At 68.2% G+C, this 57,671-nt stretch carries 40 protein-coding genes and 1 pseudogene (2 of these 41 running past the window's edge); 34 read left to right on the top strand and 7 right to left on the bottom strand.

Annotated elements, in window-relative coordinates:
- The 10 genes from PSm6_RS01445 to aldA form a co-directional block, all read left to right on the top strand.
- On the top strand, positions 1–2,000 hold the final stretch of the coding sequence (locus PSm6_RS01445) for a leukotoxin LktA family filamentous adhesin (protein WP_265169326.1). The gene continues 2,833 nt to the left of window position 1, outside the view; 2,000 of the gene's 4,833 nt are visible here — the last part of the coding sequence; its start codon lies beyond the left edge, outside the window; the stop codon is at positions 1,998–2,000.
- Complete coding sequence (locus tag PSm6_RS01440) at positions 1,895–3,199, top strand: autotransporter outer membrane beta-barrel domain-containing protein (RefSeq protein ID WP_265169325.1); 1,305 nt, start codon at positions 1,895–1,897, stop codon at positions 3,197–3,199. Before PSm6_RS01445 ends, PSm6_RS01440 begins: the two co-directional genes overlap by 106 nt.
- A complete protein-coding gene (locus PSm6_RS01435; RefSeq protein ID WP_265169324.1) occupies positions 3,193–6,765 on the top strand; it encodes a beta strand repeat-containing protein in 3,573 nt (1,190 codons plus the stop codon). Before PSm6_RS01440 ends, PSm6_RS01435 begins: the two co-directional genes overlap by 7 nt.
- The gene (locus PSm6_RS01430) at positions 6,762–16,367 is read left to right on the top strand and encodes a hypothetical protein (RefSeq protein WP_265169323.1); all 9,606 of its coding nucleotides are present in this window, start codon (positions 6,762–6,764) and stop codon (positions 16,365–16,367) included. Before PSm6_RS01435 ends, PSm6_RS01430 begins: the two co-directional genes overlap by 4 nt.
- 2 nt (positions 16,368–16,369) lie before the next feature.
- Entirely contained in the window at positions 16,370–18,007 is a 1,638-nt protein-coding gene (locus PSm6_RS01425) for a ShlB/FhaC/HecB family hemolysin secretion/activation protein (RefSeq protein ID WP_021218550.1), read from the top strand.
- A gap of 29 nt (positions 18,008–18,036) precedes the next feature.
- Positions 18,037–18,780 carry a SapC family protein gene (locus PSm6_RS01420; RefSeq protein ID WP_111264069.1) on the top strand — a complete coding sequence of 248 codons (744 nt, stop codon included), beginning with the start codon at positions 18,037–18,039 and terminating at the stop codon, positions 18,778–18,780.
- Between the two features lie 268 nt (positions 18,781–19,048).
- Positions 19,049–20,605, top strand: a complete 1,557-nt coding sequence (locus tag PSm6_RS01415) for a methyl-accepting chemotaxis protein (protein ID WP_043241953.1) — start codon at positions 19,049–19,051, stop codon at positions 20,603–20,605.
- A 279-nt stretch (positions 20,606–20,884) separates the two neighbouring features.
- Complete coding sequence (exaC, locus tag PSm6_RS01410) at positions 20,885–22,405, top strand: acetaldehyde dehydrogenase ExaC (protein ID WP_265169322.1); 1,521 nt, start codon at positions 20,885–20,887, stop codon at positions 22,403–22,405.
- A 987-nt stretch (positions 22,406–23,392) separates the two neighbouring features.
- Entirely contained in the window at positions 23,393–25,561 is a 2,169-nt protein-coding gene (locus PSm6_RS01405; RefSeq protein ID WP_265169321.1) for a PQQ-dependent dehydrogenase, methanol/ethanol family, read from the top strand.
- 59 nt (positions 25,562–25,620) lie between these two features.
- The gene (aldA, locus tag PSm6_RS01400) at positions 25,621–27,057 is read left to right on the top strand and encodes an aldehyde dehydrogenase (protein WP_265169320.1); all 1,437 of its coding nucleotides are present in this window, start codon (positions 25,621–25,623) and stop codon (positions 27,055–27,057) included.
- A 212-nt stretch (positions 27,058–27,269) separates the two neighbouring features.
- Here aldA and PSm6_RS01395 read toward each other — a convergent pair whose 3' ends face one another.
- On the bottom strand, positions 27,270–29,222 hold the full coding sequence (locus PSm6_RS01395; RefSeq protein WP_265169319.1) for a sigma-54-dependent Fis family transcriptional regulator: 1,953 nt from the start codon (positions 29,220–29,222) through the stop codon (positions 27,270–27,272).
- A 408-nt stretch (positions 29,223–29,630) separates the two neighbouring features.
- On the opposite strand from PSm6_RS01395, the gene pqqA reads away from it, so the two are divergent.
- The 8 genes from pqqA to PSm6_RS01355 all read left to right on the top strand — a co-directional run bounded on the left by pqqA (position 29,631) and on the right by PSm6_RS01355 (position 37,701).
- Positions 29,631–29,702: a pyrroloquinoline quinone precursor peptide PqqA gene (pqqA, locus tag PSm6_RS01390; protein ID WP_003243383.1), complete on the top strand. Its 72-nt coding sequence runs from the start codon at positions 29,631–29,633 to the stop codon at positions 29,700–29,702.
- Between the two features lie 44 nt (positions 29,703–29,746).
- A complete protein-coding gene (gene pqqB / locus PSm6_RS01385) occupies positions 29,747–30,661 on the top strand; it encodes a pyrroloquinoline quinone biosynthesis protein PqqB (RefSeq protein ID WP_265169318.1) in 915 nt (304 codons plus the stop codon).
- Between the two features lie 28 nt (positions 30,662–30,689).
- Entirely contained in the window at positions 30,690–31,442 is a 753-nt protein-coding gene (pqqC, locus tag PSm6_RS01380; protein WP_265169317.1) for a pyrroloquinoline-quinone synthase PqqC, read from the top strand.
- Positions 31,439–31,717, top strand: a complete 279-nt coding sequence (gene pqqD / locus PSm6_RS01375) for a pyrroloquinoline quinone biosynthesis peptide chaperone PqqD (RefSeq protein ID WP_236234051.1) — start codon at positions 31,439–31,441, stop codon at positions 31,715–31,717. The genes pqqC and pqqD overlap by 4 nt, the downstream gene beginning before the upstream one ends.
- A complete protein-coding gene (pqqE, locus tag PSm6_RS01370) occupies positions 31,689–32,852 on the top strand; it encodes a pyrroloquinoline quinone biosynthesis protein PqqE (RefSeq protein ID WP_265169316.1) in 1,164 nt (387 codons plus the stop codon). Before pqqD ends, pqqE begins: the two co-directional genes overlap by 29 nt.
- A 24-nt stretch (positions 32,853–32,876) precedes the next feature.
- Positions 32,877–34,733: a S9 family peptidase gene (locus PSm6_RS01365; RefSeq protein ID WP_265169315.1), complete on the top strand. Its 1,857-nt coding sequence runs from the start codon at positions 32,877–32,879 to the stop codon at positions 34,731–34,733.
- A 141-nt stretch (positions 34,734–34,874) separates the two neighbouring features.
- Complete coding sequence (gene ercA / locus PSm6_RS01360; RefSeq protein ID WP_184487939.1) at positions 34,875–36,038, top strand: alcohol dehydrogenase-like regulatory protein ErcA; 1,164 nt, start codon at positions 34,875–34,877, stop codon at positions 36,036–36,038.
- Positions 36,022–37,701: a hybrid sensor histidine kinase/response regulator gene (locus PSm6_RS01355; protein WP_265169314.1), complete on the top strand. Its 1,680-nt coding sequence runs from the start codon at positions 36,022–36,024 to the stop codon at positions 37,699–37,701. Before ercA ends, PSm6_RS01355 begins: the two co-directional genes overlap by 17 nt.
- Before the next feature lie 12 nt (positions 37,702–37,713).
- Here the strand turns inward: PSm6_RS01355 and PSm6_RS01350 are convergent, their stop codons facing one another.
- Complete coding sequence (locus PSm6_RS01350; protein ID WP_265169313.1) at positions 37,714–38,508, bottom strand: substrate-binding periplasmic protein; 795 nt, start codon at positions 38,506–38,508, stop codon at positions 37,714–37,716.
- A 479-nt stretch (positions 38,509–38,987) separates the two neighbouring features.
- Here PSm6_RS01350 and modA point away from each other — a divergent pair, with 479 nt between their 5' ends.
- From modA to modC, 3 genes are read left to right on the top strand one after another with little or no spacing between them, the layout of a single operon-like run.
- Positions 38,988–39,731 carry a molybdate ABC transporter substrate-binding protein gene (modA, locus tag PSm6_RS01345; protein ID WP_265170489.1) on the top strand — a complete coding sequence of 248 codons (744 nt, stop codon included), beginning with the start codon at positions 38,988–38,990 and terminating at the stop codon, positions 39,729–39,731.
- Positions 39,732–39,752: 21 nt separating this feature from the next.
- Positions 39,753–40,433, top strand: coding sequence for a molybdate ABC transporter permease subunit (gene modB / locus PSm6_RS01340; protein ID WP_021222624.1), 681 nt, complete (start codon positions 39,753–39,755; stop codon positions 40,431–40,433).
- A 19-nt stretch (positions 40,434–40,452) separates the two neighbouring features.
- Complete coding sequence (gene modC / locus PSm6_RS01335; RefSeq protein WP_265169312.1) at positions 40,453–41,541, top strand: molybdenum ABC transporter ATP-binding protein; 1,089 nt, start codon at positions 40,453–40,455, stop codon at positions 41,539–41,541.
- Positions 41,542–41,649: 108 nt separating this feature from the next.
- Here modC and mdaB read toward each other — a convergent pair whose 3' ends face one another.
- The gene (mdaB, locus tag PSm6_RS01330) at positions 41,650–42,240 is read right to left on the bottom strand and encodes an NADPH:quinone oxidoreductase MdaB (RefSeq protein ID WP_265169311.1); all 591 of its coding nucleotides are present in this window, start codon (positions 42,238–42,240) and stop codon (positions 41,650–41,652) included.
- Between the two features lie 161 nt (positions 42,241–42,401).
- Here mdaB and PSm6_RS01325 point away from each other — a divergent pair, with 161 nt between their 5' ends.
- Entirely contained in the window at positions 42,402–42,722 is a 321-nt protein-coding gene (locus tag PSm6_RS01325; RefSeq protein WP_184487945.1) for a putative quinol monooxygenase, read from the top strand.
- Between the two features lie 76 nt (positions 42,723–42,798).
- On the opposite strand, the gene PSm6_RS01320 is transcribed toward PSm6_RS01325, so the two are convergent.
- The gene (locus PSm6_RS01320; RefSeq protein WP_021222628.1) at positions 42,799–43,797 is read right to left on the bottom strand and encodes an AraC family transcriptional regulator; all 999 of its coding nucleotides are present in this window, start codon (positions 43,795–43,797) and stop codon (positions 42,799–42,801) included.
- 322 nt (positions 43,798–44,119) lie between these two features.
- Between PSm6_RS01320 and PSm6_RS01315 the strand changes: the two genes are divergently transcribed.
- The 5 genes and pseudogenes from PSm6_RS01315 to PSm6_RS01295 all read left to right on the top strand — a co-directional run bounded on the left by PSm6_RS01315 (position 44,120) and on the right by PSm6_RS01295 (position 50,621).
- Positions 44,120–45,412 (top strand): dicarboxylate/amino acid:cation symporter, encoded by a 1,293-nt coding sequence (locus tag PSm6_RS01315; protein WP_021222629.1) that lies wholly within the window; start codon positions 44,120–44,122, stop codon positions 45,410–45,412.
- Positions 45,413–45,644: 232 nt separating this feature from the next.
- Positions 45,645–46,784: an acyl-CoA dehydrogenase family protein gene (locus PSm6_RS01310; RefSeq protein ID WP_021222630.1), complete on the top strand. Its 1,140-nt coding sequence runs from the start codon at positions 45,645–45,647 to the stop codon at positions 46,782–46,784.
- Between the two features lie 67 nt (positions 46,785–46,851).
- Positions 46,852–47,682, top strand: coding sequence for an amidohydrolase family protein (locus tag PSm6_RS01305; RefSeq protein WP_265169309.1), 831 nt, complete (start codon positions 46,852–46,854; stop codon positions 47,680–47,682).
- 99 nt (positions 47,683–47,781) lie between these two features.
- Complete coding sequence (locus PSm6_RS01300; protein WP_265169308.1) at positions 47,782–49,419, top strand: AMP-binding protein; 1,638 nt, start codon at positions 47,782–47,784, stop codon at positions 49,417–49,419.
- A 22-nt stretch (positions 49,420–49,441) separates the two neighbouring features.
- Positions 49,442–50,621: pseudogene (locus tag PSm6_RS01295) on the top strand (CaiB/BaiF CoA transferase family protein).
- A 156-nt stretch (positions 50,622–50,777) separates the two neighbouring features.
- Here the strand turns inward: PSm6_RS01295 and PSm6_RS01290 are convergent.
- The 3 genes from PSm6_RS01290 to PSm6_RS01280 all read right to left on the bottom strand — a co-directional run bounded on the left by PSm6_RS01290 (position 50,778) and on the right by PSm6_RS01280 (position 52,885).
- Positions 50,778–51,272, bottom strand: a complete 495-nt coding sequence (locus tag PSm6_RS01290; RefSeq protein ID WP_021222634.1) for a SprT family zinc-dependent metalloprotease — start codon at positions 51,270–51,272, stop codon at positions 50,778–50,780.
- 252 nt (positions 51,273–51,524) lie between these two features.
- A complete protein-coding gene (locus tag PSm6_RS01285; protein WP_043244852.1) occupies positions 51,525–52,124 on the bottom strand; it encodes a Yip1 family protein in 600 nt (199 codons plus the stop codon).
- Between the two features lie 164 nt (positions 52,125–52,288).
- Positions 52,289–52,885: a DNA-J related domain-containing protein gene (locus PSm6_RS01280; protein WP_021222636.1), complete on the bottom strand. Its 597-nt coding sequence runs from the start codon at positions 52,883–52,885 to the stop codon at positions 52,289–52,291.
- A 100-nt stretch (positions 52,886–52,985) separates the two neighbouring features.
- Between PSm6_RS01280 and ttcA the strand changes: the two genes are divergently transcribed.
- The 7 genes from ttcA to PSm6_RS01245 all read left to right on the top strand — a co-directional run.
- On the top strand, positions 52,986–53,810 hold the full coding sequence (ttcA, locus tag PSm6_RS01275) for a tRNA 2-thiocytidine(32) synthetase TtcA (RefSeq protein ID WP_021222637.1): 825 nt from the start codon (positions 52,986–52,988) through the stop codon (positions 53,808–53,810).
- Positions 53,811–53,896: 86 nt separating this feature from the next.
- Complete coding sequence (locus PSm6_RS01270; RefSeq protein ID WP_021222690.1) at positions 53,897–54,568, top strand: DNA-3-methyladenine glycosylase I; 672 nt, start codon at positions 53,897–53,899, stop codon at positions 54,566–54,568.
- Positions 54,569–54,594: 26 nt separating this feature from the next.
- Positions 54,595–55,368 (top strand): NAD-dependent deacylase, encoded by a 774-nt coding sequence (locus PSm6_RS01265; RefSeq protein ID WP_043244954.1) that lies wholly within the window; start codon positions 54,595–54,597, stop codon positions 55,366–55,368.
- Positions 55,369–55,434: 66 nt separating this feature from the next.
- Positions 55,435–56,046, top strand: a complete 612-nt coding sequence (locus tag PSm6_RS01260; protein ID WP_031289040.1) for a C40 family peptidase — start codon at positions 55,435–55,437, stop codon at positions 56,044–56,046.
- A gap of 174 nt (positions 56,047–56,220) precedes the next feature.
- Positions 56,221–56,748: a C40 family peptidase gene (locus PSm6_RS01255; RefSeq protein ID WP_265169307.1), complete on the top strand. Its 528-nt coding sequence runs from the start codon at positions 56,221–56,223 to the stop codon at positions 56,746–56,748.
- Positions 56,749–56,756: 8 nt separating this feature from the next.
- Positions 56,757–57,419, top strand: a complete 663-nt coding sequence (locus PSm6_RS01250) for a class I SAM-dependent methyltransferase (protein ID WP_043244953.1) — start codon at positions 56,757–56,759, stop codon at positions 57,417–57,419.
- 4 nt (positions 57,420–57,423) lie between these two features.
- Positions 57,424–57,671: the 5' portion of a hypothetical protein gene (locus PSm6_RS01245; RefSeq protein WP_021222695.1), read on the top strand. It continues 73 nt past the right edge of the window; only the first 248 of its 321 coding nucleotides appear in the window; its start codon is at positions 57,424–57,426; the stop codon falls past the right edge of the window.

The following is a 57,671-nucleotide window of genomic DNA, read 5'->3' as shown; positions in this document are numbered from 1 at the left end:
CCGGCTCCGTCTCGGTGCTCACCAACCTGGTGGACACCCGCGCCTGGGTCGGTGACAAGGTGCGCCTGGATGCGCTGACCACCGGCGAGCAGCCCTGGCAGAGCAGCCCGCTGGCCCAACTGGCGGAGCGCCGTGATGGCAAGGGCCAGCTCATCCCGCTCAGCGCCATGGCCAGCGACCGCCGCTGGGACTGGGCGCAGCCCATTACCGTGGCCGCCGGCAACCAGCTCGGGCAACTGGCGATCGCCGGCAATATCGGCATGTTCCTGTTCGGCACCAACGTCGGCGGCGAGGCGGCGTCCCCCTCGGACGGCAAGCCCACGGCCCTGGGCGGAGCGCTCAACGTGCAGACCGTTTCCAGCAAGGCGGTGGCGGGCATCGGTGCGCAGTCCGTGGTCAAGGCCGGCGGTGTCCAGGTCCAGGCGCTGCAGGACGACCTGATCCTCGCCATCAGCCCCTCGGCGGGGTCCGGCGTCAGCGCTGCGGCCAACGGCGCGGCGGTGGCCAATACCCTGACCTCCACCGTCAACGCCTCCATCCACAACACCGCCAGCGTGGAGGCGGGGCGTGTCGGTGTGCAGGCCGAGCACCGCCTGGGCCTGTGGACCGCATCCGGGGCCGTGGCCTTCGGCGCGGGGGCCGGCGTCGGCGGCGGGCTGGCGCTCAATGTGCTGACCACCGACGTCGACGCGCTGGTGGGCAACAACCGCAACTGGCGCCCCTCGGTGATGGGCCAGGGGCTCGACGCCAGCGGCAAGGGCATCTGGAAGGCCAACCTGCTGGACGTGCAGGCACTCAGTTCCGGGCAGAGCGGCGCCTTCGCCATCGCCGGGGCCGTGGTCAAGGGCAAGGAAGAGAAGAAGCAGCAGGAGGACGCCACCCAGAAGGCGGGGGACATCGGCAAGCCCACGGTGGAGCTGGCGGACAGCTTCGGCCAGGCGCTGTTGCAATCCATCACCCTGGGCGTGGTCAACGTCACCCCGGCCCTCAGCTCCCTGGCCAGTACGGCTGGCAAGGTCAAGGACGCTGTCAGCGAGGCGCCCTCGAAGATCGCCAGCGGCTGGGACAGCATTAAAAAGATGTTCGGCAAGCAGGATGCCGGCTCCGGCCCCGATGGTGGCGGCAGCGATTCCGGCGGGCAGGGCAAGGGCTTCTCCATCGCCGCTGCCGGCTCGAGCAGCATCAACGTTTCCCGCCAGCGCAGCCGGGCCGACCTCGGTGACATCGTCCTCGACCCGCGTGACCCGGCCCAGGGCGGCAGCAAGGTCCAGGTCCTGGCGCTCAACCAGACCCATCAGTTCAGCGGCTCCGGGGCCGGGGCGCTGACCCTCGCCGGCAAGCAGAAGAGCGAGTCGAGCTCCGCACTCTCGGGTGCGCTGGCCTACAACCACCTGATGAACGAGACCGATGCCCGGGTCGGCAACGTCCTGCTGCGTGGCAACGACCTGCTCCAGGTCCAGGCCCTCAGCGCCGGGGACCAGATCGCCATGGGCCTGGGCCTGGCCGCAGCCACGGCGGGCAGCGAGACCAACGTGGCGGTGGCGCTCTCCGGCTCGGCGGCCTATATGGGCAACCGCACCCGTGCGCGGGTGGAGAACAGCCAGGTGGAGCAACGCGAGGCGGCGCCCGGCAGCATCGAGGTGAGCGCCTACGACCGGGCCCGGGTCATGCTCGGCGGCGGCGCCTTCGCCGGCAGCAAGGGCAATGGCGGCAGCGCCGGCGGCTCGCTGGTGGTGGGCGTGCTGGCCAATGAGCTGGCCGCCGAATGGCTGGGCAGCAGCGCCAGCCACTTCGCGCGCATGGATGTCGCCGCCGCCAGCGCCTCGCGGGTGCTGGCCGGCGCCCTGGCCGGGGCCGTCAGCACCGGCAGTGACAGCGGCGCGGGGCGGGATCGTTGCTGGCGCTGGTGCTGGCCAACCAGGTCAAGGCGCGCATCGACGCCTATTCGCCCACGGGGGGCGGCAGCCCCGTGCTGTCGTCGTTGCAGGGCGGTGCGTTGAACCTGACCGCACAGAGCGTTTCCGGCGCTTCCGCGCTGGACGCCCGGTTCGCCGGCGCAGCGGATGCGACGCTGCTGGACAGCGGCCTGGACCTGGGCGGCGGCACGACCGTCTCCGCCATCCAGGTCAAGGGCGATGTGGACAAGGACCTGCTCAACGGCAAGCAGGGCCCCGGTGACCTGTTCGACGGCGATATCGCCGGCGAGGCGGTGCTGGCCGTGGCCGGCAGCCTCGGGGCGTCGGGTGGCAAGGCTGGCGTGGGGGGCTCCCTCGCGCTGGTCTACGCCGGCAGTGGCTACACCGCGAAGCTGGCCAACAGCCAGGTCGATCTCAGTGGCGACCTGACCATCGCCGCCCGGCACAGCGCCGATGTGCTGGCCGCCGCGGTATCCGGGGCCGGCAGCGCCGAGGCGGGCGTGTCCGGTTCGGCCACCGCGCTGATCGGGCGCGGCACCGTGCTCGCCGGGCTGGACATGGGCGACCGCACCCTCAAGGCGAGGAACCTCGGCATCAGCGCCGAGCGCAGCGGTGGCCAGTACTCCCTGGCCGGCAACATCACCGGCAGCAGCGGCTCGACCGCCGTCGGCGGCGCCGTGGGCATCAGCGACATGCAACAGCGGGTCGAGGCCCTGCTGGAGAAAGGGCGCTACCAGTTGGGGGGCGACCTGACCCTGGACGCGTCGCAGCAGAGCCGCATCATCAGCGCCGCGATCTCGGCGGCGGTCACCTCGGGCAATGTCGCGGTGGGCGGCGCGCTGACCTTCAACCGCATCGCCGACTCCACCCAGGCCCTGCTGCGCAACGCCCGGGTGGGCGCCGACGACCTGGTCATCCGCACGAGCCAGGCCGGGCAGGGCGCGCTGATCGGCTCGCTGGCCTTCAATCTGGCGGCCAGCGGCAGCAATACCGGGGTCGGCTCGGCCATCGCCATCAACCTCATCGAGGCGACGCGCCAGGCGTCGCTGAGTGACAGCGATGTCGAACTCACCGGCTCGGCGAAGCTGTCGTCGGGGCTCGATGGCCAGATCTGGGGCGTCGGTGTCAACGCCGTCGGGGGCAGCACGGCTGGCGTCGGCGGCTCCGTGGTGGTCAACAACATCGACGGCAGCGACAGCGTCACGATCTCCGGGGCTCCCTGCGCACCAGCGGCAGCGGCAAGGCCCTCGTACTGGACGCGGCCCAGGGCCAGGGGATGTTGATCGCCTCGCTCTCCGGCCAGGTGACCGGCTCGGGCAATACCGGCGTGGGTGGGGCGTTCTCCGTGAACCGCATCGGTACCCAGCGCAGCGCAGCCATCGACAAGGGCACTATCAACGGCTTCTCCAGCGCGGCGCTGAGCGCCAGCCTCGACCAGGCCATATACGCCGCTGCGGTGTCCGGTGCCGGAGCCAGCACGGCGGCGATCTCCGGCTCCTCCACCAGCAACGTGATCGAAGGGGGCGAGAAGGCCGGTATCAGCGCCAGCCACCTGGAGGTGGGCAGCCTGGAGTTGAATGCGAGCCGCGGCAACCGCGAGATCTGGAGCCTGGCCGGCTCGGTCGGCGGCGCCGGCAACGTCTCGGTCGGCGTGGCCAACGCCAACAACGTGATCCTGGCGCAACGCATCGCCCAGGTCAGCGACAGCACCCTGAAGCTCGGTGGCAAGCTGAGCCTGCTCAGCGGCGGCTCTTCGGGAATCCGCTCCCTGGCCATTGGTGGCGCCGGTGCCGGCTCGGCGGCGGTGGGCGCGTCCCTGGCGATCAACGTGATCAAGGGCGAGGAGCGGGCCAGCCTGGACGACAGCACGGTGTCCGGCGCCAGCGGGGTGAAGATCAGCGTCAGCGAGGGGGCGGCCGATATCTACACCGGGGCCGGCAACCTGCAGGTCGGCGGCAGCGGTGCGGGCGCCGGAGCGGTCGCCATCAGCACCATCGAGCAGCAACGCATCGCGCGGGTCCGCGCCAGCACGGTGGATGCCGGCACCTCGTCGGTGGAGGTCTCGGCCGTCACCGATGGCAGCATCCGTACGCTGGCGGTCAGCGGCAGCGTCGGCGGCACGGGAGCTGTCGCGCTCTCCAACGCCAGCAACAACATTGGCGCGGTGACGCGCGCGCAGATCGACGGCAGCGCCGGCGTGGCCGGTGTGCTCAAGGTCAAGGCAGAGGATCGCTCCAGCATCGCGGCGCTGTCCGGCGGCGCAGCCGGTGCCGGCACGGCTGCCGTGGGCGTGGCGACCTCGGTCAACCGCGTGGCCAGCCAGGTGGAGGCCCGGTTGCTCGGGCACAACGGCACCCAGGGCTGGAGCCTGAGCGACCTGAGCCTGGACGCGCACTCCGCCGCCACCATCCGCTCGGCATCCATCAGCGGTGCGGTGTCCTCCACCGCTTCGGTCGGCGGGTCGGCCGCCACCAACGTCATCCAGAGTTCCGCCCGGGCCTTCATCGAACAGGGCGCCTGGGTCCTGGCCCGCAACAACGTCGGCGTATCGGCCCGCACCACCGATCAGATCAGCGGCGCGGCCGGTGCCTTCATGGGCAGCGGCACCGCGTCTGTCGGCGGCTCCGCCACGGTCAACGTCATCGAGAGCAGCACCACCGCCGGGATAACCGGCGCGGAAACCCGCGTCAGCGCCCTCGCGTTGGGCGCTGCCGCGACGATCGATAACGGTGTGCTGCTCAACGGGCCCAGCAAGGATGCGCGCCTGTGGAGCAACGCCGAACAGTTCAACCCCATTCCCGGCCTCGCCCTGGGGGCCCGGCAGTTCCGCGGGCTGGCCGTGCAAGCCAGCTCCGTCCAGCAGGTGGGCCAACTGGCGGCGGCGGGGTCGGTTTCCTTCGTGCCGCTGTACAGCGCTTCGGTCGCGGCACTGGGTAACAGCAACGTGATCGGCGGGGTCACCCGCGCCAGCATCGAGTCCGCCCAGATCAACCAGGCCGACGGCGCCGATGCCGCCCAGCAGGTGCTGGTGGGTGCCGCCAGCCATGCGCTGAGCTCCGGCTACCTGGCCAGCGGGGCTCTAAGCCTCGGGGTTGCGGCGGTGGCGGGTGCGCTGGACAGCACCGTCATCCAGCGCCAGACCCAGGCCGTCATCAGCAGCGCGCGGGTATCGAGTCGCGGAGCGACCGAGGTGCGTGCCGGCTCCACCCAGTTCGCCAGCACCGTCCTGGCCAGCGCGGCGGGCGCCATCGTGGGCGGCGCCGGCAACGTGGCACTGATCATCGCCAAGGGCACCACCGAGGCGCGGGTGGACAAGGGCAGTGACCTGGACGTTGGCAGCCTGCGGGTGAGCGCCGATGCGCTGCAGCAGTTCAGTGCCAATGCCCTGGCCCTGGCGGGCGGCCTGGTGGGCGTGGGCGCCAACTTCGGCCTGGTGCTCGACCAGGCGCTGACCCGTGCCTGGGTCGGCGAGGCTCCCGGTGCGCCGGACAGCCTGGCCGACACCCGGGTACGTGCCGGGTCGGCCAGCGTGCTGGCCACTGGCACGAGCGAGCTCCATAGCAACCTGGTGGGGGCGGCGGCAGGCGGTGGCGCCGTTGCCGGTTCGGCCCTGGTGCAGGTCGTTGAAACCACCACGGAGGCGGGAGCGGGCCAGGCTCAGTTCGGTACCGCGGCCAACCCGTTGGGGGACCTGAACATCGTCGCCCATGACAACCTGCGGGTGACCGGCAACGTCGGCTCGGGCGTGGTCGGTGCGGCCGCACTGGGGGCCTCAGCCAACGTGGTAGTGGCCAACAGCGCCACCCGTGCGCTGCTCGATCGCAGCAGTGTGCAGGCCGCCTCGCTGGCGGTGGACGCGCTACGTGAAGGGTATGCCGAGCTGTTGACGACCTCGGGCGGCCTTGGTTTCGCCAGCCTCAGCGGCAGCATCGGCCTGCTGCTACTGGGCAGTGGCGCCACCCAGGTCGGCACCGGCGACGCGGCCGTGGACCCGCTGAGCTATCTGGACAAGGACGGCAAGGGCACGCTCGCCAGCCTCGACACGATCACCGGCAAGGGACAGGTCGCGGAGCTGAGCCACGAGGAGGTGGTCTGGGACGCTGCAAGCCAGGGCTATGTCCGCGTCAGCGTGAAGGACGACCAGGACCTGGCCCGCGTCAATGCCAGCTCCACCGTCACCGTCAGTGACCGGTTGCGGGGTAACACCCCGCGCACCCACGAAACCGTGGCGCGTGTCAGCGACAGCCAGGTCAGCCTCAGCGGCGCTGCGCGGGTGACGGCCGAAGACCGCCTCGCCAGTCGCAACCAGGCCGGCAGTGCCGGCCTCGCCGGCGGTGCCTACGGTGCGGCCATGGCGTTCAGCCTCTCCAATGCCCAGGTGGTCGCGGAGCTGTTGAACGGCAACCTCAAGGCCGCCAGCCTGGCGATCCGGGCTGCCGCCAGCGACAAGGCCATCGCCGGGCAGGATGGCGATTACACCCACGCGATGTTCGTCCACGCCTTGAGCGGCCAGGCCGCCGCGCTGGGCGCGGTGGGCGGCGCCGTGGCGGCCGCGGTGCTCAACAACGGCGTGAGTGCGTCCTTGGGTGGCGCGGTACAGGTCAGCGGCGACATCGAGGGCCGGGCCGTCGATACGCAGGCGCTGGATGTCCAGGCTTCCGGCCTGGCGGTGGGTGGCCTGGCGGGGGCCGGCCTGGTGCTCGGGGTGGCGGCCCATGACAGCCGCGTCAGCCTCGACGTGGCGGCGAATGCCGCGCTGCGCGCCGGCAATGTCCTCCTTTCCGCCCTGGCGGCGGGGCCGGTCAAGGTGCAGGGCTGGGGGAGCAGCGGCGGCATCCTGGGGGCTTGAACGCCGTGGTGCTGCTGGCGCGCGATGCCTCCCAGGCGAAGCTGATGGTGGGGCGCGGTGCGGCGCTGATCGCCACGCAGGCGCTCGACCTGGATGCCCAGGTGCGCAGCCGCCTGCAGGCCATCAGCGAGGGTTATGCACTGGGCGGCCTGCTGTCGGCGGGCGGCAGCCTGGTGGACAGCCTCAACAGCGCGGTCGCGGAGCTGGGCGTGGGCAGCGATGTGCAGCTCGCCGCAACCCAGGGACAGCTGCGCAGCCGGGTGCTGCGTGATGGCGATACCGACAGCTCCAACGTCAAGGCGCAAAGCCTGGCGGGTGGCGTGGGCCTCTCGGCCAATGCCGCCGTGGCCACGGCCCGTTCCCTGAGCAAGGCATTGCTGCATACCGATGCGAGCAGTCGTTTCGGTGGCGCGGCGGGCGGCAACTGGACCTTCCTCGCCGAGACCGACGTTCGCCAGCGTGCCTATGCCGATGGCAAGCTCGGCGGCCTGCTCGCCCTGGGGGCCACGGTGGCGCAGGCCCTGTCCCAGTCGCAGACCCTGGCCGAGGTGGCCGGGCATTTCGAAAGCGCCCTGGGCAGCCTCAAGGTCAGCGCCCTGGGCAGCCAGGACAACCAGGCCGAGGCCCGGGCCGGGCAGGGCGGCCTGGTCAGTGGCGCCGCCGCCGTCGGCAAGACCGCCGACAGCAGCCGCACCCTCGCCAGCCTGTGGGCACGCGGTGCCCAGGACGGCGTGATGAAGGTCGGCAGCCTGGCGCTCAGTGCGCTGCAGCAGTCGCGCTTCAACAGCTTCGTCGACAGCACCAGCGCGGCGCTGCTCGGGGTGAGCGGCGCCCATGCACAGAACGACCTCGACCTGGCCACCAGCGCGCTGCTGCTGGACGGCGCCCGGATCGAGAGCCAGGGCTACAGCCAGAGCGCACGCGCGCTGGTGAGCAAGCCCCAGGCGACGGCCTACAACGTGCAGTCCGGCTCCGGCGGCGTGCTGGATGCGGCGGCGGCGCGCAGCCTCACCTCCATTGCCCTGGATACCCGCAGCCTGGTCGGCAACGATGTGCGGCTGCGCGTGGAGGGTGACTGGCGCAATCCGCAGAAGCTGGAGATCCAGGCGTTCAACCGGGTCGATGCCTATGACCGGGTGAAACTCGACAGCGGCGGCGCGATCAGCATCGCCCGGGCCGAGTCGTCGATCGATGTGCTCAAGAGCAACGCCGAGGCCCGGATCGGTGAGCGGTCGGACCTCTACAGCGTGGGCGACCTGGTGCTCGCCGCCAGTGGCGCCTATGCCATCGACAGCAACGCCAATGCCAAGACCTACGGGGCCGCAGGCGCGGCCAGCGGCAGCAGCCTGGCCCGGGTGAAGGCCGACTACCTGGCCCAGGTGCGTGGCAACGCGGCGTTGTTCGCCTACGGCGACCTGCGCCTGCTGGCCGGCCATGGCCTGGACGGCGCGGTCAACCGTGCCGAACTCACCGCACGCACCGACCTGTGGAACAACACCGCCTTCCCGGTGGTGACGGACCCCGCAGCGGCGGCGGAATACATCCGCAGCAGCAACCTGCAGGTGGAGGCCGGCAGCGGCCTGCGCAGCGTGGGTGACATCCATGCGTATGCCGGCCAGGGCCAGGGCGTGCTCTCCGGCAAGGGCGTGGGCAGGGACCTCTATCGACAGGCCGCGGCGGACCTGCTGGGGGCGATCGTCGGCCAGGTATCGCTGGACATCACCGGTGGCGGCACGCGCAACGAGGCGCAGGGCCTGGTGCGCATCGACGGCCAGCTCGACGCCGGCGTCTACAGCCAGCGCAAGCTGGTGATCAGTGGGCTGAAGTATCTGCTCGATGGCAAGGAAGTGGACCCGGCCAGCCTCAATGCCTCCACCCGGGGCACCCTGACCGTGGTGCCGGTGATGCAGGAGGCCAGCGACGGCATCACCTGGACCCTGAGCCAGGGCGAGTACTCGCAACTGCTCACCCGGCGTTTGCAGGAGTTGAATGATCGCCTGTCCAACTACGGCATCTCCGCCGTCGAGCGTGCGGCCTTCGAGGCCGAGCGCACGCTGCTGAACAAGACCCTGGCCCGGCTCTACGAGCAGATCGGCGGCAAGGTGGTGGACAAGCCCGGTGCCATCTCGGGCGAGGGCACGCTGCCCCAGGGCCTGAAGATCTGGCTGCTGGAGATCGACCCGGTGCTGGCCAAGCCGGGCAACATCCTGGTCCAGGGCGATGCCCTGATCGGCAGCGGCAAGCTCAATGCACCGGGCGACGCGAAGATCGAGATCATCAACAACAGCGAGGCCTTCCTCAGCCTGAAGGGCCTGGAGATTCCCGACCATGTCGGCGGCCAGCTGCTGTTCAACGGCGCCAGGATGTCCGGCAATACCAGCATCCGCAGTGCCAACAAGCCCGGCACCGGCACGGTGTCGTTCGCCAGCATCACGGTCGCCGAGAACTCGGCCGCGCCGCGCATCCTGGTGCAGAACCTGCGCAACCCCGCCGACAATCCCAAGGACGTCTCCGGCCTGAGCATGCCGGCGGCCGACATCTACGTGAACGGCAGCCTGCTGAACAAGCGTGGCGAGATCGAGCTCAGCGCCAAGTACGGCAGCATCTACGCCAATGCCGATATCCGTGCGCAGAAGCTCAGCCTGAGCGCCGGACAGGACTTCGTCCTCAACAATCCCAATGCCTTCGTGCATATCGGTGGAGACCCGGCCAGCAACAACAACGGCAGCACCCTCTACAACAACGGTTCCGCCACGGTCGCCGGGCAGAACGTGGTGATCAACGCGCTCTACCTGAACATCAACGGCCTGATCCAGAGTGGCGTGGCGGATTGGCGCGTGACCATCGACGAGTCGCGCTTCGCCAATCTCGACAGCCTGCGCTCGCAGGCGGTCGGCAACCGGCTGCAACTGGTGCAGACCGACGCGCGCACCGGCACGCTCGGCTATGCCTGGGACTTCGACAGCAACAGCATCGTGCTGGACCAGGTGCAGGTGGGCGGGGGCTACATGGAGCTGACCGGGCACATCCTCAGCACGGGCAAGGGCCAGCTCAAGGTGCTCGACGGCTTCAGCCAGGTGCACATCACCAACAACACCAGTCGTCGCCTGGAAATCGCCGGGCTCGACCTGGGCAACGGCGTCGAAGGCACCCTGCGCATCAACGACCTGGGGCGTGGCGAGAACGGCCAGCAGATCGGTGGCGAGCGTCTCTGGTCCACCGTCTATACCCGCGTGGGCGACCAGGTGCAGCGCTACGAAGGCTGGAGCAACGGCCCGTTGACCCTCAAGGGCAGCAGCGCCGGACGCGATGCGACCTACACCACCACGGCGGGGCGTTCCTATGTCTGGCTGACGGGGCGCGACGACAGCACCACCACCACTCGCCAGGAATACTGGGATGCCTTCTGGGGTTTCATCCCCACCGGGGACGGCACCCTGGCCTGGGAGAACACGGTCAAGGGGCAGAGCACGGCGATCCCGGGTGCGGAGTACATGGGCTCCACCAGCGGGCTGTACAGGATCGACAAGAACCTGATTCGCAATTACCGCTTCGTCGATGACGCCCAGCTCAACGCGATCATGCAGGGCTACGCATTGCAGTTGGCCGACCAGGATCCGGACAACTCGATCCTGGCGGCCTTCCGGGTTGGCATCGGCCAGGGTGAGATCGCCCGCGTCAACGAGACCTACACCACCAAGGACCCGGTCAAGATCAACGAATACAGCGGTGGCTACTGCCAGGCGCACTTCATCTGGTGCCAGATCTACCGGACCACCAAGACCACCGTCTACAGCTCGGGCAGCAAGGAGATCAACCGCTATGCGGTGCAGGCCGACCGGCCCATCGACATCAGCTTCATCGGCAGCGAAAGCGGGCTGATCGACCTCATCTCCAAGGGCTCGGTCACCCTGCGCGGCTCGATGTACAACCTCAGCGGCAGCACCTCGATCAAGGTCGACGGCGCCCTGGAGCAGAACAGCGACAACCTGGTGATCGCGGCGCGCGACCTGGACCTGGACGCCGGGCAGTCGATCGGCAGCCGCGAGCAGGCCCTGCGTGTCGAAGCGACCCGCAGCCTGGGCGCCTCCAGTCGCAACGGCAGCATCGACCTCAAGGCGCTCAACGGCGGGGTCAACCTCAGCCGCCTGAGCGCGGGTGGCGAGCACATCGGCCTCAGCGCCCAGGGCGACATCCTCGGCATCGGTGGCATGACGGTGACCGGCAACGCCATCGAGCTGGTTTCCACCCATGGCAGCGTCGGCAGCGCCGGTCATGCACTGCGCCTGGACTCCGGCAACGGCGCCAAGGGCCTGGTGCGCGCCAGCGCGGTGGGGGACATCCAGCTCGAGGAAGTGGGGGGGGATCTCTGGCTGGATCAGCTCAAGGCCGGTGGCGATGTCTGGGTCAAGGTGGCCTCGGGCAACCTCTATGACGGCAACAGCGAGCTGGGCTACGACGACCGCGCGCTCGAGGAGCTGCAGCGGCTCTGGACGAGCATGGGGCTGACCGGAAGCGCGGCCGAGGAGGCCATGGCGCAGCAGCGCGGCGCCCTGATCAAGGCCGGGCAGCAACGCTATGCCCAGTACTGGCGCCTGCGCCAGGGGGGCGAGGTGGCGTTCGACGCGAGCCAGGCCGCCTTCAGCGCCGGCCAGCGCGAGCAACTGGCAGGCCTGGGCTGGAGCGAGCAGCGGATCGCCAGCGAGGAGGCCCGGCGCATGGCCGACTACCAGGCGCTGCATGCCACCTACGGCGGAACCACCTACGACCCGAACTTCACCTATCAGCTGCAGGATGCCGAGCTCAGGAGCCTCGAGCAGACGGCCACGTGGAGCGAGGACCAGTTGCGCTACTCCATCGCCGCCAGCCTGCTGCGGCGGGACGACGGCGGCTCGGTGGTACGCGAGGCCAATAACATCGAAGGGCGCAATGTCACCCTGGAGGCGTCGCGCATCGGTCGCCTCAAGGCGGATGCGATCGTCATCGACCTGAGCAAGACCGCCTCGCTCACCAACGAGCAGCGCGCCGCCCTGGCGTCCGCCGAGCGCGACGACATCGAGTTCGATGCCGGCAACCCGCTGCTGATCCGGGTCGCGCAACGCGACGATGTCAACGTCAAGGCCAGTGGCACCCTGACCGCCACGGCCCAGAGCGACCTGTTCCTCGGCGGCGACCAGGACTTCAACGTCTTCGCCCTCGACGGCCGCAGCATCAGCCTGAAGACCGATGGCAGCATCGAGAGCGCCAATGGCGACAAGGTGGTGATCCGTGGCCACGACGTGACCCTGGAGGCGACCGGCGGCGCCATCGGTGGCAAGCAGGCACTGAACTTGGCGGTCACCGGAGACCTCACCGCCCGGGCACGGTTGCTGGACCTGGTCCAGCACGGCGACCTCAGCCTCGATCGCCTGACCGGCGTCGAGCGCCTGTCGCTGCAGGTGCTGGGCAACCTGCGTTCGGCCAGCCAGCTGGGCGAGAACCTGTTGGGCGGCCAGATCGATCTCAAGGTCAGCGGCACCACCGGTGCAGTCGGGCAGCGGCTGCAACTGGGCACCGGTTCCGCCTCGCAGCAGATCAACCTGGACCTGGGCGGCGACGCCTGGCTCGGTGGCTTGCAGGGCCTCGCCAGTCAACCGGGCGTATTGCGCCTGGGCACCCTGAGCGTGGACGGCACGCTCGACCTGGCTCAGGTCGGCGAGTTGCACCAGGGTGGCCAGTGGCAACTCGGCGGCCTGGTGGCGGACATCGCCGGTGGCTGGTCGACGGTCGATGGTGCCAGCCTGCAGGCCCGCCACGGCATGAGCCTCACCAGTGGCGGCGACGTGCGGCTGGGCGATGTGACCATCGCAAGCGGCGACCTGAATATCCAGGCCGCCAGCCTGGCCGGGCTCGCCGCTGGCAGCCGCTGGCAGGCCGACGGCGTGCTGCGGCTCTCCGCCCTTGGCGACATCGGCTCGCAGGCCCAGGGCATCGAGCTGGCGGCCCGGCGCCTCGAGGTGGACAGCGCCACCGGGGCGCTGTACCTGGCCCTGGCGGCCGGCATCCAGGGCGGCAGCCTGGACAGCGGTGCAGGTCAGTGGCTGCGTTCCCTGGGCAACCTGAAGCTCGATCGGGTGAGCAGTGGCGACGGCGTCCAGCTGCGCGGCAATGGCCGGGTCGAACTGGGTGCGCTGAGCGCCCAGCGGGACCTGGACCTGGCGGGCGACGCGCTTGGCATCGACACCCTGCGCAGCCACCTCGGCGGCCTCCGGGCCCAGCTGGCCGGGCAACTGCGCATCGACGAACTGGACGTCGCCGGCACCGGCGACCTGCACAGTGCGTCCGCGACCCTCGGGACCGCGAAGTTCGGTGGTGCGCTGGTGCAGTCCCATGATGGCGACCTGCAGGCAGACGCTTTGTACGTCGGCGGCGGCTGGACGCTGGAGGCCGCCTCGGCGCGTCTTGGCAGCGCCAGCGTGACCGGGCAGGTCAGGCAGACCCTGGCCGGCGCCCTCGACCTCGAACGCCTGGATGCCACTGGCGGATGGACCCTGGATGCGGGCCGCAGCGAGATCGGCAGCGCCAAGGTCGGCGGAGCGGTGGACATGACCCTGCGCGACGGCCTGCGACTCGGCAGCCTGGAGGCAGGGCAGGGCTGGAACCTGCGTGGCACCGACGCCCAGGTCACCCGTGCGGAGGTGCAGGGCGCGGTGCAGCAGGTGCTGAGCGGCATGCTGGACCAACAGGCGCTGCTGGCCGGCGGCGGCTGGACGCTGCAGGCCGCCTCGGCGCGTCTCGGCAGCGCCAGCGTGACCGGGCAGGTCAGGCAGACCCTGGCCGGCGCCCTCGATCTCGAACGCCTGGATGCCACTGGCGGATGGACCCTGGATGCAGGCCGCAGCGAGATCGGCAGCGCCAAGGTCGGCGGAGCGGTGGACATGACCCTGCGCGACGGCCTGCGACTCGGCAGCCTGGAGGCAGGGCAGGGCTGGAACCTGCGTGGCACCGACGCCCAGGTCATCCGTGCGGATGTACGGGGCGCGGTGCAGCAGGTGCTGAGCGGCATGCTGGACCAACAGGCGCTGCTGGCCGGCGGCGGCTGGACGCTGCAGGCCGCCTCGGCGCGTCTCGGCAGCGCCAGCGTGACCGGGCAGGTCAGGCAGACCCTGGCCGGCGCCCTCGATCTCGAACGCCTGGACGCCACTGGCGGATGGACCCTGGATGCAGGCCGCAGCGAGATCGGCAGCGCCAAGGTCGGCGGTGCCGTGGACTTGACGCTGCGCGACGCACTGCTGCTCGGCGACCTGGATGCTGGCGGGCGTCTGCAACTGCGCGGCACCTCTGCACGGCTCGGCAACCTCAGTACCGGCGAGGACACCACCATCGAACTGACTGGCGACCTGGCCCTGCAGCGGTTGCAGGCCAAGGGGGCGCGAGTGCAGGCCGGCAATGCATCGCGGCTTGGCGAGATGGACATCGAGGGTGACCTCCAGGTGCGCGTCGACCACGACCTGCTGCTGGAGCAGGCCCGTGTCGCCGGCCATGCCGCGCTGCTGCACGGCGGAAGCGCGGGCAGCCTGCGCTTCGGCTCGCTGGCCGTGGCGCGCACCCTGCAACTCGAGGGCCTGGGCGACTGGCAGGGCGATGTTGCCGAGGTGCAGGGCGACCTGACGGCCGCTATCGGCAGCGGCGATTTCGGCCGGCTGGAGAGCGCCACCGGCGCGGTCCGCCTGGAGGCGGCGCGTCACCTCGCCGTGGATGACCTGCACAGCCGGCAGCAGGGGTTGGAGCTGAGCGCCGCCAGCGCGGAACTCGGGCGCGCCAGCGCAGCCGGCCTGTTCAGGGTTTCCACCCGTGGCGACCTGGTGCTGAACCAGGGGCGCAGCGGCGGCGACATGAGCCTGGTGACTGCGGCCGGCAGCCTGGGCAACGTGCGGTTCGGCCAGGGCGTGGACCCGAGCGATCCGCAAAGCCTGGTCGCGACTCACCTCGCGAGCGGCGGCAACCTGCTGGTGCAGGCGGACGGCGATGTGCTCGGCGGCAACGCCGAGGCGCAACTGGAGCTGCGCATGCTGGGCCGCAACCTGCGCTTCGGCCGGGTCGCGAGCCTCGGCGAGGACGTCTTCCTGCAGGCCAGCGGCGACGCCCGCCAGGGCCACGGCAACGTGTTCGGGCTTGTGGTGGAGGCGAAGCGGGACATCGGCGTCGTCGCCGGCGGTGACCTGAGCCTGCCCACCGTGTTGTTCGGCGGCACCTACTCGCTGAAGGCCGGGCGCGACCTGGTGGTTGGCGTGGGCGGCGACCTTGACCTCAACGGCGTCGCCGAAGCCGGTCGCGACCTGCGCTTCGACATTGCCGGTACGGTCGCGCTGCAGGGCGTGCGGGCGGGGCGCGACGTCACCATCAACTCGGGCGGGGCGATCCATATCGACCAGTTCGTCGAGGCGGGCGGCAACGTCCTGCTCAAGGCGGACAAGGGCGACGTACGCGTCAGTCGCATCACCTCCACCGGCCTGCATGAAGGCCGCTCGATCGCGGGCGACATCGTCCTGGCGGCGGCTGGCGACATCGCGGTGGCCGAGGTGGAAAGCCGCAACGGGCGCATCCAGGCCGAAGGCGCGAGCCTGCTGCTGGGCGACCTGGTGGCGGCCCGTTCCGTGGACCTGCTGTCCCGTGGCCTGATCCGTGTGGCCACCAGCCGCAGTGGCGGCGACCAGCGCTGGTCGGCTGACGCGGGCATCGCCTTCGAGCATCTGCTGGCCAAGGGGCAGGCCCTACTGGACGGCCTGCTGGACATCCGTGGCACCCAACTGGTCGCCGAACAGGGGGCCGTGCTGCGCGCCGGGGTGAGAGGCGGCGCGGTAGTCGCCTCCAGCATCCATCTGCAGCGGGCCGAGGCACCGAGCCTCAGCCTGTGGGCCGGCGACCTCGTTCGCGTGGCGGACGCGGGGATCGGCCAGCGACTGGATCTGCATGCACGGGACAGCCAGCTCTATGGGCGGCATACCGGGAGTGGCCAGCTCGACCTCTGGGCCGAGGGCAGCGGCGCTGGCCAGGTGGCGCAGACGCTGGCATTGCGCCTGGAGGCCGCCGACATCGTGGCGCCGCGGCTGCATGTGGCCGATGCGCTGATCGACACCACGGCGGCCCGGGTCGATTTGCGCGATGCACGCGGCGTCGAGCGCCTGGAGCTGCGCACGCCCCTGGCCCGGGTACGCATGGACAACGCCAGCCCGAGCTACATGGCGGACGCCGATATCCAGCTGTACGAACTGGACAAGGCGTTCAGCCTGAAGCAGGACAGCCTGCTGTCGAGCACCAACGCCTATGTCCTGCACCGCAAGCTGACCCACCAGGTGGTCGTCCCCAACTTCAGCGCGAGCCACGAGGGCGAAGGGGTGCCCTACGAGGGCATCACGGCGGCCCGCTATGCCGAGCAGCACCTGTCGTCCGGGCTCACCCTGGTACGCCTCGCGTCCCTGCTGGAAGCCGCCCGCCTGCGGGGCGCGGTGGTCACCGTCTGGGCGCCGAGCTGGAGCCAGGTCCCCCTGGATACCCGTATCAACATCGATGTAGCCGATGAGCGGCTGGAAGGAAACGAGGTGGCACATTGGGCGTTGTAAGCATGACCCGTCGCTGTTCCTGGCTGGTGCTGACGAGCCTGGCCGCCGGGCCGCTGCCGGCCCTGGCCGAAACCATCGCGCCGCAGGTGCCGGGGTTGGTGAACCCCAACCTGCAGCGCGAGCAGATCGAGCAGATCCAGCAGCAACGGCGTATCGAGGAGCGCGCACGGCGCACCCAGGTGCCGGCGTTGCGGGGCGAAGAGCCGGAGGACCAGCGGCTGCCGGAGGGTGGGGAACGCTTCGTCCTCTCCGGCATCGGCTTCAACGCCTCCGAGTACCTGCCGCGCGAGCAACTGGAGGCCATGGCGCGGCACTATGTCGGGCGCGAGATCGGCTTCGAGGACCTGAACCGCCTGCTCAGGGCGATCAACGAGCTGTACGAGGCGCGCGGACAACTGACGGCCCGCGCCTTGATCCCTGCGCAGGACCTGGAGGGCGGCCAACTGCGCATCGTGCTGGTGGAGGCCAAGGTCGACCAGGTTTCCTGGAAGGGCGGCCCGCGCCGGGTGGACGATGCATTCTATGATCGGCGCCTGCACGTCGAACCGGGCACGACCCTGGACAGCCCGGCCCTGATGAATGCCATCCAGCGCTTCAACGCGACCACGCCCGGCCCCCAGGTGACGGCAAGCCTGGCGCCGGGCGCACGGTTCGGCACCACCGCGGTCGAGCTGGAGGCCTTCGAGCCCGACAGCCTGCAATGGAGCCTGTTCGCCAACAACTACGGGAACGAGGGCACCGGCCGCGAGCAGTACGGCGGCAGCCTGACCTGGTTCTCGCCGACCGGGGCCGCCGACGCCCTCAACCTGTTGCTGGTGGCGACCTCCGGGTCGCAGTACGGCAGCGTGCGCTACAGCCGCCCGGTCAATCGCTGGAACGGTGTCGCCTATGGCGAGGTCGGCGGCAACAGCATGACGGTCGAGGAAGGCCCGCTGGCGTCGCTGAACATCGAGGGTGAGTCCAGGACCTGGACGCTGGGCTTCGACCAGCCCTGGTGGCTGGACGAGCACTGGGTCCTGCAGGGGGGCGTCGGCTACAACCAGCAGCGCTCCGAGAACACCATCGAGGGCTTCACCCTGAGCGAGGTGGATACCCGGGAAGGCTTCCTGCGCGGCCAGGTGGAGTACCGCTCCGCGCCCTGGTACCTGCGCTACGAACAGCGCGTGCGCCAGGCGCAGGTGGATAACGCCGTGAGCGGCGACGGCGGCAGCTATGGCCTGCTCAACGGGCAGGGCTACCTGTCCCGTGCGCTGGGCGAGCAGTACGAGCTGGTGGGGCGGTTCGGCTGGCAGTTCGCCAGTGACACCCAGGCGCTGCCGGCGTCGCTGTTCTACCAGTTCGGCGGCATCAGCAGCGTCCGGGGCTACGACCCCGGGGTGATCTCCTCGCCCCAGGGGGCGACGCTGAACCTGGAGGCCTGGTGGCGGCCGAGCGAACGCTGGCAGCCCTTCGTCTTCTTCGACTACGGCCGGGCCATGGAGCTCGGCATCGCCGACATCGACCTGCAGAGCGTGGGTGTCGGCCTCAACTTCAACTGGGGCCGGCATCTGAGCCTGAGCCTGGTCGCGGCGAACACGCTCAAGGATGTGGTGCCGGACCAGGACAGCGGACAGGTGCTGGCCCAGATTGTCCTGCGTTGACCCCTCAATCGATAGAACGGAGAACCAAGATGACCACGCTGTTGCTTTACAAGGATATCCAGGCCCTCAACCGCGAGCAGCACCAGGCGCTCAAGCTGCAGCAGTCGGAGAACTGCGACTTCGCCGCGTCCACCCACCTGGTGCCGGTCGCCGGCCTGGAGTTCTTCCAGGCGGCGCGCCATTACCCGCTGGTGTTCATCGGCGAGGGCAGCCAGGCCACGCCGATCGCGCTGCTGGGGCTGAAGGAGGGGCACAACGGCTACCTCGACGCCGAGCAGCGCTGGCAGGCCAACACCTACATCCCGGCGTTCATCCGCCGCTATCCCTTTGTGCTGGCCCAGGACGAAGCCAGCCACTTCACCGTCTGCTTTGACGCGGCGTTCAGCGGCTGGAGCGAAGAGCAGGGCAAGGACCTGTTCGACGCGCAGGGGCAGAACAGCGACTACCTCGACGAGATGATCCAGTTCCTGCAGAACTTCACCGCGGAGATGGAGCGGACCCGCACCTTCGTCGAGAAGCTGCACGCCCTCGACCTGCTCAGTCCACGTGCCATCAAGCTGTCCCATACCAGCGGCGAGAGCTTCGTGCTCAGCGATTTCCTGGCGGTGGATGAGGAGAAGTTCCTGGCGCTGGCGGACGAGCAGGTGCTGGACCTGCACCACAGCGGCTTCCTCGGCTGGATCTACGCGCACCTGATGTCCCTGGGCAATGCCAACCAGCTCTTCGACAACTACTTGAAGCGCCGCGAGCCCGCCGAGGTCGTGACCCACTGATGGTGTCGGCCGGCCGCCTGGCCTGGCGGCCGGCCGTCCCGCCAGGCCGGAGCGGCCGTTGCACCTGCGCGGAGCAACGCCGCGCTACTCCCCATGGCCAGGTCCATGCCACGCCTTTCGCCAGGTCGTACTAAGACTAAATGGCTAGGTGGCCAGGCTGTGCAGCCCGGCGGCGGAGGGATTTAATGCGGGCACCAATCAAAAGACACTGCCGGCCTCCACCCCTGCCGGGGAGGCGTCATCGGCCGGTGCTGCACGAGGTGCTCCGATGTCGTCGTCCCGCCTGCCCGTCGCGCTCGCCTGCGCTCAATCCCTGCTTGCCGCCCTCCTGCTGCTGGCCGTCCACCTGGCCGGGTTGCCCTGGCCCGTCGCGCTCCTGGGCCTGATCGCGGCCTGTTGGCTGCCGTTGTTGTGGCGCCGGGCGCCTGTCGAGGCGCCGCAGCAGATGGGCACGGACATCGCCCGACTGACCCGCGAGCTGTCCTTCACCACCAGCCACAATGCGCTGTCCGCCGCCGGCGTGGCCTATTCGGTGAAGCAGCTGGGCGAGCGCCTGGAGTCGCAACTGGACGCCGCCGCGCGCATCGTCGCCAGTGCCGAGGTGATGATCGATACCGAAGAGACCACCACCCGCCTCAGCCACGAGGCCCAGGCTTCCGCCCGCGAGGCGCGGCAGAGCAGCGAGGCCGGGCGCGAGGTGTTGCGCAGCGCCATCACGCGCATGCATGCCCTCAACACCCGCGCCCGTGACAGCCGCGAGCTGATCGCCACCCTCAGCCAGCGCAGCGAGGAGATCCAGCGGGTGACCTCGGTGATCCAGTCGGTCGCCAGCCAGACCAACCTGCTGGCCCTCAATGCCGCCATCGAGGCGGCGCGGGCCGGGGAGCACGGGCGCGGCTTCGCCGTGGTCGCCGACGAGGTGCGCGGCCTGGCCGGGCGCACCGCCAGCGCCACCGAGGAAGTGGGGCAGATGGTCGCCGACATCCAGCGCCAGACCGCCGAGGTGGTGGCGCAGATCGAACACCTCTCCACCGAGCTGGACGAGGGCGTGGCCCAGGTGGAACTGACCGGCCAGCACCTGGAAAGCATCGCCGGCCTGGCGGTGGGCGTGGAGGCGCAGATCGGTGCCATCGCCAGCGGTGCCGAGACCAACCGCGCGCAGCTCACCAGCCTGTTCGCCGCCGTCGACCAGGTGCGCAGCGACCTGGGCATCAGCGACCAGCAGACCCAGCGCCTGGCCGAGGCGGCGGTGCAGCTGGAGGGCCAGGCGGAAACCATCAGCGAGCGCCTCGCCGAGGTGGGCCTGGACGACTACCACCAGCGCGTCTACGACCTGGCGCGCGAGGGCGCCGAGCAGATCGCCCGGCGCTTCGAGGCGGACATCGAGCAGGGCAGGGTGGGGCTGGAGGATCTCTTCGACCGCCACTACCAGGCGGTGCCCAACACCGCGCCACCCAAGTTCCGCACCCGCTTCGACAGCTACGCCGACCAGGTGCTGCCGGCGATCCAGGAGCCGCTGCTCAAGCGCCACGAGGGCCTGGTCTTCGCCATCGCCTGTACCCCGGAAGGCTACGTGCCCACCCACAACCAGGCCTTCGCCCACCCGCCCGTCGGCGATGCCCAGGTGGACATGCTGCGCAGCCGCAGCAAGCGCAAGTTCGGTGATCGCACCGGCATCCGCTGCGGCAGCCACCAGAAGCCATTACTGCTGCAGACCTACACCCGCGACACCGGCGAGCTGATGCACGACCTCTCGGTACCGATCTTCATCCGTGGCCGCCACTGGGGCGGCCTGCGCCTGGGCTACCGCCCCGAGCAGGGCTGAGCCCGCACGGTCTGTAGGTTGGCGCCGAGCGTAGCGAGGCCCAACGATGCAATGCCTGGCCGCGTCATGTTGGGCTTCGTGCCTCAGCCCAACCTACGGGGGCGATGTGATCAGGCCGTAACGCCGATGGCAGAGGCCTCGAACCGTCCGCCGCATCTACTACCAAATGAGTAAGGCATCGCTTCCATGGGGGCATTCCGGGGGCTCCGGGGCGCTGACTAAGATCGGCCCATCACCTGGCCATCCCAGCGCCAGGCTCCGACAAGAGAGGCCATCGTCATGATCTATGCGCAACCGGGTACCCCTGGCGCCGTCGTCACCTTCAAGCCGCGCTACGGCAACTTCATCAACGGCGAGTTCGTCGCGCCGCTGGCCGGGCAGTACTTCACCAATACTTCGCCCGTGAATGGCGAGGTGATCGCCGAGTTCCCCCGCTCCGACGCTGCCGACATCGACCGCGCGCTGGACGCCGCCCACGCCGCCGCCGACGCCTGGGGCAAGACCTCGGTGCAGGACCGCGCGCTGATCCTGCTGAAGATCGCCGACCGCATCGAAGCCAACCTGGAAGTGCTCGCCGTCACCGAGACCTGGGACAACGGCAAGGCCGTGCGCGAAACGCTGAACGCCGACGTGCCCCTGGCCGCCGACCACTTCCGCTACTTCGCCGGCTGCATCCGCGCCCAGGAAGGCTCCGCCGCCGAGATCAACGAACACACCGCCGCCTACCACTTCCACGAGCCGCTGGGCGTGGTCGGGCAGATCATCCCGTGGAACTTCCCGCTGCTGATGGCCGCCTGGAAGCTGGCCCCGGCCCTGGCCGCCGGCAACTGCGTGGTGCTCAAGCCCGCCGAGCAGACCCCGCTGTCGATCATGGTGCTGGCCGAGATCATCGGCGACCTGCTGCCGCCGGGCGTGCTCAACATCGTCCAGGGCTTCGGCAAGGAAGCGGGCCAGGCACTGGCCACCAGCAAGCGCATCGCCAAGATCGCCTTCACCGGCTCCACCCCGGTGGGCGCGCACATCATGCATTGCGCGGCGGAGAACATCATTCCGTCCACCGTCGAGCTGGGCGGCAAGAGCCCGAACATCTTCTTCGCAGACATCATGCAGGCCGAGCCGGCCTTCATCGAGAAGGCCGCCGAGGGCCTGGTGCTGGCCTTCTTCAACCAGGGCGAGGTGTGCACCTGCCCGTCGCGGGCGCTGGTGCAGGAGTCGATCTTCGAGCCCTTCATGGTCGAGGTGATGAAGAAGATCAAGGCGATCAAGCGCGGCGACCCGCTGGACACCGACACCATGGTCGGCGCCCAGGCCTCCGAGCAGCAGTACGACAAGATCCTCAGCTACCTCGACATCGCCCAGCAGGAAGGTGCCGAGCTGCTCGCCGGTGGCGCTTCCGAGCGCCTGGGCGGTGACCTTTCCAGCGGCTACTACATCCAGCCGACCCTGCTGAAGGGCCACAACAAGATGCGCGTGTTCCAGGAGGAGATCTTCGGCCCGGTGGTGGGCGTCACCACCTTCAAGGACGAGGCGGAAGCCCTGGCCATCGCCAACGACACCGAGTTCGGCCTCGGCGCCGGCCTGTGGACCCGCGACATCAACCGCGCCTACCACATGGGCCGTGGCATCAAGGCCGGCCGTGTGTGGACCAACTGCTACCACCTGTACCCGGCCCACGCCGCCTTCGGTGGCTACAAGAAATCCGGTGTCGGCCGCGAAACCCACAAGATGATGCTCGACCACTACCAGCAGACCAAGAACCTGCTGATCAGCTACGACATCAACCCCCTGGGCTTCTTCTGATCCCCGAGCCTGGAACGGCCCGCCGCCTGCGGGCCGAATCCCCTTGTCGACCACCACCCCCCGCGCAAGCTGCACACTCCGGCGGGCGGATGATTGTCGAGCCACGGCCCTTCGGGGCCGTTTTTTTGCTCATCGGTTATCCACTTTATGGGAGCGAATTCATTCGCGATGGCGCATCCGGCCGCTCGAAGCCAGGTGCTGGCGGCGGGTCTTTCGCGGCTGAAGCCGCTCCCACAGGTCGGCATTTGCGGCTCGGTCGGGCGTCGCTCCGTTGGGCCTCGCTGCGCTCGGCGCCAACCTACGGTTGCGTGCAGGCCGGCAATCACCATACGGGCCCGGACGCTGCAATGGTGGATGGGTGAAGCGTCATCCACCCTACATTCCGGCCTACCGCCGAGGTCGGTTCGGGCACGGTGATTGGTAGGGTGGATGGCGCTTTTTCATCCACCAAGCGGTGTTGGTCGTTAAACACGGAGTCCCCGTAGGTTGGGCTGAGGTACGAAGCCCAACGTCGCAAGGCCGGGCATCGCTCCGTTGGGCCTCGCTGCGCTCGGCGCCAACCTACGGTTGCTTGCAGGCCGGCAATCACCATACGGGCCCGGACGCTGCAATGGTGGATGGGTGAAGCGTCATCCACCCTACCTTCCGGCCTACCGCCGAGGTTGGTTCGGGCGCGGTAATTCGTAGGGTGGATGGCGCTTTTTCATCCACCAAGCGGGCTCGCCGGGGACGCTTGGCGAGCCCGTTTCGCAATGCTCTCGCCGCGTCATCCAGGCCCTGACACAGCTGTTCCACCTCTCGCTGCGCCTGTCCTGCGCCTGCGACAGTTGCCCGCGTCTCAACTTCATCACGCTAGCGCCGTCTCCCTCGCCAAACCCTTCTGCCACGGGCCCTGCAGCCATCCAGCGCAACGCTGGCACAGCCATTGCGATAGGGCTGGGACCGTGGCGCGAGGCTGCGGCCCTAATAAGAATCGGAGACCCACTGATGAAGCACATTGGCCTGCAATGCAGCGGAGGCTGGGAGCCGCCGCCCGCCGCCTCGACCTTCAAGCACCTGATCGCCGCCATCGCCCTGGGCGTGGCCTGTTCCTCGGCCGCGTGGGCGGCCGACGTGGACGGCAAGCGCATCATCGCCGCCGACCAGGAGCCCGGTAACTGGATGAGCCACGGGCGCACCTACGACGAGCAGCGCTACAGCCCGCTGAAGACCATCAACGACAACAACGTCGGCAAGCTCGGCCTGGCCTGGAGCTACAAGCTCGACCTGGACCGCGGCGTGGAAGCCACGCCCATCGTGGTCGACGGGGTGATGTACACCACCGGCCCGTTCTCGGTGGTCTACGCGCTGGATGCGCGCAACGGCAAGCTGCTGTGGAAGTACGACCCGCAGTCGGACCGCAACCGCGCCGGCGAGGCCTGCTGCGACGCGGTGAACCGCGGCGTGGCGGTGTGGAAGGACAAGGTCTACGTCGGCGTGCTCGACGGCCGCCTGGAGGCCATCGACGCCAAGACCGGCAAGCGCGTCTGGTCGGTGGACACGCGCAACGACAAGAAGCGCAGCTACACCATCACCGGTGCGCCGCGCGTGGTGAACGGCAAGGTGATCATCGGCAACGGCGGCGCCGAGTTCGGCGTGCGCGGCTATGTCACCGCCTACGACGCCGAGACCGGCAAGCAGGCCTGGCGCTTCTTCACCGTGCCGGGCGACCCCAAGCTGCCGCCGGAAGACAAGGCCATGGAGATCGCCCGCAAGACCTGGTTCGGCGACGCCTTCGTCGAGCAGGGCGGCGGTGGCACCGCCTGGGACTCCTTCGCCTTCGACCCGGAGCTGAACCTGCTCTACATCGGCGTCGGCAACGGTTCGCTGTGGGACCCGAAATGGCGCAGCCAGGCCAAGGGCGACAACCTGTTCCTGTCCTCCATCGTCGCGGTCAATGCCGACACCGGCGAATACGCCTGGCACTACCAGACCACCCCCGGCGACGCCTGGGACTTCACCGCCACCCAGCACATGATCCTCGCCGAGCTGCCCATCGAGGGTAAGCAGCGCAAGGTGCTGATGCAGGCGCCGAAGAACGGCTTCTTCTACGTCATCGACCGCGCCACCGGCGAGCTGCTCTCGGCCAAGGGCATCGTGCCGCAGAACTGGACCAAGGGCATGGACATGAAGACCGGCCGGCCCATCGTCGACGAGGAGAACGCCGCCTACTGGAAGAACGGCAAGCGCAACCTGGTGACCCCGGCCTTCTGGGGCGCCCATGACTGGCACCCGATGTCCTACAACCCCAACACCGGGCTGGTGTACATCCCGGCGCACATCATGTCGGCCTACTACGAGCACATCCCGGATGCGCCCAAGCGCAACCCGTTCAAGAGCATGTACCAGCTGGGCCTGAAGACCGGGATGATGCCCGAGGGCCCGGACGGCCTGCTGGAAATGGCCAAGACCTGGTCCGGCAAGCTGATCGCCTGGGACCCGGTGAAACAGGAGCCGGTCTGGGAAGTGCCCTACGTCACCATCTTCAACGGCGGCACCCTGAGCACCGCGGGCAACCTGGTGTTCGAGGGCAGCGCCGATGGCCGGGTGATCGCCTACGCCGCCGACAGCGGCAAGAAGCTCTGGGAGCAGCCCGCCGCCAGCGGCGTGATGGCTGCACCGGTGACCTACAGCGTCGACGGCGAGCAGTACGTGACCTTCATGGCCGGCTGGGGCGGCGCCTTTTCCACCTTCGCCGGGGCCCTGTCCCTGCGTGCTGGCGTGCAGCCGTTCTCCCAGGTGCTGACCTACAAGCTCGGCGGCACCGCCAAGCTGCAGGAGCCGGCACCGCCGGCCGACGCTCCGCAGCCGCCGCCACTGACCGCCAGCGCCGCGGACGTCGAGGCCGGCGCCAAGCTCTACGACGGCCACTGCTCCCAGTGCCACGGCATCCACGCGGTGAGCGGCGGCGTGCTGCCGGACCTGCGCAAGCTGACGAGCGAGAAGCACCAGATGTTCCTCGGCATTCTCTACGGCGGTCGCGTGCCCGACGGCATGCCGTCCTTCGCCGAGGCGTTCAACGCCGCCGAGGTCGAGCAGATCCACCAGTACCTGATCAAGCGCGCCCATGACCTCAAGCAGGAAGGCGACGCCTGGAAGCGCTTCAGCGCCAAGTGATCCGCCGGGCGGGCCGGATGCCCGCCCGTTCCACTCCCTGAAAGCAAGCGAGAGCGACCATGACCGAGACCCCCCTCTACCAGAACTACATCGCCAACGCCTTCGTCGGCAGCGACCAGCACATCGAGGTGCACAACCCGGCCAACGCCGAGCTGCTGGCGCGGGTGCCGGAATCCCCCGTCGAGCAGGTGGAGCGCGCCATCGCCGCCGCCCGTGGCGCGCAGAAGGCCTGGGCCGCCAAGCCGGCCATCGAGCGCGCCGGCTACCTGCGCCAGATCGCCACCAAGGTGCGCGCCAATGCCGAGCGCCTGGCGCGGATCATCACCCGTGAGCAGGGCAAGGTGCCGGCGCTGGCGCTGGTGGAGGTCAACTTCACCGCCGACTACCTGGACTACATGGCCGAGTGGGCGCGGCGCCTGGAAGGCGAGGTGCTGACCAGCGACCGGGTCAACGAACACGTGTTCCTGCTGCGCAAGCCGCTGGGCGTGGTGGCCGGCATCCTGCCGTGGAACTTCCCGTTCTTCCTCATCGCCCGGAAGATGGCGCCGGCCCTGCTGACCGGCAACACCATCGTCATCAAGCCCAGCGAAGAAACGCCGATCAACTGCTACGAATTCGCCCGCCTGGTGGCCGAGACGGACCTGCCCAGCGGCGTGTTCAACGTCGTCGGCGGGCGCGGCGCCAGCGTCGGCCACAGCCTCACCAGCCACGCGGGCGTGGACCTGATCAGCTTCACCGGCAGTGTCGGCACCGGCGCGCGGATCATGGCCGCCGCCGCGCCGAACATCACCAAGCTCAACCTGGAGCTGGGTGGCAAGGCCCCGGCCATCGTCCTCGCCGACGCCGACCTGGACCTGGCGGTGACCGCCATCACCGCCTCGCGGGTGATCAACACCGGGCAGGTGTGCAACTGCGCCGAGCGCGTCTATGTGGAGCGCAAGGTGGCTGATGCCTTCATCGACAAGATCGCCTCGGCCATGGCCGCCACCCGCTACGGCAACCCCTCCGAAAACGCCGAGCTGGACATGGGCCCGCTGATCAACCAGGCCGGCCTCGACAAGGTCGCGCAGATGGTGCGCACCGCCCAGGGCCAGGGTGCCCAGGTGGTCACCGGCGGCGCGGTGGCGGACAAGGGTAAGGGCTTCCACTACCAGCCCACGGTGCTGGCCGGTTGCAAGGCGGACATGGAGATCATGCGCAAGGAGATCTTCGGCCCGGTGCTGCCGATCCAGATCGTCGACGACCTCGACGAAGCCATCGCCCTGGCCAACGACAGCGAGTACGGCCTGACCTCATCCATCTACACCCGCAGCCTCGGCGCGGCGCTGAAGGCCAGCCGCGAGATCGACTTCGGCGAGACCTACGTCAACCGCGAGAACTTCGAGGCCATGCAGGGCTACCACGCCGGCACGCGCAAATCCGGTATCGGTGGTGCGGACGGCAAGCACGGGCTGTACGAGTTCACCCACACCCATGTGGTGTACATCCAGGAGTGAGGGGCGGGCGTGGCGGCGGTGTTCGCCGCCACGTCCGATCGCGAATGAATTCGCTTGTATGTCCTGGGGTGAGACCGGTCGGGGGTGGATGGCGCTTTTTCCATCCACCAAGGGCGTTCGCCGTGACCCCGCAGGGTGGACCGGTGAAGCGTGGTCCACCCTACGTCTGAAGCCCGGGCTACAGGCTGGGCGAATGAATTCGCCCCTACGGGTCAGAACATCTCATTGGGCTGGACGATGCCGTGCTTCTTCATCTTGCGGTACAGCGTGGAGCGGGAAATGCCCGAGGCCTCGGCCGCGGCGCTGATGTTCCAGCGGTGCTGGCGCAGGGTGGCCAGCAGGTGCCGGGCCTCGTCGTCGCCCAGCTGGCCGGCGAGGCTGGCGGGGGCTTCGGCGCGGGGCGCGAGCGTGGCGGGGAGGGCGGCCTGATGCAGTTCGGCGGGCAGGCAGTCGCAGTCGATCACGCCATCCTCGGCCAGGGCCACCGCGTAGCGCAGGGCGTTGAGCAACTGGCGGATATTGCCCGGCCAGGGATGGGCGAGCAGGCGCTGGCGGGCCGCCTCGTCCAGGCGCAGCCCCTCGGCGCCGGGTTGGGCGGCGAGCAGGGCCTCGATCAGCTCGGCGCGGTCGCTGCGTTCGCGCAGGGCCGGCAGGGCCAGGGTCATGCCGCTGAGGCGGTAGAACAGGTCCTCGCGGAACAGCTTGGCCTGGATCATCCCGGCCAGGTCCTGGTGGGTGGCGGAGACCACCTGCACATCCAGCGGCACTGGTGCTTCGGCGCCCAGGGGGAAGATTTCGCGCTCGGCCAGCACGCGCAGCAGGCGCGTCTGCAGGTGGGCGGGCATGTCGCCGATCTCGTCGAGGAACAGGGTGCCGCCGTTGGCCAGCTCCAGCTTGCCCTTCATGCCTTTCTTGCTGGCGCCGGTGAAGCTGCCGCCGCGGTAGCCGAACAGTTCGCTCTCGATCAGCGTCTCCGGGATCGCCGCGCAGTTGAGCGCCACGAAGGGCCCGGCACGCCGGGCGCTGGCCTGGTGGATGGCGCGGGCGAAGGCCTCCTTGCCGGTGCCGGTCTCGCCGGTGACGAGGATGGGGATGCCCTTGTCGATCACCTTGCGGATGCGCCGCACGCCCTGTTGCAACTGCGGGTCGCCGCCGCCCAGGCGTTCCAGATTGGGGTGCTCGCTGGCCGGTGTGCGCACCTGCGGAGCGGGCGTGGCGGGGCGCAGGTGCCCGGCGGGAATGCGCAGGCCGACGTCCACCAGCGCCTCGCCCTGCAGGGCGCGCAGGCGCACGCCACGGGCGCCGCCGCTGGTGAGGCTGAGCAGCTCATCGACGTCGGCCGGCAGCAGGCTGTCGATGCGCCGGCCGAGCAGGGCGCTGCCCTGGGCCTCTTCGTAGGCGACGAAGGCGGCGCGGTTGGCGCCGATCACCCGGCCCTGTTCATCCAGGGCCAGCAGCTGTTCGTTGGCCAGGTCGGTGATGTCGTCGCGGGGCTTGATGGCCAGGGTCAGGCGGTCGCGGTAGCTCTGGCGGAAGTGGGCGTTCTCGATCAATCGGGCGTACATGATCACCAGTTGCAGGGTCAGGTACTGCGCCTCCTTGGGGCCGTCGCTGTTCAGGCAGGTGGCGTTGAGGCAGCCGCGCAGGTGGCCCTGGGCGTCGAAGATCGGCGACACCGAGCAGCTCAGCCGCGCGTTGGAGGTGAGGAAGTGTTCCTGGCGGTGGATGGTCAGCGCCTGGCCGGCCGCCAGGGCGGTGCCGATGCCGTTGGTGCCGGCCACGGATTCATCCCAGCGGGCGCCGACGATCAGGCCGGACTGGGTGTAGAGGTCGCGCTCGGCGGGCAGCCGCGCATCCAGGGTGATGCCGTCCTCGTCGCTGAGCAGCACCGCGAAGCCGGCCTGCACCACACGGCGGGCGAGGCCGGTGACGCCCTGGCTGGCGATGGCCAGGTATTCCTGGTGCTGGGCCTGGTGCTGGCGGATCTCGGCGGCGGTGAGGATGTTCTTCTCGCCGCGCCCGCGCGGGTTGAGGCGGTGCTGGGTGACGCTGCGGTACCAGGACTGGGCGATGAGCCCGTCGGGGCGGATGCCGCGCCCGGAGAAATGGTGGTCGACGAAGGCCGCGAGTTCGCTGGCGCTGGTCTCCGAGGCATGCAAGGTCATAGGCACTCCCGTTGGCCGATGGTGGCCCCTGGGGGCGCGCCTCGGCGTCTTGTTGTTTTGGTCGAACCGGCAGCCCAGCCGGACGCTCCAACCATAGACCGCAGAGCAGTCGCCTGCAGTTATCCATCCGTCGGAGATGGCACGGATACAGCAAGGCACATGCCTAAAGCTTCAGTCGTCGCCGCAAGGCCCGGTCCAGGGCGCTTCGTCGCCAGGCCGTGTCGTGTGGGGCGCGTGGGCAGCCGTCGCAGAAATGCGACAGCTGTAACGGGCGGGCGCACAGCTGTCGCACGCACGCTACCAAATCAGGACCGGAACTCGTTCGAAAGTAGCATTCGAGGGTGTCGGGCCTGGTGGTTAACTCAAACCTGCCGGAATTCTCCGGCGCCATAAGAAGAGGAACGACCCATGTGGACTAAACCCGCCTATACCGACCTGCGCATCGGCTTCGAAGTGACCATGTACTTCGCCAACCGCTGATCGTCCTTGCCCCGGTCCGCCGGGGCTTCCCGACAGGGGTTCCCATGCATATCCAGATTCTCGGCTCCGCCGCCGGCGGGGGCTTTCCGCAGTGGAACTGCAACTGCCGCAACTGCGCCGGCCTGCGCGCCGGCACCCTCAACGCCGAGGCGCGCACCCAGTCCTCCATCGCCCTGAGCGATGACGGGGTCAACTGGGTGCTGTGCAACGCCTCCCCCGACATTCGCGCGCAGATCGAGGCCTTCCCGACGTTGCAGCCGGCCCGGCGCCTGCGCGACACGGCCATCGCCGCCGTGCTGCTGATGGACAGCCAGATCGACCACGTCACCGGCCTGCTGACCCTGCGCGAGGGCTGCCCGCATTCGGTGTGGTGCACGGAGATGGTCCACCAGGACCTGACCAGCGGCTTCCCGCTGTTCACCATGCTGCAGCACTGGAACGGCGGTCTGGCCTGGAACCCCATCGCCCTGGACGGCGAGCCCTTCACCATTCCCGCCTGCCCGGGGCTGCGCTTCACCGCCATCGCCCTGCGCAGCAGCGCGCCGCCCTATTCGCCGCACCGGGGCAACCCGCACCCGGGCGACAACATCGGCCTGTTCGTCGAGGACCTGCGCACCGGCGGCTCGCTGTTCTATGCGCCGGGCCTGGGCCAGGTTGACGAGGCGCTACTGGGCTGGATGCGCCGCGCCGACTGCCTGCTGGTGGACGGCACGCTCTGGCGCGACGACGAGATGCGCCTGTGCGAGGTGGGCGACAAGCTCGGCAGCGAGATGGGCCACCTGCCGCAGAGCGGCCCCGGCGGCATGCTGGAGGTGCTGGGCGGCCTTCAGGACAAGCGCCGGGTACTCATCCACATCAACAACACCAACCCCATCCTCGATGCCGATTCCGCCGAGCGCGCCGAACTGGACGCGCGCGGCATCGAAGTGGCCCGCGATGGCATGGCCATTCGCCTCTGAGCCGGTGGCGCATAACAAGGAGCTGTCCATGCAACAGACCGCCATGAGTCCCGAGCAATTCGAACAGGCACTGCGCGCCAAGGGCGCCTACTACCACATCCACCACCCCTTCCATGTGGCCATGTACCAGGGCCGCGCCAGCCGCGAGCAGATCCAGGGGTGGGTGGCCAACCGCTTCTACTACCAGGTGTGCATCCCGCTGAAGGATGCGACGATTCTCGCCAACTGCCCGGACCGCGACACCCGCCGCGAATGGATCCAGCGCATCCAGGACCACGACGGCGCACCGGGCGAGGCGGGCGGCATCGAAGCCTGGCTGCGCCTGGCCGAGGCGGTGGGGCTGGACCGCGAGCAGGTGCTGTCCCAGGAGCTGGTGCTGCCGGGGGTGCGCTTCGCCGTGGACGCCTACGTCAACTTCGCCCGCCGCGCCAGCTGGCAGGAGGCGGCGAGCAGCTCGCTGACCGAACTCTTCGCGCCGCAGATCCACCAGTCGCGGCTGGACGCCTGGCCCAGTCATTACCCCTGGATCGACCCGGCCGGCTACGACTACTTCCGCTCGCGCCTGTCCCAGGCCCGGCGCGATGTGGAGCACGGCCTGCGCATCACCCTGGCGCACTACCGCACGGTGGAGCAGCAGGCGCGCATGCTGGAGATCCTGCAGTTCAAGCTCGACGTGCTGTGGAGCATGCTCGACGCCATGAGCATGGCCTACGAGCTGGAGCGCCCGCCCTACCACACGGTGACCCGCGAGCGGGTCTGGCACCGGGGGCTGGGGCAATGAGCGAGGTGTTGCAAGCGAAGACCCCGCAACTGCGCCGGGGCTTCCGCTTCCAGTTCGAACCGGCCCAGGGCTGCCATGTGCTGCTCTACCCGGAAGGCATGATCAAGCTCAACGAGAGCGCCAGCGAAATCCTCAAGCTGATCGACGGCCAGCGCAGCGTCGCCGCCATCATCGACGACCTCACCGGGCGCTTCCCCGATGTGCCGGGGGTGGACGAGGACATCCTCGCGTTCATGGAGGTGGCCAGTGCTCAGTTCTGGATCGAGTTGCGTTGAACCGCTTGGCACGGCCCGCCAGCCCGGCCCACCTTTATGGCTGCTGGCCGAACTGACCTATCGCTGCCCGCTGCAGTGCCCGTATTGCTCCAACCCCCTGGATTTCGACCGCCAGGGCGCGGAGCTGTCCACCGCCGAGTGGATCGAGGTGTTCCGCCAGGCCCGTGAGCTGGGGGCGGCGCAGCTGGGCTTCTCCGGTGGCGAACCGCTGGTGCGCCAGGACCTGGCCGAGCTGATCCGCGCGGCACGCGGCATGGGCTATTACACCAACCTGATCACCTCCGGCATCGGCCTCACCGAGGCGCGCATCGCCGAGTTCGCCGAGGCGGGGCTGGACCATATCCAGATCAGCTTCCAGGCTGCCGACGAGGAGGTGAACAACCTGCTGGCCGGCTCGCGCAAGGCCTTCGCCCAGAAGCTGGCCATGGCCCGGGCGGTGAAGGCGGCGGGCTACCCGATGGTGCTCAACTTCGTCACCCACCGGCACAACATCGACAACATCGAGCGCATCATCGACCTGTGCCTGGAGCTGGAGGCGGACTTCGTCGAGCTCGCCACCTGCCAGTTCTACGGCTGGGCCGAGCTCAACCGCGCCGGCCTGCTGCCGACCCGCGAGCAGCTGGAGCGCGCCGAGGCCATCACCCACGCCTACCGGGACAAGCTGGCGGCCCAGAACCACCCCTGCAAGCTGATCTTCGTCACCCCGGACTACTACGAGGAGCGCCCCAAGGCCTGCATGAACGGCTGGGGCAACCTGTTCCTCGACATCACCCCGGATGGCACCGCCTTGCCCTGCCACAGCGCACGGCAGCTGCCGGTGCAGTTTCCCAATGTGCGTGAGCACAGCATCCGCCACATCTGGCAGGACTCCTTCGGTTTCAACCGCTTCCGGGGCGATGCCTGGATGCCCGAGCCGTGCCGCTCCTGCGACGAGAAGGACCGCGACTTCGGCGGCTGTCGCTGCCAGGCCTTCATGCTCACCGGGGATGCCGCCAATGCCGACCCGGTGTGCAGCAAATCGGCGCACCACGGCATCATCCTCGACGCCCGCCGCCAGGCCGAGGAGGCGCCACGGGGGATGGGCGAACTGGTGTTCCGCAACCCGGGCAATGCGCAGCTGATCGCCAAGGCCTGAGCCTTCGCCGCAGGAGGAATCCCGATGCCCATCGCCCCCTACGGCACCTGGCCCAGCACCTTCAGCGCCCTCGATGCGGCAGCGGCCAGCCGCGATTTCGCCGAGCTGAAACGCTGCGCCCACGGCCTGCTGTGGAGCCAGTTCGACCCGGCGGACGCGCGCACCACCCTCTGGTTGTGGCGCCACGGTGAGGCGCGCTGCCTGACACCGGCGGGCTTCTCCCTGCGCAGCCGGGTGCACGAGTACGGCGGCGGCGCCTTCTGCCCCACCGCCGAGGGTGTCGCCTTCGTCAACGAGGCGGACCAGCAGCTTTATCTCCAGCGCGTCGACGGCGCGCCTCGGCCACTGACGCGGCAGCCCGGCAGCCGCTTCGGCGACCTGCAATTCGACGCCCAGGGCGAAGCGTTGCTGGCGGTGGAAGAGCGTCACGGTGGTGAGGCGGTGCGCAACCGCCTGGTGAGCATCGCCCTGGCCGATGGCACCCGCTCGGTGATTGCCGAGGGCGCCGACTTCTACGCCGCCCCGGTGCTGGACGGCACCGGCCAACGCCTGGCCTGGATCGAATGGGACCGCCCCGAGCAACCCTGGACCGAGACCCGCCTGTGCGAGGCGCAGCGCGACGACAGGGGCAACTGGCAAGGGCACCGCGTGCTGGCCGGTGCCGCAGGCGGCGAATCCCTGCAGCAGCCGCGCTTCGCCGCCGATGGTCGTTTGCTGTGCCTGAGCGACCGCCACGCCGGCTGGCAACCCTGGGAGGAATCCACCCGGGGCTGGCGTCCGGTGGCGGGGTGTGCCGAGGCCGACCACGCCGCCGCGCCCTGGCAACTGGGCGCCTGCACCTGGTTGCCGCTGGAGGCGGGTGGGTTGCTGTCGAGCCGCTTCGAGCAGGGCTTCGGCGTGCTGGCGGAGCAGGGCGGGGCGGGGGAGCGACGCCTGGCCGACGCTTTCAGCCGCTTCCGCGCCCTGGCAGCCGACGAGGCCCATTTCTATGCCATCGCCACGGCGCCGGACCGGCTGCCGGCGGTGATCGCCATCGACCGCGTGGACGGTCGCGTCGAGGTACTGGCCGGCGGCGAGCAACCGCTGGGCGAGGCGCAGCTGTCACGCCCCGAGCCCCTGGGCTTCGACAGCGGCCAGGGCGAGCGCGCCCATGGCTTCTTCTACCCGCCACGCCATGCCGAGGTGCGCGGCCCGGCCGACGAACGCACGCCATTGCTGGTGTTCATGCACGGTGGGCCGACATCCGCCTGCTACCCGCAGTTCGACCCGCGCATCCAGTTCTGGACCCAGCGCGGCTTCGCCGTGCTCGACCTCAACTACCGGGGCAGCAGCGGCTTCGGCCGCGCCTACCGCCAGCGCCTGCGCGGCGAGTGGGGGCGCATCGAGGTGGAGGACGCCTGCGCGGCGGTCGCCCACCTGGCCGCCGACGGGCGCATCGACGGCGAGCGGGCCTTTATCCGTGGCGGCAGCGCCGGTGGCTACAGCACATTGCTGGCCCTGGCCGACAGCCGCGCCTTCCGTGGCGGCGCCAGCCTCTACGGGGTCAGCGACCCGCTGGCCCTGCGCCGGGTCACCCACAAGTTCGAGGCCGACTACCTCGACTGGCTGATCGGCGACCCCGACCTCGACGCCGAGCGCTACCGCCAGCGCACCCCGCTGCAGCGCCTGGATGACATCGAGGCGCCGCTGATCTTCTTCCAGGGCGGCCGCGACGCCGTGGTCGTCCCCGCGCAAACCTGTTCCATGGTCGACGCCCTGCGCCAGCGGGGCCGCGAGGTGGAGGTGTACCTCTACCCCGACGAAGGCCACGGTTTCCGCCAGGCGGCCAACCTCGCCCACGCACTGGAGGCGGAGTACGGGTTCTATCGGCGGCTGCTCTGATCGCATGGCGATGGGGCGGGAGGTTCACAAGCACTGAAACGGGCGACTCGCAATCGGCTGGCACCCATTGGTCGGATTGAAAACGTCCCTGATTCCAGTAGTCTGCTTCCCATCCCATAACAAGAACGATCAGGCGGATTCATGCGCCACGACATCAGCCAACTGCGTAAATTCGTGTCCCCCGAAATCATCTTCGGCGCCGGCTGCCGGCATAACGTCGGCAACTACGCGAGCACCTTCGGTGCGCGCAAGGTGCTGGTGGTGTCCGACCCCGGCGTGCTGGCCGCCGGCTGGGTCGCCGATGTGGAGGCCAGCCTGCAGGCCCAGGGCATCGACTACTGCCTGTTCACCCAGGTCTCGCCCAACCCGCGTGTGGAAGAGGTGCGCCTGGGGGCGGATTTCTACCGCAGCGAGGGCTGCAACGTGATAGTCGCGGTGGGCGGCGGCAGCCCGATGGATTGCGCCAAGGGCATCGGCATCATGGTCGCCCACAACCGCTGCATCCTCGAGTTCGAGGGGGTGGACACCATCCGCGTGCCGAGCCCGCCGCTGATCCTTATCCCCACCACCGCCGGCACCTCGGCGGACGTGTCGCAGTTCGTGATCATCTCCAATCAGGCCGAGCGCATGAAGTTCTCCATCGTCAGCAAGGCGGTGGTGCCGGACGTGTCGCTGATCGACCCGGAAACCACCCTGAGCATGGACCCCTTCCTCTCCGCCTGTACCGGCATCGACGCGCTGGTGCACGCCATCGAGGCCTTCGTTTCCACCGGCAGCGGGCCGCTCACCGACACCCACGCGCTGGAGGCCATGCGCCTGATCAACGGCAACCTGGTGCAGATGATCGCCACGCCAAACGACATCGCCCTGCGCGAGAAGATCATGCTCGGCAGCATGCAGGCGGGGCTGGCCTTCTCCAACGCCATTCTCGGGGCGGTGCACGCCATGTCCCACAGCCTCGGCGGCTTCCTCGACCTGCCCCATGGCATGTGCAACGCGGCGCTGGTGGAGCATGTGGTGGCCTTCAACTACAGCGCCGCGCCGGAGCGCTTCCGCATGGTGGCCGAGACCCTGGGCATCGACCCGCGCGGGCTCAACCACAACCAGATCCGCCAGCGCCTGGTGGAGCACCTGATCGCCTTCAAGCAGTCGGTGGGCTTCCACGAGACGCTGAAGCTGCACGGCGTTTCCACCTCCGATATCCCCTTCCTTTCGCGCCATGCGATGGAGGACCCCTGCATCCTCACCAACCCGCGCGAGTCGAGCCAGCGGGATGTCGAGGTGGTGTATGCCGAGGCCCTCTGAGGAGCAGCGCCAGGCGCTGCTCGGGCTGGGCAGCCACTCGGCGCGCAAGAGCCATTACCCCGAGCTGCTGAGCCGCCTGGAGGAGCTGGAGACCGAGCGCAACCGCTACAAGTGGCTGTTCGAGCACGCGGTGCACGGCATCTTCCAGGCCAGCCTGCAGGAGGGCCTGCGCGCGGCCAACCCGGCGCTGGCGCGGATGCTCGGCTACGACTCGCCGGAGCAACTGCTGTGGTCGCTGACCGACCTGGCCAGCCACCTGTTCGTTGGCGGTGAGGCGGAGCTGGTGTACATCCGTGCCGAGCTGCAGCGCCAGCAGGGGTTGATCGGCTACGAGACGCGCCTGCGTCGCCAGGATGGCAGCCATGTGGACGTGCTGATGAACCTGCTGCTGAAGCCGGACGAGGAGGGGCTGTTCGAAGGCTTCGTCGCCGACATCACCGAGCGCATCCTCGCCCAGCAGCGCCTGCAGACCCTCAACGACGAGCTGGAGCAGCGGGTGGCGGCGCGCACCCTGGAGCTGCAGACCCTCAATGGCCAGCTGCGCGAGGCGCGGGACGCCGCCGAGGCCGCCAACCAGAGCAAGGACAAGTACCTGGCCGCCGCCAGCCACGACCTGCTGCAGCCGCTGAACGCCGCGCGGCTGCTGGTTTCGACCCTGCGCGAGCGCAGCCTGCCCGACGCCGAGCAACTGCTGGTGGAGCGCACCCACCTGGCCCTGGAAGGCGCCGAGGACCTGCTCACCGACCTGCTGGAAATCTCCAAGCTGGACCAGAGCGCGATCCGCCCGGACATCGACGCCTATCGCCTGGACGAGTTGCTGGCGCCGCTGGCCTCGGAGTTCCAGAGCGTTGCCCAGTCCGCCGGGTTGCAGCTGCGCGCGCGCATTCCCAAGGGGCTGGCGGTGAGCACCGATATCCGCCTGCTGACGCGCATCCTGCGCAACTTCCTCAGCAATGCCTGCCGCTACACCGAGCGCGGCCGCGTGCTGCTGGGCTGCCGGCGCCGGGGCGACCGGGTGCGGCTGGAGGTGTGGGACAGTGGCCGGGGCATTCCGGCGGACCAGTTGCAGGCGATTTTCCTCGAGTTCAACCAGTTGGACCGTGGTCGCGCCGCCGAGCGCAAGGGCGTAGGCCTGGGGCTGGCCATCGTCGACCGCATCGCTGGCATCCTCGGTTGTCCCATCGCGGTGCGCTCGCAGCCGGGGCGGGGTTCGGTGTTTTCCATCGAGGTGCCGCTGGCGGAGGTGCTGCCGGCGCGCCGCGAGGACGCCCCCGTGCGCCCGCAGACCGGTGACCCGCTGCCGGGCCGGCGCCTGCTGGTGCTGGACAACGAGGCGAGCATTCTCCACAGCATGGCCGCGCTGCTGGGCCAGTGGGGCTGCGAGGTGGTGACCGCGCCCGACCTGGAGAGTGCGTTGGGCAACCTGGGTGGCATGGCGCCGGAGGCGATCCTCGCCGACTACCACCTGGACCATGGCGTGACTGGCTGCGAGGTGGTGCAGGCGTTGCGCGAGCAGTTCGGCCGGGCCATTCCGGCGGTGATGATCACCGCCGACCGCAGCGACGAGTGCCGGCGCAACCTGCAGGCCCTGGGTGCGCCGCTGCTGAACAAGCCGGTGAAGCCGGGCAAGCTGCGGGCGGTGTTGAGCCAGTTGCTGCTCTGACCCCGAGTGGGGTCAGTTGCCGTGCGGGGTGGCGGCCAGGACCTGCTTGAGCTGGGCCTGGTAGTCGGCCGATTCGCGCTGGCGGGCGACCTCGTCCCAGATGGCGTGGGCGAGGCTGGGGTTCATGTCCATCAAGCGGTTGGACAGCATCAGGTAGTAGTCCTTCTGCTCCAGCGGCACGGGGCGTTTCTCGATGCCTTCGCCGAGGTCCGGGTGGCTGGCCAGGAGCTGATCGGCGCGCAGGGTCTGCATGGCGGCGGCTTCGAAGCGGTGGCCGTGGAGCATGCGCAACAGGGCCAGCGGGTCGCGGCTGGTTTCTTCCACGTCCAGGCCGTGGGCCTTGAGGAAGTCGATGATGGAGAAGCCGCTGAGGGACGCGACCCGGCCCTGGATGCCCGTGAAGGTGTTGCCGTCCCAGTCGGCCTGGCTGCCGCGCAGGCGGTACAGCGAGTAGGAGGCGCTGTGCAGGCGCTTGTCGGTATCCAGCGAACCATCAGCGCGGTACGGGTAGTGGCCCATGACCTGGCGCTCGGCCTTGAAGGAGGAGGCGAAGGCGCCGTCGTACTGGCCCCGGGCGAGGCCGTCGAGGCAGCGCTTCCAGGGCATCGGCTGGCGTTCGATGGTCAGTTTCAGGGCGCTCTGCACGCGGTCGAACAGCGCCTGGTTGAGGCCTTTGTCGTCGAGCATCACCCAGGGCCAGGAGTCCTGGTCTTCGTAGCAGAACACCAGCTTCGCGGGTTCGGCTGCCTGGGCCTGAAGGGCGAGGAAGCAGGCGAGGATTGAGGTGATGGGCTTGATCGGTGACATGGTGGCTCTTTCCGGGCAGGCGCCAGGGAAGTGTAGTCAGGCCGCCGTGGCCGTCCGCTGGCGGGCGCATTTCTAGCATGATGGCAAAGCGCCGTCTCTGCTCCTCGGGTGAACTTGAGAACCCGGTCAGGATCGGGGCGGGGGAGGCGGATGAACGGGGGGCTGGGCGAGTACAAAAATGGCCGCAAGGGGCGGCCATGAGGTTTCCGCGGCAGGGGAGGCGGAGGCGATAGCGGCGCGGGGAGGGCGGGGCGGCGCCGGACTTTTCCGTCGTGGCCATGTGAGCCGCGTGCGGCTTCAGATGGGGGCTGGTCCCTCAGCCGCAGCCAGTGTCGCCGGCCCGTGTTGCAGGCCTGTGACGGGCGCGAAGAAAATTTTATTCGCTGTATAGTTTTATACATAGCGAAGAGGTAGAGTCGGCTCCCGCTTCACGCGCTGCTCAACCTCACACAAAAACAAAGGAGTGCTCCATGGGCCACATGTCCCGTCTGTTCATCGCGCTTGCTGCCTGCACCACCGCCAACCTGGCTATGGCCCAGGACGTCCAGGTCGCGGTCGCAGCCAACTTCACCGCACCGATCCAGGCCATCGCCAAGGACTTCGAGAAGGACACCGGCCACAAGCTGGTGATCGCCACCGGTGCCACCGGCCAGTTCTATGCGCAGATCAAGAACGGCGCCCCGTTCGAAGTCTTCCTCGCCGCCGACGACAGCACCCCGGCCAAGCTGGAGAAGGAAGGCGACACCGTTGCCGGCACTCGCTTCACCTACGCCGTCGGCACCCTGGCCCTGTGGTCGGCCAAGGACGGTTACGTCGACGCCAAAGGCGAGGTGCTGAAGAAGAACGAATACAAGCACCTGTCCATCGCCAACCCGAAAGCCGCGCCCTACGGCCTGGCCGCTACCCAGGTGCTGGAGAAGCTGGGCCTGACCGCCCAGGTCAAGGGCAAGCTGGTGGAAGGCCAGAACATCACCCAGGCGCAGCAGTTCATCTCCAGCGGCAACGCCGAGCTGGGCTTCGTCGCGTTGTCGCAGATCTACAAGGATGGCAAGGTGACCGGCGGCTCTGCCTGGATAGTGCCGGCCGAGCTGCATGACCCGATCAAGCAGGACGCGGTGATCCTCGCCAAGGGCAAGGACAACGCCGCCGCCAAGGCGCTGGTCGACTACCTGAAGGGCGACAAGGCCGTCGCGGTGATCAAGTCCTACGGCTACGCGCTTTGAGTTGAATGAGGGAGCGGTGCGATGCCACTGAGTGGTGACGACTGGGCGGCGATCTGGCTGACCCTGGAGCTGGCGACCCTGACCACGGCCCTGTTGCTGCTGGTGGGAACGCCCATTGCCTGGTGGCTGGCGCGCACCGACTCCTGGCTGAAAGGTCCCGTGGGGGCGGTGGTGGCATTGCCGCTGGTGCTGCCGCCCACGGTGATCGGCTTCTACCTGCTGGTGAGCATGGGGCCCCACGGTTTCATCGGCCAGTTCACCCAGTCCATCGGCCTGGGCACCTTGCCCTTCACCTTCGCCGGGCTGGTGGTGGGTTCGGTCTTCTATTCGCTGCCCTTCGTGGTGCAGCCACTGCAGAACGCCTTCGAGGCCATGGGCCCGCGCCCGCTGGAAGTGGCGGCCACCCTGCGCGCCAGCCCCTGGGACAGCTTCGTCACCGTGGTGCTGCCACTGGCCCGACCGGGCTTCGTTACCGCCTCCATCCTCGGCTTCGCCCATACGGTGGGGGAGTTCGGCGTGGTGCTGATGATCGGCGGCAACATCCCGGAGAAGACCCGGGTGGTGTCGGTGCAGATCTTCGATCACGTCGAGGCCATGGAGTACGCCCAGGCCCACTGGCTGGCCGGTGGCATGGTGGTGTTCTCCTTCCTCATACTGCTGGCCCTGTATTCCAGCCGGCGCATGCGGCCGGGCTGGACATGACCCCAAGGACCCTCGCGGCATGAGTCACGACATACGTGCGCGCCTCTACCTGGCCTGGCCCGGCTTCGAGCTGGACGTGGACCTCGCCCTGCCCGGGCGCGGCGTCACCGCGCTGTTCGGCCATTCCGGCTCCGGCAAGACCAGCCTGCTGCGCTGCATCGCCGGGCTCGAGCGCAATGCCCGCGGACGCCTGGAGATCAACGGCGAGACCTGGCAGGACAGCGAGCGCGGGCTCTTCGTGCCCACCCACAAGCGCGCCCTGGGCTACGTGTTCCAGGAGGCGAGCCTGTTCGAGCACCTGTCGGTGCGGCGCAACCTGGCCTACGGCGAGAAGCGCATCCCCGTCGCCGAGCGGCGGGTGAAGCTGGAGCAGGCCGTGGAGCTATTGGGCATCGGCCATTTGCTGGAGCGCATGCCGGCGCGCCTGTCCGGTGGCGAACGCCAGCGCGTGGGCATGGCCCGGGCGCTGCTGACCAGTCCCCGGCTGCTGCTGATGGACGAGCCTCTGGCGGCGCTGGATGGCAAGCGCAAGGCGGAGATCCTGCCGTACCTGGAGCGCCTGCATGACGAACTGGATATCCCGGTGCTCTATGTCAGCCACTCGCCGGACGAGGTGGCGCGGCTGGCCGACCACCTGGTGCTGATGGATGAGGGCCGGGTGCTGGCCAGCGGGCCCCTGGGCGAAACCCTGGCGCGGCTGGACCTGCCCACCGCGCTGGACGATGACGCCGGCGTGGTGGTGGAGGGGCGGGTGATCGGCCATGACCCGGAGTACGACCTGCTCAGCCTCGGCCTGCCGGACAGCGGCCTGAGCATGCGCGTGGCCCACGCCCCGGCGGAGCACGGCCGGCGCGTGCGCTTCAAGGTGCGCGCCCGGGATGTGAGCCTGAGCCAGCAGCGCCAGGCGGACAGCAGCATCCTCAACCTGCTGCCGGCGACGGTGCGCGAGGCGATTCCCGCGGACAACGCCGCCCATGTACTGGTGCGCCTGGATGTGGACGGCACGGCGATGCTGGCCCGCATCACCCGCTATTCCCGTGACCAGCTCGGCCTGCACCCGGGCCAGCAGCTGTGGGCGCAGATCAAGTCGGTGGCGTTGCTGGCCTGAGGGGCTTCGCAGGGGGCGGGCGGTGTTCCGAGAGCCCTGCGGAACCTCGCGGATGATGGGTTTCGCTTAGCTCTACCCATCCTACGAATGGCGTTTCGACCTACGGCATCAGGCGCTGGCGCCGAATACCTTGGCCAGGTGGGCTTCGTAGCGGGCGATGTCGCCTGCGATATCCGGGCGCTTCATCACGTCGACGGCGAGGAAGGTGGGCAGGGCGGTCATGCCGAGGAACTGGTTGGCCTTGTGGAAGGGGAAGTAGACCGCGTCCACACCCTTGGCCTCGAAGAAGTCGCTGGGGTCGTCGAAGGCTTGCTGCGGGGCGTTCCAGGTGGCGGAGATCATGTACTGCTTGCCGTGCAGCAGGCCGCCGCTGCCGTACTTCTGCGAGGCGTCGGAGCGGGTGCGGCCATCGTTGGCGTAGAGGCTGCCGTGGCCGGCGGTGAAGACGTCGTCGATGTACTTTTTCACGGTCCAGGGCGCGCCCATCCACCAGCCGGGCATCTGCCAGACGATGACGTCGGCCCAGAGGAATTTCTGCACTTCTTCGGCGGTGTCGTAGCCGCCGTCGATGAAGGTCTCTTTCACGTCGAAGCCCGAGCGGTCGAGGAAGGCCAGGGCGGCTTCGTGCAGGGTGCGGTTGTAGCGGCCGTCGGAGTGGGCGAACTGCTTGCCGCCGTTGAGCAGGAGGATCTTTTTCATGGCTGGTGGCCTCGTGAGGTTCTCGATGGCCGGCAGACTACCCAGTGAACCGGCCCGGAAAAACCGCCTTCCAGACAAATAGCCTTTGCGTGAAAAGCACGAATGAGTGGAGAACTGTTGCGATAGGCTGCGGCGCCTTTCAGTCAGCGGAGCCCCATGCCATGAGCGATACCTGTGCCTTCATCCTCCATGCCCAGCTGCGCCCGGAGCGCGCCGACGCGTTCGAGGCGCTGTTCCGCGCCTATGTCGAGCCGAGCCGCGCGGAGGCGGGCTGCATCGAGTACCACATGCTGCGTGATGCCCGGGACCCGACGCTGTTCATCTTCTTCGAGGTGTGGCGTTCGCGGGCGGACCTGGAGCGCCATTCGGCCCTGCCGCACATGCAGGCCTTCCACGAGCGGCGCATGGAATTCCTGGTGCGGGATTTCGAGATCCGCGAGATCGAGATGCTCAGTGCGGCGGCGATGGTGAAGGCGGGGTGAGCCGCGTCGTTCATCGGGTGTTCCGGGTATCCCCTGGGCTGAAGCCCAGGCTACAGCCCAGGCTCCGCCTTACTGGTCAGGCTTCCTGGGCGCGGTAGGCGCCGGGGGTGAGGCCGGTCCATTTCTTGAACGCGCGGTGAAAGGCCGAGGGCTCGGAGAAGCCAAGCTGTTCGGCGATGTCCTGGATGGCCAGTTCGTCGCGGCCCAGGTGGTAGATGGCCAGGTCGCGGCGCAGGTGGTCCTTCAGTTCCTGGAAGCTGGTGCCTTCCTCGCGCAGGTGGCGGCGCAGGGTCTGCGGGCTGATGTGCAGGTGCTGGGCGACCTTTTCCAGGTCCGGCCAGTCGCGGCAGTCGCGGCCCAGCAGGCGACGGATCTGGCTGTTCAGGCTGTCGCCGCCGTCGGGACGGGCCAGCAGGTCGGCCGGCGAGTGTTCGAGGAAGTGCTTGAGGGTGCGCTCGTCCTGCAGCAGCGGCATGGCCAGGTAGCGCGCCTGGAACAGCAGGCTGGTGCAGGGCGCGTCGAAGCGGCGGGTGGTGGGGAACAGCAGCTCGTATTCGCCCACGTGCTCGGGCTCGGCGTAGGCGAAGGTGGCTTCCTCCAGGCGGATGCGCTGGCCGATCAGCCAACTGCCGAGGCGGTGCCAGATCACCAGCAGGCTTTCCACCAGGAAGTGGTCCGGGTCCCAGAGCGTGGCGTCGTCCACCGTCAGGCGCACCGATTCGCCCTCGCGCTCCAGCAGGATGCGCGGCGCCTCGGGGAACAGGCCGTAGAACATCGCGCCTCGCCCCAGGGCTTTCTCCAGGCTGCGGCAGTGGATGATGGCGTGGCACATCATGGCGAAGGTGCCGCGCTTGCTGCGCTGGCGGCCGAAGCCCATGTACTCGTCGTCCAGCGCCTCCCACAACAACTGCATCAAGCGGCTGAACTGCTCGGGGGCGATGCGTGCCCGTGGCTCGTCCAGCAGCGCGGCCTGGATGCCGGCGTTGCGCAGGATGGCGGTGCAGTCCACGCCCTGGCGTGCGGGGCCGCGCAAGGCGGCTCGGACGAAATGGCTGGCGATGGTTCGCTCGCGCATGGGCGGCTTCCTGGCTCGGGGTGACCGATGGTAGGTCGTGGCAGAAGCAGGCGACAAGGGGCGGATGTGGCGGGAATCCCCCTGCTTCGCTGGCGGGAATCCGCCTGAGGGATTGTCCTACAGCGCCCAGCAATTTTCTGTAGGCCACGGCGCACTAGGCATTGCGCCGGCAAGACGGGTTGGCACAGCCCTTGCGATAAGAGCTGCGCCATCCATTGGTTTGGATCGCAGAACAACAAAGTCTCCCAGCAAGGGAGGTGATTGAGACCGGTGGTGCGCCCCTGTACGGAATCAGGCCCCGCACCACCCGAGAGGATCTGCCATGACCCGTCAACCCCTCTACAAAAGCCTTTATTTCCAGGTTCTGGTGGCCATCGCCATCGGCATCCTGATCGGCCATTTCTTCCCGCAGACCGGCGTTGCCCTGAAGCCCCTGGGCGACAGCTTCGTCAAGCTGATCAAAATGGCCATCGCGCCGATCATCTTCTGCACCGTGGTGACCGGCATCGCCGGCATGCAAAGCATGAAGGCCGTCGGCAAGACCGGCGGCTACGCGCTGCTGTATTTCGAGATCGTTTCCACCCTGGCGCTGGTGATCGGCCTGATCGTGGTGAACGTATTCCAGCCCGGCGCCGGCATGCATGTCGACCCGACCACCCTGGATATCAAGGGCATCGCGGCCTACGCCGCTGCCGGTGAGAAGCAGTCCACCATCGACTTCCTGATGAACGTCATCCCCGGGACCGTGGTCGGCGCCTTCGCCAACGGCGACATCCTCCAGGTGCTGTTCTTCTCCGTGCTGTTCGGTTATGCGCTGCACCGCATGGGCGACTACGGCCGCCCGGTGTTCGAGTTCATCGAGCGCATCTCCCAGGTGATGTTCAACATCATCAACGTGATCATGAAGGTCGCGCCCATCGGTGCCTTCGGTGCAATGGCCTTCACCATCGGCCAGTACGGCGTGGGTTCGCTGGTGCAGCTCGGCCAGCTGATGCTGTGCTTCTACATCACCTGCCTGCTGTTCGTGCTGGTGGTTCTGGGCAGCATCGCCCGCGCCCACGGCTTCAGCATCCTCAAGTTCATCAAGTACATCCGCGAAGAACTGCTGATCGTGCTGGGCACCTCGTCCTCCGAGTCGGCCCTGCCGCGCATGATCGCCAAGATGGAAAAACTCGGTGCCAACAAGTCGGTCGTCGGCCTGGTGATCCCCACCGGTTACTCCTTCAACCTCGACGGCACCTCCATCTACCTGACCATGGCCGCGGTGTTCATCGCCCAGGCCACCGACACGCCGATGGACATCACCCACCAGATCACCCTGCTGCTGGTGCTGCTGATCGCTTCCAAGGGCGCCGCCGGCGTCACCGGTAGCGGCTTCATCGTCCTCGCCGCCACCATCTCCGCCGTTGGCCACCTGCCGGTTGCGGGCCTGGCGCTGATCCTCGGCATCGACCGCTTCATGTCCGAAGCCCGCGCCCTGACCAACCTGGTGGGCAACGGCGTGGCGACCCTCGTCGTCGCCAAGTGGTGCAAGCAGCTGGACACCGACACGCTGGACCGCGAACTGGCCGGCAATGGCAATGCCGCGCCGCAGGCAGAAGCCCAGCGCGTCTGAACCGCGTAATTCTCTCCTCCCTCCCCACGGGGAGGAGATTTTCCAGGCCCGTCTCGTGACGGGCTTTTTTATGGGCGCAGGAAAGTGGGACGTGGCGCGCCGATCCCCTGGCCTGGCGTGCGCGGGAGCCTATGAGCACATGGGTCAATCGACCCTGAGCGCTTGTGTCATTGAGCGCTAGGGCGGGCGCCGCCTACCCTGCGGAACGATTTTTTCCAGGGAGACCCTTCGCATGCAGCGCATCCATTTCGAAACCGAACACAACATGTTCCGCGACTCGTTCCGTGCCTTCCTGCAGAAGGAAGTGGTGCCGCACCAGGAAGCCTGGGAAGAGGCGGGCGTGGTGGATCGTGCGGTGTGGCGCAAGGCTGGCGAGATGGGCTTCCTGCTGCCCTGGGCGGACGAGGAATACGGCGGCGCCGGGCTGAAGGACTTCCGCTACGAGCAGATCATGTGCGAGGAGCTGGCCCACATCAACGAACCGGGCTTCATGATCCCGCTGCACTCGGCGCTGTGCGGCCCCTACATCGCCGAGTACGGCAACGCCGAGCAGAAGGCGCGCTTCCTGCCGGGGATCATCAGCGGCGAGATCATCCTCGCGGTGGCGATGACCGAGCCCTCGGCCGGTTCCGACCTGGCCGGCATGCGCACCACTGCGGTGGACAAGGGCGACCATTACGAGCTGAACGGCTCCAAGGTGTTCATCTCCAACGGCCTGCTGGCCGACCTGGTGATAGTCGCGGCCAAGACCGACCCGGCCAACAAGCACGCCATGGGTCTGTTCCTGGTGGAGCGCGACATGATCGGCTTCGAGCGCGGGCGCAACCTGAAGAAGTTGGGCATGAAGAGCCAGGACACCGCCGAGCTGTTCTTCAACAACGTCAAGGTGCCCAAGGAGAACCTGCTGGGCGATGCCAAGGGCGGCTTCTTCTACCTGATGAACATGCTCGCCCAGGAACGCCTGACCAACGCCTGCGGCGCAGTGGCCGGTGCCGAGGCGGCGCTGCAGACCACCATCGACTACGTGAAGGAGCGCAAGGCCTTCGACCGGCCCGTCTCGCACTTCCAGAACACCCGCTTCAAGCTGGCCGAGATGCGCACCCAGATAGACGTCGCCCAGGTCTTCACCGACCGCTGCGTGATGGACCACAACCAGCGCAAGCTGACCCCTGAGGTGGCCGCCGAGGCCAAGCTGTTCACCACCGAGCTGCTGTGCAAGGTGGTGGACGAAGGCGTGCAGCTGCACGGCGGCTGGGGCTACATGTGGGAGTACCCGATCTGCAAGATGTACGCGAACGCGCGCATCCAGCGCATCTTCGCCGGCACCTCGGAGATCATGAAGGAGATCATCAGCCGCGGCATGAAGCTCTGAACCCCAGCCCGGCGCCCCGGACCGGGCTAGCGTTCAGCCACTGTGTAGACGCCAGGAGGCCATCGCCATGAATGCACCGCTTGGCGCCATCGACGCCTGGGCCCAACCCGCCAACGGCCGCGCCCGCGAGCTGTTGCCGGAGGTGGTCCGGCTGTTCGAGAAATCCGGTTCCGCGCACTTGCTCGACCAACCGCTGACACCCGAGCAGACGGTGGCGGAGATGGACCGCGCGGGCGTGAACAAACTCATGCTCGCCGCCTGGTGCCGGCCGGAGCGCTGGGTGTTCGACAACGACCTGGTGGCCGAGTACACCCGCGCCTTCCCCGACCGCTTCGTCGGGGTCGCCACCGTCGACCTGGGCAAGCCCCTGGCGGCGGTGCGCGAGCTGGAGCGGGCGGTGCTGGAGCTGGGCTGCAAGGCGCTGCGCGTGGTGCCCTGGCTGTGGAAGCTGCCGCCCAACCACCGGCTCTACTACCCGCTCTACGTGAAGTGCATCGAGCTGGACATTCCCTTCTGCACCCAGGTGGGCCACACCGGCCCGCTGATGCCCTCGGAGACCGGCCGCCCGGTGCCTTACCTGGACGAGGTGGCGCTGGATTTCCCCGAGCTGCGCATCGTCGCCGGGCACATCGGCCATCCCTGGACCGAGGAAATGATCGGCCTGGCCTGGAAGCACGACAATATCTACATCGACACCTCCGCCTACCTGCCACGCTACTACCCCCAGGCGCTGCTGCAGTTCATGCGCAGCTACGGCCAGGACAAGGTGCTGTTCGGCAGCAACTTCCCGCAGCTGTCCCTGGAGCGCTGCATGACCCAGGTGAAGGAGCTGGCGCTGCCGGCGGAGATCGAGGCGAAGTTCCTCCAGGGCAACGCCCGCCAGGTGTTCCGGCTGTGAGGCTATCCGGCGAGCCGCCGTGCCCGGGAGGAGGGCAGATAGGCGGCGAATAACGTGACAAGCTCCGACCATTACAAGAACAACAAGGAGGGTTCAGCAATGACCGATCAACTGCCGTTGCAGCGGCTCGCCCATTGGGTGGGCACCACGCCGGACCGCGTCTGGCTCAGCCAGCCGGTGGAGCGCCAGTGGCATGACCTGACCTGGCGCCAGGCCGACGACCAGGCGCGGCGCCTGGCCAGTGCGCTGCAGGCGCTGGGCTGCGCGCCGGGCGACCGGGTGGCGATCCTGGCGAAGAACTGTGCCGAGTGGATCATCAGCGACCTGGCGATCATGCTCGCCGGGCTGGTCAGCGTGCCGCTCTACCCGCTGCAATCCGCCGAGAGCATCGACTACGTGCTGCGCCACTCGGCGTGCAAGGTGATCATCCTCGGCAAGCTGGACGAGGCGGAGAGGTTCGCGGCCGGCATCCCCGCCGAGGTCATCCGCGTCGCCATGCCGTATCCGACCCTGAGCGCGCCGCATCAGTGGCACGCGCTGCTCGCCGCCCATGAACCGCTGCGCGATGGGCATGTGCAGCGCCCTGATGACCTGCTCAGCATCCTCTACACCTCCGGCACCACCGGCCAACCCAAGGGCGTGATGCAGCGGGCCGAGGCCTTCGCCTTCGCCTCCAGCCGCTCGGTGGCGGAGATGGGGCTCAACGAGCGCGAGCAGTTCTTCTCCTACCTGCCGCTGTCCCACGCGGCGGAGCGTTTCCTGGTGGAAACCAACAGCCTGTATTGCGGGGGCGCCATCGCCTTCGTCGAATCCCTGGACACCTTCGCCGCCGACCTCAAGCGGGTGCGGCCGACGGTGTTCTTTTCCGTGCCGCGGTTGTGGACGCGCTTCCAGCAGGGCGTGCTGGAGAAGCTGCCCCAGGCCAAGCTGGACCGCCTGCTGCGCATCCCGCTGCTGGGTGCGCTGGTGGCGCGCAAGGTGCGCCAGGGGCTGGGGCTGGACCGTGCGCGGGTGCTGGTCAGCGGTGCGGCGCCGATCCCGGTGGCGCTGCTGGAGTGGTACCAGCGCATCGGCCTGACCATCTGCGAGGGTTACGGCATGACCGAGAACTTCGCCTACGGCAACTTCAACCGGCCGGGCCAGGTGCGCTTCGGCAGCGTCGGCCGGGTGATGCCGGACAACGAGGTGCGCATCGCCGAGAACGGCGAGATCCTCTACCGCAGCCGCGCGCTGATGGCCGGCTACTACCTGGAGCCGGAGAAGACCGCCGATACGCTGCAGCTGGGCTGGTTGCACACCGGCGACAAGGGCGAGATCGACGCCGATGGCTACCTGCGCATCACCGGGCGGGTGAAGGACATCTTCAAGACCAGCAAGGGCAAGTACGTGGCGCCGGCCCCCATCGAGGGCGAGATCGCCAAGAACCTCTGGGTGGAGCAGGTGTGCCTGATGGGCAACGGCCTGGACCAGCCACTGGCGCTGATCGAACTCAGCCCGGCGGCCCGGGCGCAGGCGCGCGGGCAGATCGAGGCCGAGCTGGCGGCCAGCCTGCAGGCCCTCAACGAGCGCCTCCTGGCCCATGAGCGCATCAGCCATTTCGTGCTGGTGCGCGAGCCCTGGACGGTGGATAACGGCTGCATGACGCCGACCATGAAGATCCGCCGCAACGTGCTGGAACAACGCTTCGCCGCAGTGGCCGCGTGCCTGGACAGGCACCAGCCGCTGCATTGGGAATGAACCGAACCGCTATGGAGTCGCCATGACAGGCCCGCTCGCTTCGCTGAAGATCCTTGATTTCTCCACCCTGCTGCCGGGGCCCTTCGCCTCGCTGCTGCTGGCCGACATGGGCGCCGAGGTGCTGCGCGTCGAATCCCCCAGCCGCATGGACCTGGTGCGCGTGTTGCCGCCCCATGACGGTGGCACCTCCACCAGCCACGCCTACCTGAACCGCAACAAGCGCAGCATCGCCCTCGATCTCAAGCGCCCCGAGGCGGTGGGGTGGTGCGCCAACTGGTGGCCGAGTACGACATCGTGCTGGAGCAGTTCCGCCCCGGGGTGATGGACAAGCTGGGCGTGGGCTACGAGGCGCTGAAGGCGATCAACCCCAGGCTGATCTACGTCTCCATCACCGGCTACGGCCAGAGCGGCCCCTTCCGTGACCGTGCCGGCCACGACATCAACTACCTGGCCGTGGCCGGCATCGCCAGCTACACCGGGCGCCAGGAAAGCGGCCCGCTGCCCCTGGGCGTGCAACTGGCGGATATTGCCGGCGGCTCGCTGCACGGGTGATGGGCCTGCTGGCGGCGGTGATCCAGCGCCAGGTGACGGGGGAGGGGCAGCACGTGGACGTGAGCATGACCGACTGCGCCTTCAGCCTGCACGGCATGGCCGGTGCGGGCTATCTCGGTGCCGGCGTGGAGCCGGACATGGAGAACCAGGCGCTGAACGGCGGCAGCTTCTATGACTACTACCGCACCCGTGACGGCCGCTGGTTCTCGGTGGGCAGCCTGGAACCGCAGTTCATGCAGCAGTTCTGCGCCGCCATCGGCCGGCCGGACCTGGCCGCACGCGGGCTATCGCCCAAGCCGGAGGACCAGCGCGAGCTCAAGCGCGCCATCGAGATCGAGTTCGAGAAGCGCGACTTCGCCGAATGGAGCGAGGTGTTCGCCGCCCTGGATGCCTGCGTCGAGCCGATGCTGCCGCTCTCCGAAGCGGTGCGGCACCCGCAGATCGAGGCGCGCGGCCTGGTCACCGAAGTGCCCCGCGACGGGCTGCCGGCGCAACGGCAGATCGCCTGCCCGATCAAGTTCTCCAATGGCCTGCCCGCACCGCGCCATGTCGGCGCAGCCGTAGGTGCCCACACCGCCGAGGTGCTGGCCGAGCTGGGCTACACCGCCGAGCAGATCGCCTCGCTGAAAGCTGGCAAGGTGACGGGGTAGGCGTGCGTTCGGCGGATGTGGATAGACAGGCGTGGGGTTGGCGTAGGGTGGGCTTCAGCTTCGCGAATGAATTCGCTCCCACACTCGTTGCTTCAAGCTTCAAGCTTCAAGCGAAGCCGCACATCGACGGGTTACACCCGCCCTGCGGGCTTTGGATTATTCCTGCCGCTGTTCCCCGCTGAACACCAGGGTCACCTTGCAGCGTCGGCAGTAGTAACGACGCCCGCGCGCCACCAGGGCGTGGCGCTGGGAGGAGAAGGGGTAGTCGCCGTCCGGGCAGGCGCAGCGGTACAGGTAGCGGGTGACCTTGCGGCGCTTGACGTCGTAGCTGTGGCAGCGGTTGGGCGGCAGCTCGTAGACGCCCCGCATGATCAGCTGCCATTCCTCGCCATGGGGCTGGATACGGTGGCCGAACAGTTGGTGGGCGACCAGGTGCGCCACTTCGTGGGCAACGGTCTGCTTGAGGAAATCGTCCTGGTTCTCGCGATACAGCTGGGGGTTGAAGCGCAGCTTGTTCTCATCCAGGTGAGCGACACCGGCCTTCTGGCCCCGCAGCTTGAAGCTCACTTCGGGGCGGGTGAACCGGCGTTGGAAAAAAGCTTCCGCCTGCTGGTAGCAGGCTTCGACGCGGGCGTGTAGCAGCTCGGGCATAAAGGGGGCTCTCCAGAGCCCGCAATTATGCCGCAAAGCCGCCACCGGCCGAATCGTTCTCCTGCCGAGCGGTCGTGGTGCGCCGTTCTAGACGTATTCCGGCATCAGGTAGAGGTGCCCGTGCAGGATCACCGAGACCAGCACGTTGACCATGCCCCGCAAGGCCACGCGCCCGATTGCCGAGTTTTGGTCGAGCGGGAGGGCAAACGAAGAGGCCGCCCATGGGCGGCCTCCGTGCTACGGGTGAAGGGGTCAGCGGATGTAGACCGGGCCTACGCCCATGCCCCAGAAGATGACGGAGGCGGCGATCATCGCCACCAGCACCACCAGGCCCACGGCCAGCACCGAGCTGGAGAACAGGAAGCCCTCGTCGGATGGAATGTTCATGAAGGTCGGTATGCCCACGTAGAGCAGGTAGACCGTGTAGCAGATGGCGGCGGTGCCGATCATCATGCCCAGCCACAGGTGCGGGTAGAGCGCCGCGAGCCCGCCGATGAACAGCGGCGTGGCGCAGTACGCGGCGAACACGACGCATTCGGTGAAACTTGGCGAGGCGTCGTAGGTGCGCGCCATCCAGTGGATGAAGGCGCCCATGACGGCGACACCGGCGAGCATGGCGAAGTAGGAGAGGATGGTCATCTGCATCGCGCTGGACTGCGTGAGCATGACCGGATCGCCCTTGCCGATGGCCCAGCCGACCTGGGTGGTTCCTATATAGGCAGAGACAACGGGTATGGCTGCGAGTACCAGGATATGGGTGAGGTACATGTGGCTGATGCTTTCTTCCTCGCCACGGATTTCCTGCCATTCCTGATCGGGATGGGTGAAGAGCCCCCAAACGTGGTGGATCATTCTGAACACCTCCTCATTATTATGAGGTCGCCCCCAGCAAAGCGCCTGGGACGCATAGCCAGCGCCGCCCGGTGCCCGGCCGACGCATGCGACCTTGTGTCGCAGTATAGGTACAGGCTGGAGTCCGCGTCTGCCGTGGCTTTAGAGCAAATCAGACTTAGTGCTCAGCTGTAATAGCGCTGAAGTATTTCCATCGCCTTGTTGATCGACTGGATGCGCTCGGTGCTGCCGCCGCGATCGGGGTGATGCTGGCTCACCAGTTGGCGGTAGCGATGCTTGATCACCCCGAGGTTGAGCGCTTCCTCGCTGTTCACCAGTTCGAACAGCTCGAGGGCGGCGAGCTTCTCGTCCCCGCCCTGCATGCGCGTCCAGAAGCTCGAGAGCAGTTTCTCGACATCCCGCTCGGTGGTGTCGCGCAGGTGACGGGTGTCCAGGTAGTAGGTGCGCAGCGGGTCGTGTTCGGTGAGGGCGTCACTGCCCGCTGCGTAAGGCAGCAGCTGGATGCTCAGCGGGCTGATGGCGAGAAAGGCGGTTCCTTCGGCCCAGAGCCGGTCGCGTAATAGATAGAGGGCGTTGAACAGCAGGAAGTGGGTGCGGAACAGTACCAGGCGATCACCGAGGCCCAGGTTGGGGATGTGGGTGGAGTGGCCGGCCTTCAGGCGCTGGATCAGGTCGAATTCGCCGATGCCGTCCGGTTGCTGGCGGAGCAGCACCAGGAGCTGGTCGGCGAGGTCGAGGGAGGGGTCTAGTTCGTCGTTCATCGGGCGCAGGCTAGCACAGCGAAACAGAGGGCTGGGGCGGCGCGCGCTTTGTGCGTAAAATAGCCAGCTTTTCGCACCCCTCCCCGGATTCCAGAGCACCATGGGCACCCTTTCGGTCAACCAGAACAAACTGCAGAAACGTATCCGTCGCCTCGCTGGCGAAGCCATCGCCGACTTCAACATGATCGAGGAGGGCGACAAGGTCATGGTCTGCCTGTCCGGCGGCAAGGACAGCTACACCATGCTCGACGTCCTGCTTTACCTGCAGAAGGTCGCGCCGATCAAGTTCGAGATCGTGGCGGTGAACATGGACCAGAAGCAGCCCGGCTTCCCCGAGCACGTGCTGCCTGCCTACCTGGACTCCATCGGCGTCGAGTACCACATCGTCGAGAAGGACACCTATTCGGTGGTCAAGGAGAAGATCCCGGAAGGCAAGACCACCTGCTCGCTGTGCTCGCGCCTGCGCCGAGGCACGCTCTACACCTTCGCCGACGAGATCGGTGCGACCAAGATGGCCCTCGGTCACCACCGCGACGACATCCTGGAAACCTTCTTCCTCAACATGTTCTATGGCGGCACCCTCAAGGCCATGCCGCCGAAGCTGCGTGCCGACGACGGCCGCAACGTGGTGATCCGCCCGCTGGCGTACTGCAACGAGGCCGATATCGAGGCCTACTCGCAGCTCAAGGAATTCCCGATCATCCCGTGCAACCTCTGTGGCTCCCAGGAGAACCTGCAGCGCCAGGTGGTCAAGGAGATGCTCCAGGACTGGGAGCGCAAGTCGCCGGGCCGCACCGAGATCATGTTCCGCGCCCTGCAGAACGTGGTGCCCTCGCAACTGGCCGACCGCAACCTGTTCGACTTCACCAACCTGCGCATCGACGAAAGCGCCGCGCCGCGCACCCTGGACGTCGTCAATATCTGAAGTGGAGCTGGAAGCCGAGAGCCTGAAACCGGAAGGCTTCAAGCTTCAAGCTTCAAGCTTCAAGCTTTCTAGCCAAGGCCCTTTTTATGCGTGACTACCGCTGGCTTCACGAGTACTGCCTCAACCGCTTCGGTTCGGCCGAGGCCCTGGAAGCGCGCCTGCCGCAGCCGCGCAGCGATGCCGAGCTGCGCGAGCTGAGCGATGACCGCTACCTGTCGCTGCTGGCCCTGCGGGTGTTCCGTGCCGGGCTCAAGCACAGCCTGGTGGACGCCAAGTGGCCGGCCTTCGAGGAGGTGTTCTTCGGCTTCGATCCGGAGAAGGTGGTGCTGATGGGCGCCGAGCACCTGGAGCGGCTGATGCAGGACGCGCGGCTGATTCGCCACCTGGGCAAGCTCAAGAGCGTGCCGCGCAACGCCCAGTTCATCCTCGACGTACGTCGCGAGAAGGGCAGCTTCGGTGCGCTGATCGCCGATTGGCCGACGTCCGACATCGTCGGGTTGTGGAAGTACCTGGCCAAGCACGGCAGCCAGATGGGCGGACTTTCGGCGCCGCGTTTCCTGCGCATGGTCGGCAAGGACACCTTCGTCCCGTCCAACGACATGGTCGCGGCGCTCAAGGCCCAGGACATCATCGACAAGGTGCCCACCAGCCTGCGCGACCTGGCGCTGGTACAGGCCGCCTTCAACCGTTGGCACGAGGAAAGCGGGCGGCCGCTGTGCCACCTGTCGGCGATGCTGGCCTACACCGTCAATCACTGACCCGTTTCATCGAGCAGGAGGCTTGCATGAATCATTCGTCGGCTATCGCCCGCGTCGCTGCGGAGCTCAAGCGCGCAGAGCGCATCCTGGTCATCACCGGTGCCGGGCTTTCGGCGGATTCCGGCCTGCCCACCTACCGGGGGCTCGGTGGCCTCTATAACGGCATGACGGAGGAGGGCATCCCGATCGAGGAGGCCATCTCCGGGCCCATGCTGCGGCGCGACCCGGCGCTGTGCTGGAAATACCTCGCCCAACTCGGCAGCGCCTGCCTGGCCGCGCGCCCCAATCCCGGGCACGAAGCCATCGCGCAATTGCAGCGGCTCAAGCCGGAATGCTGGGTGCTGACGCAGAACATCGACGGCTATCACCGCCAGGCGGGGTCGCCGCCGGAGCGGCTGATCGAGATCCACGGCGAGCTGTCGCCGCTGTTCTGCCAGTCGTGCGGTGCCGAGAGTGACCAACTGTCGCAGCACCTGGAACGGCCTTTGCCTCCCAAATGCACTGTGTGCGGTGGTATCCTCCGGCCTCCCGTCGTCCTGTTCGAGGAAATGCTCCCCGAAAAGGCCATCGACACCCTCTACGCGCAACTGCGCAAGGGCTTCGATGCGGTGCTGGCCGTAGGCACCACGGCGAGCTTCCCCTACATCATCGAACCGGTGATGCGCACCCGCCAGCAAGGCGGCTTCACGGCGGAGATCAACCCCGCCAGCACCGACCTCGCACGCTCAGTCGACGTACATCTGAAGGGAAAGGCCTTAGATGTTTTGCAGGAACTACTGAGTCACATTTCGATCGATTAAATTTGCAAATTAGATCGATAGAGGGCATATTCGCGCCTTCTTATAATTTTCGACACGGTCGTGCCCATGCTCAGTCGCTTCGCACCCCTCGTGCCCATTGCGTTTGCACTGTTTCTTACCGCTTGCGCCGGCGTCTCGCCAAAGCCGCAAGTAGCCGTCACTCCGGAACCTCAGGCCGTCATCGAAGAGCCGAGCGTCCAGGACATGGCGGATATGATGGACGACGAGCCCTACCAGCTGCCGTCCCTCGCTGACAACGTTCTCGAGCGTGGCTTCGAGCTGGTGGGGACTCCCTACCGCTTCGGTGGTCGCTCGCTGAAGACCGGCTTCGATTGCAGCGGCTTCGTCGGCTACCTGTTCAAGGAAGAGGCGGGCATCCAGCTGCCGCGCTCTACCCGTGAAATGATCAACCTCGATGCGCCGGTCATTGCGCGCAGCGAACTGAAGCCGGGCGACATCGTCTTCTTCAATAACCGTGGTCGTGGTCGCGTCAGCCACGCCGGCATCTACATCGGCGACGACCAGTTCATCCATTCCTCCAGCCACCGCAGCGGCGGTGTGCGGGTCGACAGCCTGGATGATCGCTACTGGAACGCCAGCTACATGGAAGCCAAGCGCGTCCTCGCGCAGGTCTCCCCCTCGATGAACGCCTCGGCGCAGGGCTCGATGCACCGCTGATCGCGATCCAGATGCACCTATCGGCCCGGACTCTGTTCCGGGCCGAGTCGTTTCCGCCTCCCTTTATATAGGTACGGGTTGCCGCCCAAGCGCAGCGGCGATGGCTTTTTGCTTGCATTATTCGAGCGGGATCAGCACATTAGCGTGCAAACCTCAAGTCAGGACTGACTTGCCATGCCCGCCTTGCACCGTCTCACCCTCATCGCGCTGCTCGCCCTGCTCGGTGCCTGCTCCAGCCATGCGCCGGCTCCCGCTCCGGTCTACACCCCGCCCGTGGTTCAGGCGCCGTCCTCGCCGGCGGCCGATGACGTGCTGTTCCGCGCCCTCGGCCTGGTGGGTACGCCCTACCGCTACGGCGGCAACATGCCGGACAGCGGCTTCGATTGCAGCGGCCTGATCGGCTACGTGTACCGCGACGCCGCCGGCATCAGCCTGCCGCGCTCCACCCGCGAGCTCATCGCCATGCGCGTGCCGACCATTGGCATGAACGCCCTGCAGAGCGGCGATCTGGTGTTCTTTGCCACCAACGGCGGCGGCCAGGTCAGCCACGCCGGCATCTACGTCGGCGAGGGGCGCTTCGTCCATGCGCCTTCCAGCGGCGGAACGGTACGCCTCGACAGCCTGTCCAACAGCTACTGGCAGAAAAGCTACCTGAACGCCAAGCGCGTGCTGCTCGACTCGCATCTGGCTAGCACGCCCTGAGAGGCTGCATGACCACCCGGACGCTCAACCTCGACGACGACCTCCACCGCTACCTGCTCGACGTCTCCCTGCGCGAGACGCCGTTGCTGGCGCGCCTGCGCGAGGAGACCGCGCAACTGCCCACGGCGCGCTGGCAGATCGCCCCCGAGCAGGGTCAGTTCATGGCCATGCTGGTGCGCCTCACCGGCGCGCGACGCATCCTCGAGATCGGCACCTTCACCGGCTACAGCGCCTTGGTGATGGCCGAGGCCATGCCGGCGGACGGCCGTATCCTCTGCTGCGACCTGCCCGGCGACTACAACGCCGTCGCCCGGCGCTACTGGCAGGAAGCCGGCGTCGATACCCGCATCGACCTGCAACTGGCCCCGGCCCTGGAAACCCTCGGGCGTCTGGAGCGGGAAGGGCAGGCCGGCAGCTTCGACCTGATCTTCATCGACGCCGACAAGGCCAACTACCCTGCTTACCTCGAGCACGCCCTGGCCCTGGTGCGCAGCGGTGGCCTGGTGTTGTTCGACAACGTGCTGTGGAGCGGCCGCGTGCTGGAAGCCAGCCCCGACAGCGCCGACACCCGCGCCATCAAGGCCCTGAACCGCGCGCTCAAGACCGATGCACGCGTCGATCTCTCGCTGCTGCCCATCGGCGACGGGCTGACCCTCTGCCGCAAGCGCTGAACCCGTGGCCGAGCCCATCCGCCTGCCGCCCCAGCCGGACGCCTGCGAGCTCTGCCGGCGCGCCGCGCCCCTGACCCGCCACCACCTGATCCCCAAGGCCCTGCACGGCAAGACCTACGTGCAGAAGCGCTTCGCCCGCAACGAGCGCATCACCGCCACCCTCTGGGTCTGTCGTCCCTGCCACAACCAGATCCACCGCCTGTTCAGCGAAAAGGAACTGGCGCTGACCTACAACAGCCGCGAGGCGCTGAT

The organism is Pseudomonas solani, from assembly GCF_026072635.1.
GTDB lineage: Bacteria > Pseudomonadota > Gammaproteobacteria > Pseudomonadales > Pseudomonadaceae > Metapseudomonas > Metapseudomonas solani.
Note: the sequence above shows the minus strand (reverse complement) of the source record. Positions and strands in the feature narration are given on the sequence as shown.

Excerpts from the sequence above, each read along its gene's own strand:
- PSm6_RS01435 (WP_265169324.1), top strand. The coding sequence starts at position 3,193 with ATGTTGATCGCCTCGCTCTCCGGCCAGGTGACCGGCTCGGGCAATACC.
- PSm6_RS01425 (WP_021218550.1), top strand. The coding sequence starts at position 16,370 with ATGACCCGTCGCTGTTCCTGGCTGGTGCTGACGAGCCTGGCCGCCGGG.
- PSm6_RS01420 (WP_111264069.1), top strand. The coding sequence starts at position 18,037 with ATGACCACGCTGTTGCTTTACAAGGATATCCAGGCCCTCAACCGCGAG.
- PSm6_RS01415 (WP_043241953.1), top strand. The coding sequence starts at position 19,049 with ATGTCGTCGTCCCGCCTGCCCGTCGCGCTCGCCTGCGCTCAATCCCTG.
- exaC (WP_265169322.1), top strand. The coding sequence starts at position 20,885 with ATGATCTATGCGCAACCGGGTACCCCTGGCGCCGTCGTCACCTTCAAG.
- PSm6_RS01405 (WP_265169321.1), top strand. The coding sequence starts at position 23,393 with ATGAAGCACATTGGCCTGCAATGCAGCGGAGGCTGGGAGCCGCCGCCC.
- aldA (WP_265169320.1), top strand. The coding sequence starts at position 25,621 with ATGACCGAGACCCCCCTCTACCAGAACTACATCGCCAACGCCTTCGTC.
- PSm6_RS01395 (WP_265169319.1), bottom strand. The coding sequence starts at position 29,222 with ATGACCTTGCATGCCTCGGAGACCAGCGCCAGCGAACTCGCGGCCTTC.
- pqqB (WP_265169318.1), top strand. The coding sequence starts at position 29,747 with ATGCATATCCAGATTCTCGGCTCCGCCGCCGGCGGGGGCTTTCCGCAG.
- pqqC (WP_265169317.1), top strand. The coding sequence starts at position 30,690 with ATGCAACAGACCGCCATGAGTCCCGAGCAATTCGAACAGGCACTGCGC.
- pqqD (WP_236234051.1), top strand. The coding sequence starts at position 31,439 with ATGAGCGAGGTGTTGCAAGCGAAGACCCCGCAACTGCGCCGGGGCTTC.
- PSm6_RS01365 (WP_265169315.1), top strand. The coding sequence starts at position 32,877 with ATGCCCATCGCCCCCTACGGCACCTGGCCCAGCACCTTCAGCGCCCTC.
- ercA (WP_184487939.1), top strand. The coding sequence starts at position 34,875 with ATGCGCCACGACATCAGCCAACTGCGTAAATTCGTGTCCCCCGAAATC.
- PSm6_RS01355 (WP_265169314.1), top strand. The coding sequence starts at position 36,022 with ATGCCGAGGCCCTCTGAGGAGCAGCGCCAGGCGCTGCTCGGGCTGGGC.
- PSm6_RS01350 (WP_265169313.1), bottom strand. The coding sequence starts at position 38,508 with ATGTCACCGATCAAGCCCATCACCTCAATCCTCGCCTGCTTCCTCGCC.
- modA (WP_265170489.1), top strand. The coding sequence starts at position 38,988 with ATGTCCCGTCTGTTCATCGCGCTTGCTGCCTGCACCACCGCCAACCTG.
- modB (WP_021222624.1), top strand. The coding sequence starts at position 39,753 with ATGCCACTGAGTGGTGACGACTGGGCGGCGATCTGGCTGACCCTGGAG.
- modC (WP_265169312.1), top strand. The coding sequence starts at position 40,453 with ATGAGTCACGACATACGTGCGCGCCTCTACCTGGCCTGGCCCGGCTTC.
- mdaB (WP_265169311.1), bottom strand. The coding sequence starts at position 42,240 with ATGAAAAAGATCCTCCTGCTCAACGGCGGCAAGCAGTTCGCCCACTCC.
- PSm6_RS01325 (WP_184487945.1), top strand. The coding sequence starts at position 42,402 with ATGAGCGATACCTGTGCCTTCATCCTCCATGCCCAGCTGCGCCCGGAG.
- PSm6_RS01320 (WP_021222628.1), bottom strand. The coding sequence starts at position 43,797 with ATGCGCGAGCGAACCATCGCCAGCCATTTCGTCCGAGCCGCCTTGCGC.
- PSm6_RS01315 (WP_021222629.1), top strand. The coding sequence starts at position 44,120 with ATGACCCGTCAACCCCTCTACAAAAGCCTTTATTTCCAGGTTCTGGTG.
- PSm6_RS01310 (WP_021222630.1), top strand. The coding sequence starts at position 45,645 with ATGCAGCGCATCCATTTCGAAACCGAACACAACATGTTCCGCGACTCG.
- PSm6_RS01305 (WP_265169309.1), top strand. The coding sequence starts at position 46,852 with ATGAATGCACCGCTTGGCGCCATCGACGCCTGGGCCCAACCCGCCAAC.
- PSm6_RS01300 (WP_265169308.1), top strand. The coding sequence starts at position 47,782 with ATGACCGATCAACTGCCGTTGCAGCGGCTCGCCCATTGGGTGGGCACC.
- PSm6_RS01290 (WP_021222634.1), bottom strand. The coding sequence starts at position 51,272 with ATGCCCGAGCTGCTACACGCCCGCGTCGAAGCCTGCTACCAGCAGGCG.
- PSm6_RS01285 (WP_043244852.1), bottom strand. The coding sequence starts at position 52,124 with ATGATCCACCACGTTTGGGGGCTCTTCACCCATCCCGATCAGGAATGG.
- PSm6_RS01280 (WP_021222636.1), bottom strand. The coding sequence starts at position 52,885 with ATGAACGACGAACTAGACCCCTCCCTCGACCTCGCCGACCAGCTCCTG.
- ttcA (WP_021222637.1), top strand. The coding sequence starts at position 52,986 with ATGGGCACCCTTTCGGTCAACCAGAACAAACTGCAGAAACGTATCCGT.
- PSm6_RS01270 (WP_021222690.1), top strand. The coding sequence starts at position 53,897 with ATGCGTGACTACCGCTGGCTTCACGAGTACTGCCTCAACCGCTTCGGT.
- PSm6_RS01265 (WP_043244954.1), top strand. The coding sequence starts at position 54,595 with ATGAATCATTCGTCGGCTATCGCCCGCGTCGCTGCGGAGCTCAAGCGC.
- PSm6_RS01260 (WP_031289040.1), top strand. The coding sequence starts at position 55,435 with ATGCTCAGTCGCTTCGCACCCCTCGTGCCCATTGCGTTTGCACTGTTT.
- PSm6_RS01255 (WP_265169307.1), top strand. The coding sequence starts at position 56,221 with ATGCCCGCCTTGCACCGTCTCACCCTCATCGCGCTGCTCGCCCTGCTC.
- PSm6_RS01250 (WP_043244953.1), top strand. The coding sequence starts at position 56,757 with ATGACCACCCGGACGCTCAACCTCGACGACGACCTCCACCGCTACCTG.